The following is a 57671-nucleotide window of genomic DNA, read 5'->3' as shown; positions in this document are numbered from 1 at the left end:
CGAGCGTCTGCTTACCGCAATCGAGGTCCTGAAACAGGGAGAGGGCCAGCGAGTAAACCGAATTCGTCAATGGATCGCTGTCGATTTCGGCGGCGTATTTCCGAAGTGTTTCCTGCACGGTCGCGAGGTCGAGAGCAGTCGTCTGGCGAGGATCGGTCATCGGGTCTCCTTACGCGGAATTGATATCCGTCTTGTGTCTCGTGGTGACGCTCTGGGTGCCGTAAAGTCAAGGCAAAGTCTTGCAAGCCTGCATCCCAGACCTTCAAATGTCGCCAAAGCGCCAAATCTATCTAGATATTGGGAAAATCGAGGACTTTCACCACCTATGACCGATCAGGCAATCTTCCGCGCCGCCATGGCCCAGCTGGGGTCGGCTGTCTGCATAATCGCAACGGATGGCGATGCTGGGAGATATGGCATTACGGTTTCGGCCGTGACGAGCGTCTCGGATGATCCGCCTTCGCTCATCGTGTGCGTCAATCGCGCGTCGGGCGCGAATGCCGTGATCAAGAAGAACCAGACGCTTTGTGTGAATGTGCTGTCGAGCGAGCAGCAGGATATCAGCCACGTCTTTGCGTCTGGCCAGGTGCCTGCCGGCCAGCGTTTCGATACGGGTGACTGGACAAAGAGCGCGCTCGGCAATCCTGTTCTGGCCGATGCGGCGGCCTGGTTTGACTGTCACGTTGACCAGACCGTGGAATATGGGACGCACTCAGTGCTCTTCTGCAAACCGGCGCACATCGCTGTGAGCGAGACAGCCAACTGTCTGATCTATCATGGCCGGGCGTATCACCGCATCCAGACCTATGAATAAGCCTGGCTTGCGGCCGGACGAGGTCGCCATTCGCATCCTCGACAAGCATGCCGATGTGATTGAAGACGCGTTGCGCAAACGCTTTCCGGGCGTGCACGTTGGCCGAACGCCGCTGCCTGACCGTGCCAGACTCAAGGCTCTGATCAGCTTTCGTCCTCCTGCAGACGAACCGCTAGACCCGTATGACTGGATCCATTCCACAGGCGCTGGTGTCGATGCGATCTGCGCGGGCCTGTCAGGCGATCGCGTGCCCCTCATTACCCGGACAGTCGGGCGTATGGGTGAGCAGATCGCTGAGTACTGTCTCGGTTATGCGCTGGAACACTTTCAAAAGATGCGCCAGCGTCGCGCGGCCCAGTCGAGCCGACAGTGGGCCGAAAAGACGCTCGCTCCGAGCTTCCTGTTCGATAGCAATATCGCCGTTATAGGCACGGGCGAAATCGGTCGGGAAATCGGCGCCGCATTCCACCGTCTCGGTGCATATGTCACGGGCTATTCGCGCTCGGGCCGATCTGTCGAAGGTTTTGACAGGGTTCAGGCGCTCAATGGCCAAAGCGCGCTGTCAGGTTCTGATGTCGCTATCCTGGCGCTTCCAGCGACCGAAGAGACGCATGATCTCGTTTCGAGCGCGCTGTTAGGCCAATTGGACGGCGCGCTCCTCATCAATATTGGCCGTGGGTCGACGCTCGATCACGCCGCCTTGCGCCAAGCCCTGAACGACGGATCGGTCGCGCATGCCGTGTTGGACGTGTTCGAGGAAGAACCCCTTCCGAGCGACGACTGGCGCTGGACCGATGAGCGGGTGACGATCACCCCTCATGTCGCGGGCCTCACTTTACCGGATGATGCGGTCAACCGGTTTTGTGAGCTTCTGGAAGACGTTCTGCAAACAGGGCAGCTGCCAACTTCTATTGATGTTTCGCGCGGTTATTAGGCGTCAGGGAAGGTCGTGCAGCAGGGTCACCAGGAAGTCTGACATCAGTCGGTTACGCGTAAGGGTCGCGACATCCTCATGCACGGCGAGCCAGAAGGCGCGCTGCACATTGATGTCGTCGACCAGCAGTTTTCGCAGATCCGGATTCCGCTTCGCCATGAAAGCTGGCAGGATGCCGACCCCGGCCCCCGCGCTGACCATCTCAAACTGGGCGAGAATGCTCGGGCTGCAGAGGTTCGGCGCGAGGCCGGGCAGCAATTCGTCGAAGTAGCGCAATTGCGCCGAATAGATGAGATCATCGACATAGCCGATGAGTGTGTGGTGCTGGAGGTCGTCGCGGGTCCGGATCGGCGTGCGATTGCCGAGATAGGCGGCGGTCCCGAAGAGGTGCAGCGAATAGTCTGACAGCTTGCGGACCTTGAGCCGGCCCGATGACGGGCGGGCCAGCATGATTGACATGTCCGCCTGGCGTTTTGGGACGCTGACAAAACCGGACAGCGCGATGAGGTCGACATCGATCTTCGGATGAAGGTGTTTGAAGTCGCCAAGGGCAGGGGCAATCAGCGTGGAGCCGAGCCCTTCGGTGACGCCGAGACGGATGCGGCCTTCGGCGCTATGCTCGCTGGTGCGCTCGGCCAGGATATCCAGTGACGCCGATTCCATCGCCTCGACGCGGGCCACCAGTTTCTCTCCAGCCACCGTCAAAACGTGTCCGCGCCGCGTGCGTTCGAACAGCGTGACGCCAAGCTCCTGTTCCAGGCGTTTGATGCGGCGGCTGATCGTCGTCGCGTCCAGATGTATCTGCGCAGCGGCCTCTTCGAGTTTGGGCCGGCGGCTCACATCGAGAAAGAGTTTGAGATCATCCCAGTTCATGGCGCTGTTCATAGCCTGCAAATTTGCAGATATAAACTGCGTTCATCCATGTTTACCAGCAAATGCACAGTCCCTATGTGAAGGGCAGCAAATATTTCAGGGAGAAAAGACAGATGCGGCACGTCCACCACTTCATTTCGGGAAAATCGGTTGAAGGCACCTCCGACCGGTTCGGTGACATCTATAATCCCAATACGGGCGAGGTTCAGGCCAAGGTTGCGCTGGCAACGGATGCGGAGGTTGATGCCGCCGTTGAGGCTGCCAAGGCCGCATTCCCGGAATGGTCAGCGACCAATCCGCAGCGCCGGGCGCGCATCCTGTTCAAGTTCAAGGATCTGCTCGAGCAGAACATTGATGAGCTGGCCGAGCTGCTCTCGTCCGAGCACGGCAAGGTTGTTGCCGACTCCAAGGGCGACGTGCAGCGTGGCATCGACGTGGTCGAGTTCGCTTGCGGCATCCCGCACCTGCAGAAGGGCGAGTACACTGAAGGCGCTGGCCCCGGCATCGACGTCTACTCGATGCGCCAGCCGCTGGGTGTTTGCGCGGGCATCACGCCGTTCAACTTTCCGGCAATGATCCCTTGCTGGATGTTCGCGGTCGCGATTGCCTGCGGCAACACATTTGTGCTGAAGCCGTCGGAGAAAGACCCGTCGGTTCCTGTGCGTCTCGCTGAACTGTTCCTCGAAGCCGGTGCCCCGGAAGGCGTGCTGAACGTCGTGCATGGCGACAAGACGTCGGTCGACGCGATCCTCAAGCATCCGGACATCAAGGCTGTCAGCTTCGTCGGGTCGTCCGATATTGCGCAATACGTCTATTCGACCGGCACGGCGCACGGAAAGCGCGTGCAGGCCATGGGCGGCGCGAAGAACCACGGCATCATCATGCCGGATGCGAATCTCGAGCAGGCCGTGAAAGACATTGTCGGCGCGGCGTATGGCTCAGCGGGCGAACGCTGCATGGCCCTGCCTGTCGCCGTGACGGTCGGCAAGAAAACCGGCGACGAGTTCGTCGAGCGCATGCTGGAAGCGGCGCAGAACCTCAAGGTTGGCATTTCGACCGACAAGGACGCGCATTACGGCCCGGTCGTCTCCGCCGCCCACAAGGCGAAGGTCGAGGACTATATCCGTATGGGCGCCGAGGAAGGCGCTGAGCTGAAGCTCGATGGGCGGAACCACACGCTGCAGGGCTATGAGAATGGCTTCTTTGTCGGCCCGACCCTGTTCGACCATGTGAAGCCTGAGATGAAATCCTATAAGGAAGAAATCTTTGGTCCCGTTCTTCAGGTCGTTCGCGCCGAAACGCTGGAAGAAGCCGCCGCGCTGCCGAGCAATCACCAGTATGGCAATGGCGTTGCGATCTTCACCTCGAATGGCCGCGCGGCGCGTGAGTTCGCGGCGCAGGTCAATGTCGGCATGGTCGGCGTGAATGTGCCGATCCCGGTGCCGGTCAGCTATCACACATTCGGTGGCTGGAAGCGCTCGGCCTTTGGCGACACGAACCAGCACGGCCCGGAAGGCGTGAAGTTCTGGACCAAGATCAAAACTGTCACCCAGCGTTGGCCGGACGGCGACATTGGTGACCAGGCTTTCATCATTCCAACGATGCAGTAGTCGCCATGACAGACTTCAAGACAATCAAGGTCGAGCAGAAGGGACGGGTTGCGGTTGTTACTCTCAACCGTCCCGACAGCCTCAACGCGCTGAACGCAGAGGTCATGGCGGAAGTCGCCGCAGCCTTTGCAGATATTGATCGCAACAAGGACATCGCCGTCAGCGTGCTGACGGGCGAGGGCCGGGCGTTTGCGGCGGGCGCTGACATCAAGGAAATGCAGCCGCAAAGCTTCTCCGACATGTATGTCGAAGACTATTTTGCCGGCTGGGACCGTTTTGCGGCGTGCCGTAAGCCGGTCATCGCGGCGGTGAACGGGTTTGCGCTCGGCGGTGGGTGTGAGCTTGCCATGATGTGCGACCTCATCATCGCGTCGGAAAAGGCGAAGTTTGGTCAGCCGGAAATCAAGCTTGGCGTGACGCCGGGCATGGGCGGCTCGATCCGTCTCACCAAGGCGATTGGCAAGGCGAAGGCCATGGATCTCGTTCTGACAGGACGGATGATCGATGGCGAAGAGGCCGACCGGATCGGTCTCGTCAGCCGCGTCGTCTCGCATGATGAGCTGATGAGCGTGGCGATGGAAGCTGCCGAAACAATTGCCGGCTTTTCCATCCCGTCCATCATGGCGGCCAAGGAAATGGTTGGCCGTGCGCTTGAGCTTCCAACCACGGAAGGCGTCCGCTTTGAGCGGCGCTTGTTCCAGGGCCTGTTCGGAACACATGATCAGAAAGAAGGCATGACCGCCTTCACTGAAAAAAGGGCGCCTGGCTTCAAGGATTCCTGACGTCAGCGCCTGAATGGCGTATGGCGGTTACAAGCAGGTTGGACTGAAGCGAGTACGAAAACATGAGCCTCAATGAAGAACAGATAATGATTTCCGACATGGCGAAGAATTTCGCCATGAACGAGCTGCGGCCCAATGCGGCGCAGTGGGACAAGGAAGGCAATCTTGATCGCTCAAAGCTGGAAGCTCTGGGCGAGCTTGGCTTTGGCGGGATCTATACGCAGGAAGAGCATGGTGGCTCGGGCCTCGGACGGCTCGATGCGGCGCTGATCTTCGAGCAACTCTCGCGCGGCGACATCAGCCATGCGGCCTTCCTGTCGATCCACAATATGGCGACCTGGATGATCGACAGTTTCGGGGATGATCAGCTGCGCGCGAAATATGTGCCGCGTCTGACGGCAACTGAGCTGATCGCCTCTTACTGCCTGACGGAACCGGGCGCGGGGTCTGATGCAGCCAGCCTCAAGACGACGGCGAAGCTCGATGGTGACGACTACGTCCTCAATGGCGCCAAGGTGTTTATCTCCGGGGCCGGCTTTTCGGACGTCTATGTCGTGATGGCCCGTACTGCCGATAGCGGGGCCAAGGGCGTCTCGACCTTTGTCGTCGATAAGGACGCGCCGGGGCTTTCTTTCGGCAAGCATGAAGACAAGATGGGTTGGCGCGCGCAGCCCACAGCCATGGTCAATTTTGATGATTGCCGCATCCCGGCGACCAACCGGGTTGGCAATGAGGGCCACGGCTTCAAATTCGCCATGGCGGGGCTTGATGGTGGACGGCTGAACATTGCGGCCTGTGCCCTCGGCGGCGCGCAAGATGCGCTCGATCGGGCTTTTGGTTATGTGCAGGAGCGCAAGCAGTTTGGCCGGGCGATCATCGATTTCCAGGCGACGCAGTTCAAACTCGCGGACATGGAGACCGAGCTCTCTGCCGCGCGGGCGCTGCTGTACGACGCGGCGCGCAAGGTCGATGCCGGTGCGCCCGACAAAACCAAGAGCTGCGCCATGGCCAAGCGCTTTGTCACCGATACGGCGTTCAAGGTCGCCAATGACGCGCTGCAGCTTCATGGCGGATATGGCTATCTCGGCGACTATGAGGTTGAGCGGATCGTGCGCGATCTTCGTGTTCACCAGATCCTCGAAGGCACAAATGAGATCATGCGCGTCATCGTCGCGCGTGAAATGATGAAGGGGCAGGTATGACCGAGCCAAGTGTAATCGCACGCAAACAGGGCCGGGCAGGGCGGATCACGCTGAACCGGCCAAAGGCGTTGCATGCGCTGAATATGGACATGTGCGAGCTGATGACCGAGGCGCTGGTCGCCTGGCAGGATGATGCGGACGTTGAGCTGATCGTTGTCGATCATGCAGAGGGCACGCGCGGGTTTTGCGCGGGCGGCGACATTCGCATGCTGCAGGAATCGGGCAAGGCTGATGGGCAGGAAGCACGTGAGTTCTTCGCGTCCGAATATCGGCTCAACACGCTGATCAAGGAATATAGCAAGCCCTACGTCGCCATCCAGGATGGCGTCACAATGGGCGGCGGTGTCGGCATCTCCGTCCACGGAACGTATCGTGTCGCAACGCCGAACACGCTATTTGCGATGCCGGAAAGCGGTATTGGCCTTTTCCCCGACGTGGGTGGCGGCTGGTTCCTGCCGCGCCTTGATGGGGCGACAGGCATGTGGCTCGCGCTGACCGGCGCGCGGCTAAAGGGCGAAGATGTGCTGGCGGCGGGTGTCGCAACGCATTTCGCCGAGGACCCAGCCGGGCTGGCGGACAAACTCTGTGAAGACGGCGTGTCGGCGCTCGATGGCTTGAAGACTGAGGCGAGCCGTAGCTATGCCGAGCATCAAGGCGAGATTGATGATTGCTTCGGCAAGAGCACGGTCGAGGAGATCGTCGCGGCGCTAAAAGCCGGTAGTGACTGGGCCACAGCGCAGGCCGAGACGCTCGCGTCAAAATCACCGCTCACCATGAAGATCGCCCACCGCCAGCTCACCGAAGGCGGGCAGATGAGCGATTTCCGCGAGAACATGAAAATGGAGTACCGGATCGGCGGGCGTCTGGTCTGCACAGAGAACTTCATTGAAGGCGTACGCGCCGTGCTGGTCGACAAGGACCACAATCCGAAATGGGAGCCTCCCACGCTGGAAGCGGTATCAGACGATCTCGTCGACAGCTTCTTCGCACCCTTGGGCGAGAACGAGCTCCAATTCATCTGAAAGAGGAAACAGTCATGACAAAAGTCGCCTTTATCGGGCTTGGTAATATGGGCTCAGGGATGTGCGCGAACCTCGCCAAGGCAGGCCATGAGGTGCGGGCCTTCGATCTGAGCGCCGAGGCAGTCCGCAAGGCCGAGGAGGCGGGCGCGACCGGCGCAGGTTCTCTCGCAGATGCCGTAGAGGGCGCTGATGTTGTGGTCTCCATGCTGCCGGCGGGCAAACATGTCCTCTCAGTCTATTTCGGTGACGATGGCGTCGCTTCGCATACCGCGCCTGGCACGCTGTTTCTCGACTGCTCGACCATTTCTGTCGAGGAGAGCCGTGAAGCCGCGAAGAAAGCCGCTGATGGCGGCTTCCTTATGGTCGATGCCCCGGTGTCCGGTGGGACAGCGGCAGCCGATGCCGGCACGCTAACCTTCATGGTTGGCGGCCCAGATGAGGCCTTTGAGAAAGCGAAGCCGTTGCTTGAGATCATGGGCAAGAACGTCTTTCACGCGGGCGATGCCGGCAACGGACAGGTGGCCAAGATCGCCAATAACATGCTGCTCGGTATCTCGATGATCGGGACTTGCGAAGCGTTCAATCTGGCTGAAAAGCTCGGCCTCGATGCGCAGACTTTCTACGATATTTCGTCGACGGCCTCTGGCCAGTGCTGGTCGATGACAAGCTATTGTCCGGCGCCCGGCCCGGTGCCGGCAGCGCCCTCGAACCGGGACTATCAGCCGGGCTTTGCGGTCGCGATGATGCTGAAGGATCTGAGGCTGGCACTCGGTGCAGCGGATGGCGCGGACGCAGATACCCCGCTCGGCGAACATGCCCGCGACATCTATGCGAAGCTCGACGAGGACGGCCATGCCGGTCTCGACTTTTCCGGTGTCATGAAGCGCATTCGCGGCGAGATCTGATTTCCCCCGCGTGACGGGTGTTTTTGACCAAATCCGGGCCTAGAACCACATCTGATAATCAAGATGTGGAGGAGCCCCCATGGCCATCAAGACGAGATTCACTGAAGCGTTCGGTGTCGAGCACCCAATCGTGCAGGGCGGCATGCAATGGGTCGGCTATGCTGAGATGGTCGCGCCGGTCGCCGAGGCAGGTGGCCTTGGCTTTCTCACCGCGCTGACCCAGCCAACGCCGGAAGACCTCGCCAAGGAAATCGCCCGCACAAAGGACATGACGGATAAGCCGTTCGGTGTGAACCTCACCATCCTGCCGGCGATCAAGCCTCCGCCATATGCCGAATACCGTCAGGCCATCATCGAAGGCGGCATCAAGGTCGTCGAGACGGCTGGTTACAAGCCGCAGGAGCACATTGATGACTTCAAGCAGCACGGCATCAAGATCATCCACAAATGTACGGCTGTCCGCCATGCCCTCTCAGCTGAACGCATGGGCGCAGACGCGATCTCGATTGATGGTTTCGAATGCGCCGGCCATCCGGGTGAAGACGATATTCCGGGCCTGATCCTGATCCCGGCGGCGGCGGACAAGGTGAAAGTGCCGATGCTGGCTTCTGGCGGTTTTGGCGATGGTCGCGGCCTCGCCGCCGCGCTGGCACTCGGCGCTGACGGTATCAATATGGGCACGCGCTTTTGTGTCACGAAAGAGGCGCCGATTCATGAGACGTTCAAGCAGCAGATGGTCGAGAATGACGAGCGCGACACCAAGCTGATTTTCCGTACCCTGCACAATACGGCGCGGGTGATGAAGAATGCTGTCAGCGAAGAAGTCGTTGCCATCGAGCAGAAAGGCGGCGCGAAGTTTGAGGATATTCAGCATCTCGTCGCTGGTGTGCGCGGTCGCAAGGCGATGGCCGAAGGCGATCCGGATGGCGGTATCTGGTCAGCCGGGATGATCCAGGGCCTCATTCACGACATTCCGACCGTGAAAGAGCTGATCGACCGGATTGTCAGCGATGCTGAAGAGATCATCAAAAAGCGCATGTCCTCGATGATCGTCGACTAGACGACGCGAGGCGCTGTGCGGCGCGCTTATTCTGTGTTGGGCGGCGGAGCGTAGGTTTCGCCGCCGCTATAGGACTCGATCCAGTTCTCCGGCGGCAGTGGCAAGGCGCGGCTTTCGTTGGGGTTGGCGGGTTGGAAGTTGCGCTGCGGGTCGTCCGTGCGAACTTGCTCCAGCCAGAAAACGCCGTCATGAGAGCCGCTGTTTCCGCGTGTCGCGACCATGTCGAGGTCCCCATCGCCATCGAGATCCTGCGCGATGAAGCCATCAAACATACCACGCACGCGCCGCGAGATATCATGACGTGTCCAGTCTCCGCTGGCATTGCCGGGGTTTTCGAACCAGGCGATCCGGCCCGTTGAATCAGAGGCCGTCACGGAGGGGTCATCATGGTCCCGGGCGGCGCCCGAATAGGCACCGACGAGAATGTTCAGGCCCGAATACCCACCCGTGATGACATCGAGGTCGCCATCGGAATCGATGTCGGCCAGGCGAAGGCCTGCGATCCAGTCAGGCAGCGTGTCGCCGATTTTCGTCAGCGTCCATGCTTCATCAAAGGAGGCCGGTTGGCGGAGCCAGACCAGGCCCAGCCAGGGTTGACCGCCATCGGCCGGCGTCAGCTGCGCTGACAGGACAAGGTCTACAAGGCCATCGCCATCAAGGTCAGTCGTGTCATCCATGAAAGCATTGGTCTGCGCGGTGAGTTCCTGGTCGCCGTCAGACGGCACATCGATCGCCACGTCATGCGTGTTTATCTGTACGGTGCCGTCGGCCGACGTGCCGGCGTTTTCGAGAACAAAGAGCGTTTGGTCCTGACGCGACGCGGCCAGAACATCGAAGTCTCCGTCGCCATCGAAGTCGATCGGGCGAGCGGTGTTTGCGATGCCGGACCGGAGCAAGACCTGCTCTCGCCATGATGATTGTTCGAGCGGCGGGCCGTCGAGCACGAATAGAGATGTGGTGCTGGCTGTCTTGGCGGCTTGTTCGTCGGTAACGATATCGGCCGAGCCCTTATTGGCGGCGGTGATATCGAGCTGTCCATCTCCATTCATGTCGGCCATGAAAACGCGCAGCCAGGATCCGCGTCCGCGCGTGATGGAGGGAATGATGGATGGCCAGGGACCCTTTTTCGCCGCTTCACCCGGGTTTTCGAAATAGATCAGATGACCGTCCTCGCAAGCAGCGATAATGTCGAGACGGCCATCATTGTTCAGGTCGCCAATCGCGACGTCTTCGACGGCTTTCGCGTCGTCGCCCTGCGCCAACGTCATGAGCGTCCACTCAACGGGCGAGGCGCTACCAAAGGCTATTCGAATATGTGCCGAGTCTTCATGAACGGAGACAACGTCCTGAAATCCATCGCCATCAAGATCGGCCATGGCGAGGCCGTCACCGCCGCGAATCTCTACCCCGCCATTGACGCTTTCAGTGTCGATCAAATGTTCTCGCCAGCTGATATATTTGCCATCGGCGGTCGTCGCCCGGGTGAGCGTGGATGCAACGGTTTGTTCGGCATTACCCGCGTCCTCCGCAGGCGGCACGGGTGTTGCGCATGATGAAATGAAAAGCAGCGTTGTTGCCGCAACAGGGAGTCTCACGGGCTTTTCCTCCAAAATATTTTGGACAGTCGATTACAAAGGCGGGCCAGTGTCCACTGCTGGATCGACATGTATGGCGTTTTTGTTGGGGCGGCTGGCGGTCTTGGTTATGCAACTGGGCAGGATGTTTGAGGTAAAGGCCTCAATGGCTCCGCCTTAAACCGCCACGAGAATTGGTCCGCAAAGCCAGCTGATCCAACCAGCCAGCGCCAGCCAAGGACCGAAGGCCAGTGCTGTTTGACCGGATACCGCTTGTCGCTGGAAGGCGTTGCTGGCGAGCGTGAAGCCAAGCCCGGCCAGAGATGCAATGAGTAAGATGTCCGACAGGCTCATCCACCCAACCCAGAGGCCGATCGCGCCAAGCAATTTGGCATCACCTCTGCCGAGGCCTTCGCGGCCGCGATAGACGCGGTAGAAAACCTCGACAGCAAACAGGATCCCATAGCCGACCAGCGCTCCGATGACCTTGTCCATCCACCGCTCGGGCATGACGGTCACGATCATGATGCCTCCGAGGGCGGCAAGCAGGGCATTCAACGGGTCCGGCAGAACGAAGGTTCTCCAGTCGACCGCGGCGAGCGCCAGAAGCGTCCATCCCATCAGGCAGGACAGGATAAAAGTCCCTGGCGGGGCGAAGTAGTACGCGGTGAGCGCGACGAGCAATGCGAGAATTTCGACGATTGGATAAAAGATGGAAAGGCGCGCCCCGCATTCCCGGCATTTGCCGCCCCGCAAGAGCCAGCCCAGGACGGGCACCCAGAGATACCAATCGCACCCGCCCCCGCAGTTGGAACACGCCCTTTGCGGGATTTCTTCCGTGTCGCCATCGGCCCAGCGCGAAGGCAGTATTCCAATAGCGACGCCGACGAATGGGGCGATCACAATAAGAAAGAGGTCTGGCAAAGACACGTGACGGCAAGGCTCCTGGCGCGGACCTTTCCTTACGCCGACGGAGCCCTGGCTCAAAGGCCTAACCCCTCAAACGTATCGGCGCGCGACAAGAGCTTGCACGTGCGTGCTGCTTTCTGGCTGGTCTCCTGTCCTGATTATCCAGCGAAGCCGTCGCCCACGCCGAAGTCGCGGCGGGCAGATACAATGCTGACGATCACACCGACGAGCACGTCCATGAGGGCCATCATTGAGAGCAGGAAGAATGTCGCCGTCGCGAAATTGGCAATCAGCAGGAACATGACGAGACAAAAGAGAAGTACGGCCATGGACGCGGCATGGTTGACCATCGCGCTCGACTTCGAACTCGTGGCTTTGACAATCTCGAATGACAGCAGGACCAGTGCGAAGAAGAGCAGGGCGCTGCCGACGCTCAGCGTCCACTTCACGCCGGATATCATCGGAATGGAAAGCAGCGGAGCGCCAAGCATGCCGCTGATGGCTGGCACGCCATCCTGATGGTTGCCGCCAGCCGTCCACGTCATGATGACGTAAATGACGACAGGCACCGCAAGGAGCGGGGTAACGGTTTCGATCCTGCGAAAGACAGAGAGACGCTTGCGGCTCGATTGGCGCGACGGCGTGGGAACGGGGGTAGGCATCAATATCCTCCTCCGGCACCAGGACCGCGAAGACGGTCCCGGATCGATTGCCGGGTTTTGTTGAGACTGCTTTCAAGATCTTCGGCGAGCGACTGGCGAAGCGCTGAAATCTCGTCCTGAACCTGCGGGCTGGCACCTGTTGTCGCTGTCGACATGAAGGCCTGTTTGTCGAGTCCACTCACCTCATAGGCGCGGGACTCGGCAATGGCCCCGATGACGAATGGGCGCTCACCGAGATAAACAGGTGGCTGGGTGTAATGCATCAGGACGTCATGGTGCATGAGCATATAGCCGTCCCGGCCCCAACCTGTGCCCCACGAGTTTCGGATGAGGTACATATTCTCTGTGTCATCATAACCGACAATCAGCATGGCGTGGCCGCCTCTCGACGGCTCCCATTGTCCGTCGTCAGGCGCTCGCATGATCCAGTTTTCGTAATTCATACGGCTCAAGCTTGCAGGGACGCCCATGCCAAACACCACTGGTAGCCCTGACGCCAGTACGTCCTTCACAGCATTGCCATGGGTGAGCTCGGCAAATTCAACGCCGAGGAAGCGCTGTGCAGCGCTGTAACAGTCGCGCGTGGGAGCCACGGTGACCATGGCTTCCTGATAGGGCCACATCGTTTCGGGACAGACACCATAGGCCAGGACCGAGGCCAGCGCCTTGCGACGCGAACAACCCGTGTCCTCCATTTCTTTGCCCTCAAGGCGTCTGGCATTGTAATAGATGAAGAGTCTGGAGAGATCGCGGAGCGACCTGCCATTCTTGATCTGGTGGTATTCCAGAGCGCCCGCAACCGCATTGCCAACACAGGACCCGACACGGCGCTGGTCTTCCACCGGGGAGCAATGCGCCCGCAGATCAACGCTGGCAGGCCGGCTCACAGAGGCTGTCTTGTTGAGCTGTGGAAAGCTGGTGCCTGCCTCATCAGGCAAGCAGCCCCCGATCGCAAATCCATCAATGAATTCTAGCATTCGCTTTCTCCCATGTGTCCGGCACAGGCGTCTTGCCTATTTGTCCCCAAGGCAATCGCCCGCGCCGGACGGGCAGGCACCCCCACGGCCCGCCTATTCGTCATAACCACCACCCGCGCCAGGGCCTTTGTCGTAGCCGCCACCGACACCCGGACCACGGTCATATCCGCCGCCAGCGCCTGGTCCTCGATCGTAGCCGCCGCCCGCGCCAGGTCCGCGCAGCCGGTCACGAATGGAATTGCGTGTCGAATGCAAATTCGCTTCAAGGTCATCTCGAACGCGGGTCTTGAACGCGTGAATCTGATCCTGGACAGTTGGCGGCGCCTTGGACACGACCGCTTCTACAGCGGCTGTTGGCGAAGCTCCTGCCAATTGGAAATACTTTGCCCGATCCAGAGACCCTATGGTCCAGAAGGCCTGTGGCAGTTTGTAATGGTCAATGACGCGGTAATCGATCCAGACATAGCCATTGATGCCGTAATCGCGGCCCCAGGAATTACGGACCAGCCAGGCGTTCCTGGCATCATCATAGCCGACGATCAGCATTGCATGGCCACCATTGGCCTCTTCCCAGTTTCCATCATCCGGCGCCGGGACGACGCCGTGATTCTTGCCGATGACCATGAGGCCCTGCTTTGGCACGCCCATCGCGAATATGATCGGCAGTCCAGACGCCAGAGCGACCTTCAGTTCGATGCCGTGCTCAATGCTGGCATATTGCAGCGAGCCGAATTGATGTGCTGCGGCATAGGCTTCCTGTGACGGTTCTTGCGACCATGCAGCTTCATTGTAGGGCCAGACCGGCTCTGGGCAGGCGCCGAATGCCAGGTAAGACGCGACAGCCTGCGCCATTGAGCAGCCTTTATCCTTGTCGACCCGGCCGGCTATCTTGCGGGCATTGTAGTACAAGAAGAGACGCGAGAGGTCCGTCATCGGCTGGCGATGCAGGATCTGGTGATATTCCAGCGCGCCGGCGACAGAGTTCGCCGTGCAGGAGCCAACATGTCCCTGGTTTTCGACCGGCGAACACATGGGCGACAGATCAACTGCAGACGGAAGGTCAGGGCGCCCGGTCATACGCAGCGATGGGACCGGGTCATTCGGGTCGGCGGCGATATAGCCGTCAATGCGATAAGACGTATTAGTCATTGATGTTGCCTTTCATGAAGAGCGGCAGGCGGAGCCGGATCACGGGCATATCTCTTCCCCCCAATTGTCATAGTAACAGTAGCCTTCGCCCGACTCCGGCAAAAGAAGATAGACGACCAGGAGGACGAATATTGCGATGACAGCCCACGCCCATTTCGGGAGCGCCTTGAACATCCGTCCAAAAGCATTTTTCAAACGCGCAATCATGAGCACACCCAATTATTGTAATTGTCATAGAAGCATTCCTGGGGCTCCGAGACGGCGAACGCGGCAATCAGACCAAAGATGATGATGACGGCCCATCCCCATTTCGGGATGGCCTTGAACATGCGCCCATAGGCCTCCATCAGATTTTTCTGGGCATCCTTCATTTCCGTCGGATCGGCCTTGAGGCGGTGTCCACGGGTTGATTGGCTGGGGTTGAACCCAGCAATCATCTGCTCGCGATAGTCGGCGGCAGACTGTGGCCGGCTGTCCCGGTTCGGCGAAAGACCTTTGCGGATCAGTTCATCAATCTGCTGCGGAACGTCTGAACGCCCGTCGGAAGGCGGCGACCAGTGGCCGGTCGGAAGAACACCGACGATCAGTTCGTAGAAAATCTTGGACACCGAATAGAGGTCAGCGGCCGGGTTGGCAGCATTGGCGTTCCGGATCTGCTCAGGCGCCATGTAGAGCTGCGTGCCGAGGCCGGTGCCGCTGGCTTCCTGCGTCTGCTGGTTGGTCGCCAGCGCAATTCCGAAATCAACAATCTTGACCTTGGCGTGCTGATCCGTCGGCTCACCGATCAGCATGATGTTTTCGGGTTTGAGATCGCGGTGGATAACACCTTCCGCATGAGCCGCCTCAAGACCGTTCAGGACTTCCTTGATGATCTGGCCCGCCGTGCGTGCGGAGACTTCCTCATTCCGGGTCATCTTTTCGTTACGCCAGACGTGGAGCGGTTTACCCTCCACATATTCCATGGCGATGTAGGGGGCGCTGTTCCACACGCCGATATCGAAGATCCGAACGACATTCGGATGCGCGATACCGCGCGTCGTCTTGCCTTCGTCGATGAGTCGCTGAACCGCTTTCTCGCTGCGCACCTGGCCCGGAGGGATCAGCTTGATGGCGACGGCTGAATCGGTCACGTCTTCGACGGCCTTGTAGACAACCCCCATGCCGCCAGCGCCAATATTGCGTTCGACCTTGTACTTGCTGGCGATCATGGTGCCCGGCGTGATCGCCCGCGGGTCCATCTTGGGGTCAGGGTCTTCCGTCGGAATGCCAGGAGCAACAGTCTCGAGACCTGACACGGTGTGCATGGACGCCAGGTCGTCTGCTGAGGTATCGGCAGGCTGGTCAGTCAAAGCCGTCCCGCAGGACGCGCAGAATTTCGCATTGTCTGGAAGGCTGGTATGACAGTTGGGACATTGTGACATGATTTTCGTTTCCTCACGCATTCGAGGTTCGGTTGAGAACGATGCGGGTGACATTGTCGCGCTCGGCTTCGAAAGTGACCTTGATCTTGAGTGCGTCCGGATGGGTTCGAAGGGGCGAGATCACATCGCCATCGTGCAGGGTCACCGTCTTGGTGCGGCCATAGGCGTCGCCATTGACGCGCAGGCCAAACTGGCTGTCGACGCGCAGGCACAACCGGCCGGATTCGGTGTAGAAAGAGAAATGCTGGCGGGAAATCGAGCCCGTCAGCTTTGAAACGGAGCCGTCCCGCGCGTTCACAACCAGCCTCGCATCATTGCCGTCTTCCGCCCGGCCAACAGCGTTGCGTCCGAGATAGAGCAAGCCTGCTGCGTCCAGAATGATCCCTTCTTCTGGGTGATCTTCTTCCGCGAAGCCCTTCCATGCGAACGAGACCCAGCGGGGTACGACCTTTCCATCATCATAGCCGCGCAGTCCGCTATCGGTTTCGACCTTGTCGGCACGTTGTGTCTTCAGGGGGATGGCACGGGTATTTGTCTCGATGCCGCGCGATCTGTCCTGTTCGATCCGGGTCGGGTTGTAGATTGTTGTGCCCGCGCCGATCTGGTCGGCCGTCAGAGTGATGTTGGTCACCGGGCCGTCCGGATCCTTGCTTTCGACAGGGAAAACGATGGAGCTGGTGAGCACGAATGCTTCTTCGCGCCATTGATAGCGCGTCGCGATGGCGATGCGCACGTCAATGCGATGAATACCGGCATGATCGAGCACCCCGGTCCGGATACCGACGTTCGCTGCTGCTTCCGGATCAAGCCGTTCGAAGTCGAGAGGGATTTCGGTCCAGTGTGAATCGTCTTCCTTCGTCCAGAGGCCGGTCACGAAGAGCGGGCGTCCGACGTGCGAGCCGTTCCGGATGATCAGGGGCAGGGCGAGCTTGCCGCCCTCCCGCACCGTGCTGGCAGCGCCAGCGTCAAGCGAAAGCTCGGGCCGGACGCAGACCGGACATTTTCCGGTCGAGTCCAGCACCGAATGGCATTCCTGAAACGCCATGCAGCGGATCAGCGGTTCGCCGCACTCGCCGCAGAATCCAGCATCGCTGATTTCTGCAGACCGCGAGCAACAGGCTTTTGGCGCGTATTGGAAAGACGACATGGTCAGCATTCCTCAGGTCCGCAGCTTGTGTCCGCACTTCATGCAGAACTTCGAAGTGGCCGGCGCTGCGGTGCTGCATTTCGGGCAGTCGATCGTTTCCGTTGATGCCTGGGCCTGGTTTCCAATGGCGCCCTGAGGGGCCTGGCCACCGCCAGCGCCGGCTGCGACGCCAGCCGCACCCGTCATGCCCATGCTGAACATTTCACGGGCTTGCGATTCCGAGCGGATTTGCGAGGCCTGGGCCGCTTCGACCATTTCACGCATGAGGTTCATGCTGTCCTGATTGGCAGACGTTTCAGCACGCGCGCGCTCTGCCAGAACGAGGGCCACATCTGGTGAGAGACCGGCCTGGATCGCGAGGATCTGCTCTGCGCTCATATCCTTGTGGATATTGAGTTCAGCAAGCTTGCCCTTGTGCTCCTGCTCGCGGTCCATGCGCTTGATTTCGGCACGAACCTTGTCGCCGCGCAGCTCTATTTCCTGCAGTTCGGAAATGTGGATGCGCTGTTGTTTGTTCGCGATCTCGGCGACTTCCAGTTCGGAAAGCGCACCGGATTTCTTCATCTCCTGCATATGCCGCTCGCGAAGTGCAGCCATCTCTGTGTCGAGCTTCTGCTGCTCTTTCTGGATACGGATCAGGTCCGTCTGGTTCTGGGCTGAGGCGAGCTGGCCGTCGAACATCGCGTCGCGTTCGCGCTTCACAAACTCGATCTGGTGGTCGAGTTCTTCCAGTTCCTGGCGGCGTTTGGCATTCTCGCGCGCGTCGATGAACTCGATCTCGCTGTTGAGCGCCATGTGCTTGAGTTCGTCTTCCGTCGCGCTTTGCAGTTTCGCAAGCTCGAGGTTCGACTTGATCTCGAACTGGGTCGCATCATTGACCAGTTCGGCTTGGCGCATGGTCATTTCGATCTGGTATTCGACCTCTCTCTGGCGGCGTTCGGCTTCTGCGCGGGCCTGCTCGGCAGCTTCCTCGGCGTTCTGGGCCCATTCGATGGACGTGGAGCGAACGATCAGACCGAGATCGCCGACAACGCGCTCGACCTCTTTCATCATTTCCGCCTGAAGCTTGTCCTGCAGGCCAGTGTCGCCGCGAATATCCTTCGCATCCATCCGGCCAAGTGTGGCTTCAAAGATGCGGTCGGAGAAGTGTGGGCGGATGCGGTCCATGACATCGGCCTTGGCCAGCGCCTTGCGCCCGAGATCATTTGCGTCGCCCGGCGCACGGTCGACGCCGTGCATCATGCCGAGAATGTTGGACGGCTTGTCCGGATTGACTTGCATTTCGATGGTGACAACGCCTGCAATGTCCACATGGTCACGGCTCGTCGCTTTCAGGACAGTCTTGAGCTGGAACGGTTTCAGATCAGCGATCATCATGGAGACGTGCGTCGATCCGCCAACGATGCTTTTCAGCTTGTCGACCAGACCGCCGACCGAAAAGTGACCGCCTTTGAAGGCATCGATCAGCTGGCCATTCTTGAACAGAAGCGCGGCATAATCTGGCGGGACTGCAAAGCGCTTCTCGAAGAAGGCCTTGAATTCGCTCTGGCGCATGAACTCTGCAAGCATGCGCGGATCGCTGAGGACAATTGGTTCAGAGGCCATGATTTAGCCCTCCCACTTACGGTTGGTGACGAAGGTCACGATGTTGAAGAGAATGACGGCGACGGTGACAGCCACGCCGATCGGGTGTTCCTGGATGACAGCCATGAGGCGCTCGCCGGCTGAATACTGCTCCCAGTAGCGACCCATGACCGACACCTGGAACAGCGTGCCGGAGACCATCGTCGCCAGGGAAAAGAGCGCCATGGCAAATGAGATCAGACGTCCGGCGCGAGAGACCATGCTCTCTTTGCGACGCAACTCACGACGCGCTTCAGCGGCCTCGGTTGCATCTCGCTTGTCGAGAACCTTGTCATAGGCTTCCCCGCGAGCGATGGCGGCCTTGCGGGCTTTCTCATCGACCTCGAGAAAGTCTGGCGAGGCCCGACGATTGGCGGATGCACCGCGCACGCTTGTCAGGTTTGACGCCTTACGCCGCCAGCTGACAAAGATGACCCAGATCAGCCACAGGGCAGTGACGACACAGGTGATCAGCAGCAGTGCATCTAGAAGCGGCCAGGCTTCCTCGGGAATTGAATTGATCGCGTCTTCCATGACATTCCTCAAAAAGGTTGGTTCATGGACAGAGGCGTCACTTTGCCGGAAATCGGGTCACGAGCGGGCTAAAAAGTTTTTCCGAATGGTGCGGCGCTTGCATCAGATCTCGAACGAGGCCTAGTGTCGGGCGAGGGATGAATGTGCAATGACTGCTACCAAGAGCGACTGCAAGGAACTTCTGAAGGGCTGGCGAGCGGGCGATCTCGACGCCCGTGACGCCCTCTTTGATGCATTGTATTCAGAGCTGCTGCAGGTCTCGGCCGCGATGCTCCGGGCGGAGCGTAACAGCTCGCTTTCGACCGGTGACCTCGTCAGCGAGGCCGCCATACGCCTGATCCAGCTTGACCAGATTGAGTGGGCCGACAAGTCGCACTTTCTGGCTTTGGCCGCCCGCGCGATGCGCCGCATCCTGATCGACAATGCGCGCCGGAAGAATTCGGACAAACGTCATCACAAGAAGGTGACGCTCGTTACGCGGATCGAAGGCCAACCCAACCGGCTTGATTTTGATGTGTTGGAGAAATCGCTCATTCGGCTCAATGCGCTCGACAGTGAGAAAGCCGACATTGTCGAGCTTCGCTATTTCGGTGGGCTCACCGTGCCGGAAATCGCCGAAGTCATCGGAACTTCAGAGTCCACGATTAAACGCCAGTGGCGCGTTGCGCGCGCCTGGCTTGTTGATGCGATGGCGGCGGATCCGCGGTGAGTGAACCAGATACGATTGAGCGCGAAGCCATGTTGATCATGGATCAGGCGCTTGATCAGCCCAGCGGTGAGCGTGTCGGCTGGCTACGAGACCGATGCGGTGACAACCAGCTCCTGTTTCTGAGAACACTCGCCTTGCTCGATGCCGATAGCGGCCGGACAGTGTTGGCGACGGGCGGCGCTGGCAAGGACAGCTTTGATCCTGATGAAGCTGCCCCCCCGGAGAAAATCGGTGCCTACAGAATTTCCGAATTGATAGGCCGCGGCGGTATGGGCGCTGTCTATCTTGGCGAGCGCGACGCCGGAGATTTTGAGCACCGCGTTGCCATAAAGGTCATTCGCGCAGGCGCCATGCGAATATCGCTGGCTGAGCGGTTCGGCCGCGAACGACAAATTCTGGCAAGCCTCAATCACCCCAACATCGCGCGGCTCTTCGATGGCGGTTACATGGATGATGGATCGCCATATATTGTGATGGAGTATGTCGACGGCGATCCGGTGCTTGAATGGGCCGATGCCAATCATCTCGACAAGCTCGCCAGGCTTTCATTGTTCGCATCGATTTGTAGTGCGATCGGACATGCGCACCAGAACCTGATCGTTCATCGCGATATCACCCCATCAAATGTTCTCGTTACGCATGACGGTGTCGTGAAGCTTATCGATTTCGGCATTGCAAAGCCGCACGACATCAGCGCCGCAGCAGAACCGAGCGAGGGTGGCAGTGCGACCATTGCATCGATGAGCTTTACGCCAGGCTACGCGGCACCCGAGCGACGTCAGGGCGCTGCCGCCAATACGCTCTCAGACATATATTCACTGGGCCGGTTGCTCGCCGATCTTTTTGACAATCCTGACCAGGAATTGCGATCAATCATAGATCAGGCCAGCGCTGCCGATCCCGCAGACCGTTATCCCAGCATCGACGCACTGGTCGATGATATAGACAATTACATCGCGAACCGCCCCGTCGAGGCCATGCCCGGCGGCGCCCGCTACCGGTTCAGAAAATTCCTGCACCGCCGCCAGCTTGCTGTTACGCTTGGCACGCTTGCCGTTTCCGGGCTCGCCTTCGCCCTCGTGGTCACGCTCGTCCAGTACAACCGCGCAGAGCGGGCGCTTGCCGACGCAAATGCACGCTTCACGCAAGCGCGCACGCTCAGCAACTCGCTGATCTTCGACGTCTACGACTCGTTCGACAAAGTCGCTGGCACACTAGAGCCCCGAAAGAGCCTCGCCGATCTCGTCCAGACCTATGTCGACGCGCTCGCGCTCGACGAGACAGCGCCCGAAGACGTGCTGTTCGAAATCGGAACCATCCAGTTCAGGCTGTCTGATCTCTATGGCGGAATTGGCGTCGCAAACTTTGGTGACCTGGAGACATCTGGCGAAATGCTGGCGAATGCCGAAGTCTCGTTCAAACGCGCGCTGGCCGCCTCGCCGCAGAACGCAGAAGCGCTGGCCGAACTAGTCATGGTCAAGCGCATGCAGACCATGCAGATGCTCAACTATGAGGGCGATGCTGAGGCTGCTCTCGCCCTGAATGCAGAGACCACGGCGCTGGCCGAAAAAGGGCTGGCGATGGAAAACGCCGATGAGCGTCCTTTTTTGCGCCACTTGTGGAGTGCGCGCACAGACCTCTTGCAAATCCTCATGGCCGAAGAGCGCCTCGAAGACGCAACAAGGTTTCTGGACGAGTGGTTGCCGACGCTCACCCCAGACATGTATGAACGTCTTGGCGGCGGCGAGGAAATGGGCGCCTATCTCCAGTCACAACAAGCTGAAATCCTGAACGATCTCGGTCGCGGCAAAGAGGCGGCTGAAGCGGCCAACAAGGCGATCGCGTACCGCGAAGCGATGCTCGAGGCCGAACCCGAAAACTATTATCAGCTCACTCAGCTCATGGTCGGCTATTCCAAACTGGCGCATGCCTATCGCAATATGGAGGCTGGTCCCGAAGCCGTGGCGGCCGCCCAGAGGTCCGTCGCGCTTGCGCGCCAGATCGCAGAGGCCGACCCTGAAGATGCGGGCGGTGTCGAGGGGCTGGCGCGCATGCTGATCGCTTTGGCGAGGGCATTTCAACTGGCTGGCGATATCGATCAGGCCCTGGCAGCCATCGAGGAAAGCGTGGCGCTTTCGCGCTCACTCATCGCTCAGCATCCCGATGACCGGTTCTATGATCAGATTGCCTTTGATGGTTTGATCGTGAAGGCGCAGCTATTGGCCTCCGGCGAGGCCTCTGGTTCCGCTTGCGCTGTTGTGGACGAGGCTGTGGCCCTGATGGCGTCTGACTCAGCCGAAGCGGACGTTCCGCCTGATCTGCAGCAGCTCTGCCCGCCGAACTAGGCAGCATCACGCCGACCCCTTTCCAGCTAGGTAATTCTACTTATCGACCGCCTTTCCTGATTTTATCTATTGTCATTAGATTATCTCAGGAAGGGAGACACGGGAATGCTGACCACCAAAGAAAAACAGCGCACGGGACCTAAGTACGGACTTTCAATCGATGAGCTCAATGACAGCCAGATTCAGGCTATAAAGAGTATTCCCGCACACGAAGACTCGGTTGCCGAAAAACTGTCTGCGCGCCGGCCAGCTTCATATTTTCTGAGCGAAGATCATTATCAACTGGAGCAGGAGAAGATTTTCCGTCGCCAGCCGGTACCCTTGGCGCCTTCCTCTGCCATTCCGGCAAATGGGAGCATTCTTGCGCTGGACGGCTATGGCGTACCGGTTCTTCTGACCCGCGATAAGCAGGGTGTGCTGAGAGCCTTTCTGAATGCGTGCACGCACAAAGGCGCTTTGCTGCACGAAGGGTGCGGCGCCAAGAAAGCCGGGTCGGTGACGTGTCCATATCATGCCTGGACGTTCGGTCTGGATGGCGCGGTTCGCGGCGTGCCAAGAGAAGAGACATACGCCGATTTTGAAAAATCCGAGCGCCCGCTACGCGAGCTTCCAAGCCTGGAGGCTGGCGGTATCATCTGGGGGATATTGAACCCGGATTCCGAGGGCGATTTTTCGGCCGTGAATCAACAGATTTCAGACGATTTCGACTGCCTCAAATTGCCCGGTATGCACATGTACGGCTATCGGCGCTTTGAGCTGGAGGCCAACTGGAAACTGGTGATGGAGCCGTTCCTTGAAGGGTATCATGTTCAGCGTTTGCATGTGAAATCGATTGGCCCTCTCGGCATGGATATGTTCGCAGATGTCGTGGGCGTTCAGGAGCGGTTCGGCCGCGACATTCGTCAGACGAGTGGACGAGGCGATTTCACGCCAGAGGTCATCAACATGCCGGATCTCAATATCCGGAAATATGTCACGCACGCCTATAATCTGTTTCCCAATACCGTCGTTATCACGAGCCCGTACTATACGAGCGTCATGATCATTATGCCGCGCGGCGCCGGGAAATCTTCGGTCGACTACTACATGCTGACGGACTCAAAACCGGATAACGCAAAGGCGGAAGAGCTTTATGCCAAGTCCTATGAAGTGATCCAGGATGTCTTCGGCAATGAAGATTTCAAGGCGTCAGAAACGTGCCAGATCGGGCTGGCCTCCGGGGCTATTCCAGACGTCATTTATTGTGGGATGGAGTCCGCCATACCGCTGTTTTATGAAGGAATTGATGCGGCGCTCGAAGCCTGAGCGTAGACTTGGACCCTGCGGGCTTGAATGCACCTGGCGGCGCATTCAAGCTTCGCCGGTTTCCATGGGAAGGTCTGGATTTGCCGCCCATTCGGATAGTGAGCCGTCATAGACGCGCACGTCGGTGAAACCAGCCAGTTCCAATGCAAATGCGACTTGTGTCGCCGCAATGCCGCCTCCGCAATACGTGATCACGGGAGTGTCGAGCGACCCTAGGATTGGCCTCGTCAGGGCGCGAATTTTATCGGCCGGCAAGACCTCGCCCGTCTGGACATTCATGAGCTGATCGCTCGGCAGATTGATCGCGCCTGCAATGTGCCCTGGGCGTCCGAAACTAAATGGATCTCCACTTTCGCCGCGATAGTGCTCTGGCGCCAGCACGTCGACAATCACGGGACAAGACGATGCATTAGCTTGTTGAACATCCGAGCGGACGGCGATCCGGGAGTGGTTGAGACAGGGGTCGAATTCGCCAGCTGACGGCGCCGCGGCACCGCTCTCGACGGGGCGATCTTCGGCGAGCCATTTCGCGAACCCGCCATCGAGAACCGACACCTTCTCGAACCCGTGATATTTCAATAACCACCAGACGCGCGTCGCCCAGGCGATGCTGGTCGCGGAGTAGACGATGACATGACTGTCGGACTTGATGCCCAATGCGGCCATTCGCGAAGAGAAGGTGACCTCGTCCAGCATGGCAAACCGATTGGGCTTTCGAAGGTCAGACAGATCCTTCAGGACATCAACAAAATGAGCGCCGGGAATGTGGGACTGCTCGAACGAGGCTTTCCCACTATGAGCCCCGCTTTTGCCGTTCTCGCGCTGATGGATGTGCACGGTTGCGTCGAGCACCCGCACGTCCGGTTGTTGATAAATATCGGCTAGCGCGCTCGTAGAAATGAGCATCGCGTCAGCCGAACGGGGATGGAGTGTGCTGGGCATGGGATATCACTGAATAGCTGGGCGAGGCCGTCTGGAATTCGGTCCCGCGATTATCAATGGAATTGTCAGGAGCGAAACGCCAAGCACGATGATGAGGAAGGGCGCATAGCTGCCCGTTGCGTCCCGCAACCAGCCACCGAGCAGAGGGCTGAGCGCGTAGAGCGTTATAATCGGTTGGGCCAGTCCCATCGCACGGCCGATCGAGGCGGCGCCGAAAGCTTGTGAGAAGAGCGCTCCCTTGAGAGGCAGAAAAGCGCCGGACCCCGCACCCAACAGCGAAAAACCCACGATCATCGATTCAAAGCTGGCGCCGAGCATGATCAATGTGACGGCGCCCGCCAGCAAGGTTGCGCCCCCGGCAAAAAGAACCCGATTATCGAAATGATCCATCAGAAGACCCGTGCCGAGCTTCCCAACCACCATTGCGAGCGCAATGCTCGACGCAATCATCGCGGTTTGCTCGACGGTAAGGCCTAGGTCGCTAGCAAAGGGGCGGAGGTTGAATTGGAGGCCGCTGAACACCAACGCAATCGCAAAGTACGATACTGACAGGATCCAGAAATGACGCGTCTTGATAATGCTCAGCGTCTCTGACCGGCTCTGCGCTGCGGTGCTGGTGCTCTTGCGGGGTTCGTATTGCTCGAAGGACAATATGATCCAGCCGATCGGAATGAGGAGCAGGGCGATGGCGACGGCAAGCCACAAATGCGTTTCTCTCCAGCCGATACTGGTTGTCAGGCTGGTTACGATAAAGGGAAATGCCACTCCGCCGATCGATGTGCCCATGGAGGTGATCCCGAAGGCCAGACCCTGGCGCGAGCGGACATTCCGCGCGATCAGGGACATCGCCATTAGCGGGCCAGCAAAGACGGCGGCGAAAGGCATGATAACAACGTATACGGCCATGATGAGCCATATGTTGTTGACGATTGAGATGATCGCGAGCCCACAACACAGGCAGATCAGTCCGATCGTCAGCGCGAGCCGCGCTTTAATACGGTCGATCCAGCGCCCCAGGAAAACAGCCGCGATGCCCATAGCGATCGTGTGAGCGGAAATGACGGCCATGACACGGCTTCGATTTGTCTCGAACTCCGTCATCCAGGGGTCAACCCAGAAGGTAAAACTATACATCAGGATGCCATAGGTCGCGGCCTGAAAGGCAACGGCCAATGCAACCATCATGCACGGTACCCATAGGCGACGAAATTGGCTCTGATACTCTTGGGGCGTTTCTACCATTCAGTGTTTCTCACCTTATTGAGTTCCAGATAATGTTGCGTTGCACTTCGTTGGCCCCGGCGTAGATCGAGGCTGCGCGATCGTTGAGATAGGTGCGTGTGGCGACTTGGCTGTCGGTCAGTCCCAGGGCGCTCAAAAGGTCTGGCTCAAGTGTCGAAACGGGCGGATGCCCATCGATTTCGAGAGCCAGCTCGCTTATTTTCTGGCGCAGCTCAGTCCCCAGGACTTTCATGGTTGATGACGTCGCTGTTGAGAGCGGGCCGGATTCCGAATTCGCTTGTAACGCTCTCATCTCGGACATTTCGAGGGCGGTGAGATCAATCTCACAACGGCTGAACTTTTCGGCACAGGCGTGTTGGGCTCTATGCTTTAGTCTGTCGAGCCGGGCCCGGAGGAGCGGAGACCAGGTGTGAGACCGCTCGTGTTGCAGAAGATATTTTGCAACCGTCCACCCGTCATTCTCTTCTCCAATCCTGGATGAAACAGGCACGCGAACATCGGAGAAAAAGACCTCATTCAGTTCATGTTCGCCCGATATCGAGATGATGGGGCGGATGGAAATGCCCGGCGTATCCAGGTCGATGAGAAGAAAGCTAATCCCTGCCTGCGGTTTGCCCTCTGTCCGTGTCCGGACAAGGCAGAAAATCCTGTTTGAAAAATGCGCGTGGGTTGTCCAGATTTTGGATCCGTTCACGACATATTCGTCGCCTTGGCGGCTCGCTGCGCATTTCAACGACGCCAGGTCGGACCCGGCCCCTGGTTCGGAATAGCCCTGTGCCCACCAGTCGTCGCCGCTCCTGATCGCTGGCAGATATTTTGCCTTCTGCTCGTCCGTCCCAAAAGCGATTATGACGGGACCGACCATATGCGTTGAATTGGGCGAAACTGGCGGCGCGCCCGCTTGGGCAAGTTCGACTTCGAAGATGTAGTTTTGCAGGGGCGACCAGTCGCAACCGCCATATTCCATTGGCCAATTGGGGACGCTCCATCCCTTGTCGGCCAGAATCCTGTGCCAGGCATTGGCGACATCGTACTCGCAATAAATCCCGCTGCACCGGGCTCCTTCGAGCCGCAGCTCGTCCGTCAGCTTCTCAGCGAGAAACTCACGCACCTCTCGCTGGAAATCGCGGTCATCATCGGTCAGCAGAAGATTCATGTGGCTCCAATGACAAGGCAGCAGGGTTGTTGAGAAATGCCGTCCAGACTGAATGGCCTGGACGGAACTGCCGATATCAGCCGCCGGATTGACCGGCCTTATCGACAAAAAATTGGCTGGCGGACATGTTGATATGTCCGCCAGCCAGCTTTGATCTAGAAGCGATAGGACAGCTCGAGATAGACCTCGCGAGGATTGGCGACCTGAGCCGACATGTCGCTGCGCGTGCCAGATGTCGTGCCAGTTCCTGCACCGCCAGTGAACGGAATATCGTTGGCGCTTGACGCGACCAGTTCGTCGGTGAGGTTCCGTCCGATCAGTGAAACTGTCCATTGATCGGTTGGGCCCGTGATCGAGAACGCAGCATCAATCTTCGTAAACGCATCCTGAATGGAATCCGGGCGCAGGGTGTCCGTGTAATTGTATTCAGACGTATAGGTTAGGTCTGAAGACAATTGTGCTGTCAGGCTACCAATCGGGAACTGGTACGAGCCGCCGAACCGGCCGGACCACTCAGGTGATTTTGGCGGCGTGAGGCCATCATAATCACGGCTGGTGAAGGCACCATTGTTTGGAAGTAGCGTACAACCCTCGGCAATTGTCTGTCCGCCAAAACACTGGCCAACATAGTCGCTATATGAGGCGTCATTGTACGCCAGCGCACCGCGGATCGACAGACCTTCGACCGCATTCGGAGCGAAGTCGAAATCAACTTCCACGCCTTTGGTCGTAAGCGAACCGGCATTGTCGGAAATCTGACCGATCGTAACCGGGTCGAACTTCTGCACCTGAAGGTTGTCGTATTCGAAGTCATAGGCAGTCGCGTTGAAGCGAAGCTGCTGATCAAACGCAATCGTTCTCAGGCCAACTTCGAAGCCCTGGGCTGTCTCGCTGTCATACTCGCCCGCTGCAACAGAAGCCGCTGGTGTCAGAGACTGAGAGAGGTTGTATCCACCAGATTTGAAACCCTCCTTATAGCTGACATACCAGGTCGTATTGACCGATGGTTTCCAGCGTAGGGTGACTTGTGGCGACACGTTTTCATCCGAGAACTCGTCTTCCAGTCTGACGCCGTCCGGAAATGCGCCGGCAAAATTCGAATGGGGCGCTGCGGAGAACTGCAGTGAATCCCGTTCCACGCGCGACCAACGGGCGCCGCCCGATAGTTCCAGCGTGTCGGTAAGGTCATAGCGCGCTTCGGCGAAAAGCGACGTCGTGGTCGCCTCGAATTCTGAGTTGCGAACAAATGTCCTGGCGGTGTTCTGAACTGGATCGACTGGAACCGGGAAAATGTAAGCCGACGAATAGAAGAGAAAGTCTTCATCCGAATAAAAGCCACCGAACATCAGATTGAACGGGCCGTCCCATTTCGTCGTAAATCGAATTTCTTGCGAGGCTTGAGAGAAGTCGGCCCGCTGAGTGAAAGTGGCGGGGTAGGATTCGCCTCCGACGTTGTTCAGATCCTGCTGCTCAAACTGATAGTAGCCCGTGATCGTATCGATATCGAACGTATCAAAGCTGAAGCTGCCGGTAAGAATACCGTACTCGGAGTTAAAATCCGCGTAGGGCTCTCCGTCACGTGCGAACGGGTAGTTTATCGTTACTTCCTGAGGGATCGTCACATAGTCGGATACGCCGTCGATGGTGCAGCCCGAGTTTGGGCTCGGTGGGACACCATTTGCCGTTGCGGGTGTTGTCCGACCCGCCGCGCAAACGCGCTCAACCAGCTCTGATGCACCACGATCCTCGTGACTGCTGGCACCCACCTTGAGTTCCAGATTGGCAAACTCCGACGGCGTCCAGTCCAAGGTGAAGCGACCGCTCAGGTCTTCTTCTCCGCCGCGCTTTTCAGATGTCCGGCGAATCGTGCGGCCAAGTGGATCTGTGGAAACCAGCGATGCGTTGTTTTCAAATGCGCCTTCGCTATCAACCGCACGAACGGCAAGCCTGGCACTCAGCGTGTCCGTCAGTGGCCCTGATACAAAGCCTTCGCCATAAATTTTGTCTGCTTCAAAGCCATAGCCAACTCGACCTCCGGCCTCGAATATATCGGTCGGACCTTTGGTCACGACATTGATCAGACCACCGGTTGTATTCTTCCCAAAGAACAGAGCCTGAGGACCCTTCAGCACCTCTACCCGCTCAATGTCGTACTGGCTCAGAATGATTTCCCGTCCGCGGCTCATCGGGACGCCATCGAAATTGATCGACACGGATTGGTCGAAGCCGGCACTGAGTGATGTTGAACCAACACCTCTCAGAAAGATGCTGGCTCCAGTCCCCGATGTGCCACGGCCAACCACCATCGTTGGAACCTGGGTCGCAATGTCCGAAAAATCGTCGATGGCATAGTCGCCAAGCTGATCACCATCCAGGGCGGTGATCGCGACCGGCGCGTCGTTGATGCTTTCGTCGCGACGGCGTGCTGACACCGTCACGACGCCCAGACGCGCAAGTTTATCCTCTTGCGTCTGCGCCGCCTCGACTTCAGCCGTCGTTTGCTCTTGAGCGTTCGCCATCCCGAGGATCGCATCCGATCCCAGCATGGCCAAAGTGACCACTGACATGGCCGTTGTGTTGAAGTAGAATTTCATGGTTTTCCTCCCTTGCCGACTCCGTCGGCATCGCAACTTGAGTTACTTTTTTTGGTACGTGCACGCGTGCGGGTGCAGCCTTGATCGCGCTCTTCTCAGAGCGGTAATTTTCTCCCAATAAGTTCTTCGGTTTCGGCCCATAGCCGGTCAGCCGTAACTGGGTCTTCCGCATACGGAAGTACGCCAGAAACGGTGTTCGGCTGCTCAATCGGTTGAGCGATCTGGCAGTCCTCAAGATAGGCAAACTTGCCTTTTAGTGAGGGTTCGCTCGCCGCCCAGACAGTGGTGGCCGCGCCTTGCTCCACATTCTTTCGTTTGCGGGAGGACGGGTCGGGGGCATCGGGTCGTTTCCTCAAGGCGACATAGTCGTCTTTGGTGAGGTGGCGCATCAGACCAGTGCCAATCACGCCAGGGTGTACGGCGAGACCGGTGACGTTTCGATCTGACATGTCGGTCTGAACCTTCCGCGCGAGGAGGGCGCAGGCCGTCTTAGACTGTCCGTACGCAACCCATTTGTCATAGTCGCGCTCCTGGAAGTTGAGATCATCCAGCGTGACAGGCGAAAAGTGATGACCCGAAGAGCTCAGGCAGACGACTCGCGTGTCTGAATCGGTCCGTAACGACGACGCCAGACGGCTGATCAGCAAGGCGTGTCCGACGTAATTGGTCCCAAATTGCATTTCGAGGCCGATATTCGTTCGGGCCAGTGGGCATGCCATGATCCCCGCATTTGCAATGAGTAAATCGATGGGACGCCCGAGAGCGATCACGTCATCGGCAAATCGATCCACGCTTTCGAGGTCGGCCAGATCAAGCGTGAAGCTATGGACCTCCAGATCCGGATACGTCTTTGCAAGGGAATCGGCGGCATCTCTAATTTTGTCAGGTGTGCGTCCGCCAATGATGACGTCAGCACCGGCTGCCATCAGGCATCGAGCAGTCTCAAAGCCCAGGCCGCCGCCGCCGCCTGTAATTACGGCGACTTTTCCTGACATATTGACGCCCTCAAGCACTTCTTGTGCTGTCGAGTTTTCGTCAAATCGTGATTTCGAAGGTGTCATCATTGCTGCACTTACCGACTGGGATCAGTCGACCTTCCACAGGGCAGGGGTCGTTTCTAGATCTGCTTCTTCCCGGAAAATGAACTTGCAGAGCCGCCGAACAGGCTCGACGCCGTCTTGCGGCGCGCCAAAGCCGGTCGCTGCCATGCCCGCATATCCGAGCGAGACCAGTCGCTGGCCGCCGGCCAATGCCAGCCGGTCCTGAATTTCGGGCACGAGCTTTTCTGGGTAGATGCCAATCGTCTGGCAGTAAGCGTCAATTCGTGGGTAGACGTCCTCTATCGAGTCGACGGGCACAAAATTGGCCACGCGATTTGTGAGGCTTGGCGCAAAATCAACGGGTTCGGGAAGTTTTGAGACGATGACAGCGCCATCATCATCCTCGCCGCCCACGACTTCATAGAAATCATCCAATAGGGACGCCGAATCGAGCTGGCTTTTCAGGTCTCTGTTGATGCCGAATTTCGGCTTCGTGCTGACATGCTCGGGCAGTTTTCTGAGGCTGTCATAAGCGCGGCGGGCCAGTTCGGTGGTCTGCTCGATGCCCTTATCGTCGGAGCCGGACAGGACGTAGACGACCCGAGCGCTGGCGCAGACTTCCTGGTTATGAGCGCCGAAGTCAGCAGCGACACGTTTCGCCACCTGGTTCATGGAAGCGTCATCATCGAACGCTTCGGGACCAATGATGCTGATGCTCCTCTTGGGATCCAGAGAGATGAGTTCGATACCGGGCTGAATGTATTTCGTGATGTGCTTGACCGACGCAAAGCCACCCCATGCGACGATTTTTTCAACATTGTGCGGCTGGTAGAGCTTGCTCTCGAAAGCTTCGTCGCCGCCCTTCCAGTATGCGATGCTAAGGTGCTTCGTAATTGGGTGGTCTGGCGCCATGTCGATCATGGTGCGAGCGACGGCGATCCCGGTGAAAGGATCATTGGAAGGCGCCTTGATGATTGCATCACCCCGCGCAACCGCATTGCGCATGGCTGTGACCGCAGAAAGGACCGGACTGTTGCCGGCAACAATATGGATGGCGCGGGCACCGAAGGCTTTGACGTATCGCTTGGCACCGGTTGAGGTCGTTCGGTCGAGGACCCAGTCTTCCAGATAGGGGCGACCGATCTGGCCGATCATATCGTCGATTTCTTCGCGGGTGAACAGCGACGGCAAACGAGCGTACTGGTTGCGAACCAGTGGTGGCGTCATTGGTGCCGTCTGGATCGTCAAATCGAGCGCGTACTGCAGGTGCTTGTTCGTTTTGATGTCGAGTTCTTTGCCAAGCGACAGCAAGTAGTCAGTGACCTCATCCATGCTGAGGCTGTACATGTCCTGAAGTCGGTTCGGATTGCCGAGAGGCAGGCGCCCCAGTAACGAGTTCGGGTCCGGCGCGCGGAACTTCAGGTCGCCATTGCGTCCGCCAAAATCGACAAGATCCGTATCGATGATCTGCCCGCGAATGACTGCTGGGGCGATTTCAGTTTTCGCCGCTGTTTTAAGAGTGGTCATGTGAGACACTTTCCTGCTGATTGATGGACGGCTTTCAGGACGCGCCCGATTGAAGGGACGCCAGGTAGTCCATCGCTTCTTCATGGGCTTCCGCCGATGCGGCGCAGCTGATCTTGTCGTCACCCCCCTGGAGTTCGCTGAAACGACTGATTGTCTGGTGCAGGTACGGGCCTTCGCGGCCGCAGCCGCAGGGCTTGTCCCAGGTCATCGTTACGGCATCACCGGTGATGAAGCCCCCCCAATGGGTGTCGGGCAGCAAGTCATAGAAGGCCAGGCGACCCGAGACAGTCCCGGTTCGTGGAAGCGGTTCGCTCGTGTCTGGATCGAGGATGAACGGTATGATCCATGGGGCCATATGATAATGGCCGTTCTCACACAGAAGATTGTTCGCGTTCATCTCAGTCATGGCGAAGTTCATGGTGAGGCGGTCAACGCCCGCAAACTTCATCACCTGCTCTTTCCAATCGTCAGGAAGAACCATTCCCTTTGCGCCGCCGCCGCTCGAGATCACGGAATCCGAAGCGAAGACGCCGGACTTGCCATTTTCAAGAGACCGCTCGGCAAGAGGCCAGAGATAGGTGGGGGCGCAGGCCATGAAGACACGCTCGCCAGCAAGTTTAGTGGTTACTTCCTCAAGAAATTCCCGCATCCGCTCTTCGCGTTTCGACTGGTCAGTCTCAAACTCCTGAAGCCGGGACATGAGGGTGGGAGAAAGCTCGAGGCGGTCTAGTTCGCCCCGTGCTTTGGCGGCCCTGATGCGACCCGCGAGGTACAGGATGTCTGCACTCATCCGGCCGGGAAACGCGACGTGCATGAAGTCATCGTCGCCGTGCGCGATTCGCTTGAAATACTCATCATTAATTCGAAAGTGTGCAGATCCGCCGCTACGGAAGCTTGGCGAAATCACATGCGCTTTCGGCTGCACTTCGCGTGGGCGTGGATCGCCAAACTTTTGAAACCTAAGAGGATAAAGTTTGGTGAAGGCGGACAGTTCGGCCTTCGCCTTTGGAAACAGGGACACTGTTCCGGTTGTGCCAGACGAGTGATGGATGCACAGCTCCGTCTCGCGATCCATGACATCGAGCCAGCTATCAATGCTCGTACAGGCGGAAACGTCTACATCACGAACGTTCGCGGTTGTCAGCTTGCTCAACCATAAATTGATCTTGGTGAAGTTGTTCGTTTCGAGAAGGGAGGAGGGATAGGATTTATAGATCGTATGATCAAAGAGGAGAGGTATGACATCCTCTACCTTTTCGATGCTGTTTATACCGTCTCTGTCTGCGAGCTTTTTGAGAAATCCGATCCGATCACGCAATTGCTCGAACCGAATCTTCAGGCCTTCAATTTGAAATTGATTTCTTTTTTCGGCCGGCATCGTGAACATGTCGGTCAGCGACCAGTCAAAGTACTCCACTGGATCAGCAATGAATTCATCGACCGTAAGAACCTCTGGCATTTTCTCGCCTCCCTTATTTTTACCAAGTTTTGACCCGAATTTGATCGATGTATCAAACTTGCATTTTTGTTTCACTCGTATACCTATCGTCATAAGATTAATGGATCAACAGTTTTTTCTAACCGTCCACAAAGTCGGGCGATAAACGGGTGAGGAGATCAGGGATGAGCGTGGAGACAACTCAAGACGTACCGGCCCATGTTCCGGATGCGCTGCGCTTCGAGTTCGATCTGTACGGTTTGAGCGGCAGGTCTAATTTGACGGATAATGTTCAGGCCGGCGTGGCGCGCATGCTCGAAGAGGCTCCGGATTTATTCTTTACATCCCTCAATGGCGGCCACTGGGTCGCGAAGCGGTTTGATGTAATGAGCAGAATCCTGACCGATCCAGAGCATTTCTCGTCTTGTCAGCTGACTCTTCCGAAAAGCAGCGGGCAACCCACTCTGATACCGCTCACGCTGGATCCGCCTGCGCATACGCCATACCGACTGATCCTGATGAAGCACTTCTCATCTAAACGGGTGAATGCGCTGGAAGACGAGGTTCGGGCGAAGGCGAGAGAACTGGTGAACGCGGCCGCTGAAACGGCGCAGGGCGACTTCATGGCCAAGATCGCTATTCCGCTGCCGGTCTATGTCTTTCTCAAGCTCATGGGATTGCCGGAAACAAAGTTTCACAGGTTCCGCGAGATCGTTGAAGAGTGGTTCTCCATCCCCAACGGGCCGCGGCGCCAAGAGCTGGCTGCCGAAATTATAGGGCATCTGAGAGAAGCGATTGGTGAGCGGCGGAAGGCGCCTCAGAATGACCTGATCAGCGCTTTGATCGAAGAGCAGTCCGGCCCGGCCGGGCTCGGTGAAGATGAACTGGAATCGATGTGTTTTCTGCTGTTTCTTGCAGGACTCGATACGGTCGCGAATGGAGCCGGCTTCATGTTTGAACGCCTGGCCGCCCGGCCAGAGCTTCAGCAAGCCCTGGCTGGTTCAGAAGAGCTTCGCAAGGGCTTTCTGGAAGAGACACTCCGAACGTGTGGTGTTGTAAACACTGTTCGGACGGTCGTGTCGGACGTGGAGCTGGAGGGGGTCAAGCTGAAGGCTGGAGATCTTGTCCTGTGCCCGCTGGCTCTGGCGGGTTACGATGAGAGCGTGAATGGATGTCCTCACCAGTTTGATGCAGAGCGGCAGTCACGAACTCATCTCATGTTTTCGACCGGACCGCACCTCTGCGTCGGCCACCTGCTTGCGCGGCTGGAGCTTCGCGTGTTGCTTGAGGAGTGTCTGGCCGGTTTCTCTCATTTCGAGCTGGATGAAAACGCGCCAAAACGAATCAAGATCGGATCAATCATCGCCTTGCTTAGCCTTCCCATGACGTGGAAGAAGCGAACGCAGCAAGCGTAGGTGTCTGGATGTGCTACATCCAGACTTGGGAAGAGCTTGAAACGAACTGTCATATGAGGCTCATACCGAAAGGCTAATCGCATGTCCGAAACGTCATCGATTGTTTCAGGCGAAGACAAGCGCCTCGACATGATCCGTGCGACGATAAAATGCCTGACGCGGAAGGGTATCGGCAACACGAACATGACCGACATTGCGCGTGAAGCCGGTGTGGCTCGCGTGACGCTCTATCGAGAATTTGGAACGCGAGAGAAGCTGCTTGAGGCGGTTGTTGTTTATCGGCTCAAGCAGTTCAATCTAAAGTTTTTCGCTTCAGTTGTGGGAGTGATGTCGTTTCCTGAGCTCATTGAGGCCTATCTACTAGAGTCAGTGCGCTTCGCCCGGTCCAATCCTGTGACTCCTCGGTTGACGGACGGCAGAATGACTTTCATGCGCGAGGGATCTCTCATTCGTGAAGCCTCGCGCGAGTGCTGGGCGCCGATCATTCTGAAAGCCCAGCGCGAGGGTGATTTGTCACCAGGCATTGAGCCTCGAGATGCGGCGGACTGGTTGCTCAGCCTGCAATACACGCTCAGCCGCCTCTCAAGTGAGGGGGGCATGGATGAAGACAGCTTGAGCAGGCTGGTAAAAGCCTTCGCGGTTCCAGCCTTCCGGACGGGCAATCAAACCGAACCGGATTGACCTTCGCTTTCTGTGAGCCGCTCAATGTGCGCGATCGCCTCCATGCACCAGTCGATCCTCGATTGCTCATAAAGCAAGCCCGACCTTAAACCGATATATCGGCCTGCGGTGTCCGGATTTTCGTGACCGTTTCGATCAAGGTTCTTCTCGATCTTTCTGAACAATGACAATCGTTCCTGATGGTACTGCAATCGTTCGATGAGTTGGGTCCGGATTTCATGAGCATTTTCAATGTCGAGAGCATAGACTTTCACTGAGAGGTCATCCTTGATCGACGCTGGCTTGCTGCTCGCGGCAATAAAGGACGCCAGTTCCTCCTGGCCGGCCACGGTAATCGACCAGATGATCTTGTCAGGATATTTGTCCTGGGAGTGGCGTCTGCCCTTAATAAGTTCCTTGGATTCCAAACGCCGTAATTCAGCATAAATCTGCTGTGGGCTTGCATGCCAAAAGAAGCCGATGGACGTCTTGAAAGTCTTCGCGAGATCGTAGCCACTTAGCGGCTTGCCGGATAAAACGGTCAGCATGGCGTGAGCGAGAGCCATTATTCCTCCAAAGCTGGTGCCGATGACTCGCATCATGGATTGCGAATTTGACGACCCTAGTGGCTTCGTCGCGACAGCGATAGGCACTGCTTGGGTTTCAAAAAGCGCCGCTCAATTTGCGAAACTATTAAAATAATTGACTAGTCAAATTTTGTGTTTATTGGATTGGGCCAAATGTGGCCAGACCCTTTCGGCCGGGCCGCGCAATATCAATTCAAACGGAGCGCCAAACCATGCCGATACCGACCGTCCTGCAGGGAAAGCTGCGCCTTCCCCTGATCGCATCTCCACTATTCATTATCTCAAATCCTGAGCTCGTTATTGCCCAGTGCAAAGCCGGAATTGTCGGAAGTTTCCCATCTCTGAATGCTCGTCCGGAGTCGCTGCTGGATGAGTGGCTCCATCAGATCACGGAAGAGCTTGCGGCCTGGGACAAGGCAAATCCCGACACCCCGTCAGCCCCATTTGCGGTTAATCAGATCGTTCACAAGACGAATAACAGGCTCGATCACGATGTAGCGCTTTGTGAAAAGTATAAAGTGCCGCTGATAATCACGTCGCTGGCAGCAAACACGGACATTTTCAGCACGGTGCAAAGTTATGGAGGCATCGTCATGCACGATGTCATCAATAACAGGTTCGCCAGAAAGGCGATTGAAAAAGGTGCAGATGGGCTAATCGCTGTTGCTGCCGGAGCAGGCGGTCATGCGGGGACGCTTTCGCCTTTTGCGCTTGTTCAGGAGATTCGCGAATGGTTTGACGGACCGCTTGCGCTATCCGGCTCGATTGCGAATGGCAATGCAATCCTGGCTGCCCAGGCATGTGGGGCGGATCTCGCCTATGTCGGCTCGTCGTTCATTGCGACTGATGAGGCCAATGCCGACGAACGTTACAAGCAGATGATCGCTGATAGCTCCGCCGAAGACATTGTCTATTCCAACCTGTTTACTGGTGTGCACGGAAATTATCTCCGTCCCTCGATCGTCTCAGCAGGCATGGACCCGGACAATCTGCCGGTGTCAGATCCTTCAAAGATGAGTTTCAAGTCCGGTGGAGACCAAGAGGCTAAGGTGTGGCGCGATATTTGGGGCTGCGGTCAGGGGATCGGCGCGATTAAGGAGATCGTACCGACCGCTACCCTTGTGGCGCGTTTTGAAGCTGAATACCAAGCCGCTCGAGCGCGCATCGCGTAGTCCGAAATACGACCGGGTGGCCTTGCTGTCATAATCTAATGATTATAGATAACTTGCTTCTTTGAAGTCCTGATAAGGGAGTAGGGAACGCAAGATGGCAGAACTCGTAAAGCGTGAAACTAGAGGTGGTGCCGTTCATCTGATCCTGAACAGGCCAGATAAACTGAATGCCCTGACTGTGGGCATGTTTTCAGAGCTGCGCGATGCAGTCGAAGACCTGCAAAATGACAACGACGTGAAGTGCGTTGTCATTCGAGGTGAGGGGAGATGCTTCTCCGCTGGCCATGATCTGGGAGATATTGGGGCTGGCGAGGATGTGCCGTCCAAGGGGTGGCATAGCGAAACGCTCCGGATGCTCGAGTTGCTGCCCCAGCCAGTCATTGCGGCGGTGCACAGCCATTGTTACACCGGTGCTCTAGAAGTCGCCATGGCAGCCGATTTCATCGTGGCCTCGGACGATGCAAAGTTCGCCGACACACATGCGAAATGGGCTCTGACACCGATCTGGGGAATGAGCCAACGTCTGCCGAGGCGGGTCGGGATCGCAACCGCAAAAATGCTGATGTTTACGGCGCAAACGCTGGATGCGGCCGCCGCCCTCGACATCGGACTTTGCGAAGCGGTGTATCCCGCAGGAGAATTTCTTGAGCGCGTGGATGAAATGACCCGCCAGATCGTTGAGAATTCCAGTTTTTCAACAGCTGCCTACAAGCGCCTGCTCAACACGACCGATGGCATGCCGCTGGATGCAGGGCTGGCCTATGAAGTGTTCCACTGCGAAGGTGTCGGGCCCGACATGGGGCAGCGTCTTCAGGCATTCTCCAAGCGCTGAGATCATGTCAAATTTCGAAGTGGAGCGTTGCGTGTTCCGGTTGGAGTGTCCCTGAACGATGGCCGAAAAACGAATTTTAGATATGGACGACGGTGTTCAGCTGGTTGCTGACGTTGATGGTCCGCCAGAAGGCCCTGTTGTTGTGCTCGCGCACGGCGGAGGGCAGACCCGCCATTCCTGGTCCGGGGCGTTTCGCAAGCTCGTGGAGAAAGGGTATCGAGTTATCAATTTCGATGCTCGCGGGCATGGGAACAGCGACTGGTCGGCGGACAACAAGTATCCGCTAAGCCGGCGCTGGACTGACCTTGAGGCGATCATCCACCAGATGGCCCCCAACAAGTCCGTCGCGGTCGTCGGCGCTTCGATGGGGGGTGGCAGTGCGCTTTACGGGGTGAGCGCTGGATTTCGTCCTTCTGCATTGATCCTCGTTGATATTTCCCCAAACGCGGAAAGAGCCGGCATGCAGCGCGTTGTCGACTTCATGAAGGCAGGACTGGGCGGCTTCAGATCTATAGATGAAGCCGCTGACGCGGTTGCCGCTTACAACCATTCGCGCCCACGCCCAAAAAATGTATCAGGCTTGAAGCGCAATATGCGGCAAAGTGCAGATGGCCGTTGGTACTGGCACTGGGACCCGGGAATGCTGGACGTAAATCTGGATCAGGAACGGGCTTTGATGGCCAATACTTTTTGGGGGCTTGAGTCGGCCGAGGGGCTGCCCGTGCTGCTTGTCAGAGGGCTGAACAGTGACGTTGTCACAGACCAGACGGTCGAAGACTTTCGCGCGCGTATTTCATCGATTGAAGTCGCGGATATTAGCGGAGCTGGCCACATGGTGGCCGGTGACAAGAATGATGCTTTCAACGAAGCCATACTGAGGTTCCTAAAGCGGCATATGCCGCCTTCTTCGGCCTAGCCGCCCGGGGCGTTTCCTGGAAACTTTGCGACCTTGTCGCTGATTTCGACCCAGGGCTGGGCGCTCGCGCACCAGACATGAGCGACGGGTTTGAGCCAGTCCGTTTCGTCGAAGCTTCCCGCTTTGATGATGATGGTGTCTGCCTTGTCGGGTTGAGCCGAAAACATGGCCGATCCGCAGTCGGGGCAGAATTTCCGGTCGAGCGCTGCTCCGCTGTCAGCCGTGTCGTGGTAGGTCTTCAGTTCGCCTTTGATTTCGACTGAATTGGTCGGTGCAAGGACAACGACGGAAAAGGCGCTTCCGGCCTGGCGCTGGCAGTGCTTGCAGTGACAGACGGCCGTCACGATTGGATCTGCTTTCAGTGTGTAACTGACGTTTCCGCAAAGACACTGCCCTGTTCGTTCCGTCATGATTGCTTCTCCTTCTGGGTCTCTAGTTCTGACCTTATTTCATCACTGTGTTCGCCGATGAGTGGCGGTGAGGTGTGTTGCGGCGCCGTGCCGGCCCCGTAGCGGACCGGGCTTGTCATGTCGTACCAGCCGCCTTCGCTCGGATGTTCGCGGCGGGTGAAGAAACCCGTCGTTTTCAGATGCGGATCCTCAAGCATGTCGGCCATGTCACGTACGGGCATGCAGGGGATGCGCGCCGCCCGGAAGCGCTCGGTCCAGTCAGCGGTGGTGCGGTGCGGTGTAAGCTCGGCAAGACGCTGATAAAGCCTGTGCTGGTTGAAGAATTGTTCCTTCACGGTCTGCAAGCCTGGCTGCTCCAGAAAGCCCGGATCCTCTACAACATCAAAGACGACGCTCCAGCTTTGCGGCGTATAGGGGACGATGCTGATATAGCCGTCCGCTGTCGGGAACGGTTGCCGGTCCGGATCAATCTGCCGGGGGTAGCAGGCATCGGCATTGGGCGGATCGAAAGTGAGGCCGCCGAGATGTTCTGCCAGCATGAACTGGGTGAAGGCCTCGAACATCGGCACTTCGACGAACTGGCTCTCACCGGTGCGAAGCTTGTGGATATAGGCGGCAAGCGCCGCTTGTGCGCCGTTCAGGCCGGCCACCTTGTCGGCGATGAGGGAGGGCAGGTAACGCGCCTCACCTGTTCCATCGACGCGGCCTGCCAATGTTGCTGTGCCAGATGCGGCCTGGATCACATCATCATAGGCCTGCAGCCCGTCATAGGGGCCGCCCGATCCAAAGCCGACGCAATGAATGTAGATGAGATCGTCCTTGATCGCCTTGACCTGGTCCGGCCCGAAGCCGAGCTTCTCAATGGCGCCAAGGCGGACATTATGGATAAAGATATCCGCTGTCTGCAGAAGGTCGGCCATTGTGGCGCGATCGTCTTCCGATTTCAGATCAAGCGTGATGGAGCGCTTGTTGCGATTGAGGGCCATGAAGCCGGGAGACATGCCGCGCGTGTTTGCGGGCTTACCGGAATAGCGGAACTGGTCGCCACCAGGCGCTTCGACCTTGATCACATCGGCACCGAGATCGGCGAGGACCTGCGTCGCATAGGGGCCGAACACGACGCTCGTCATGTCGATCACGCGCACGCCTTCGAGAATGGCTGGTGTCGTCAATTTCTGCCTCCCTTGCTATGCCTCTTGAGTAAGGCGCATGACCGCCCTATTCAATACCTAATGATGATAGGTAGTCTTATATATGCAACTGACTTTCAGCCGTGAAGAAGAAGCCTTCCGCAATGAAGTGCGCGATTTCCTTGCAGATAAGCTGACCCCCGAGCTCGAGGCCTATGCTGCGCGCATGACCAGCGTTTATGCGGACAAGGCCACAGCTTTGGAGTGGCAGGCGATTTTGAATGCGCAGGGGTGGGCGGCGCCATCCTGGCCGGTTGAGTATGGCGGTTGTGACTGGTCGGTGGCGCAGCACTACATCTTCGACACTGAACTCGCGAGAGCAGGCGCACCGCCGCTTTCGCCCATGGGGATTGAGCAATGCGGACCCGCCCTGATCGGACACGGCTCTGAGGCGCAGAAGGCTCACTACCTGCCACGCATTCTGTCGGGTGAGGACTTCTGGTGCCAGGGCTATTCCGAGCCGCATGCCGGTTCCGACCTCGCTGCACTCTCCATGTCGGCCGAAGACGATGGCGATGCCTTCATCTGCAATGGCTCGAAGATCTGGACCACGCACGCCCACGAAGCCAATATGATGTTCTGCCTTGTGCGCACCGATGCGAGCGGCAAGCCACAGACCGGTATCACCTTCCTTCTGATTGATATGACTGCGCCGGGTGTGCGCGTCGACCCGATCATCATGCTGTCGGGCGAGCACATCCAGAATGCTGTCTTCTTTGACGATGTCCGCGTGCCCAAGGCCAATGTTGTCGGTGAAATCGACAAGGGATGGACCGTCGCAAAATACCTGCTTGAGTTTGAGCGCGGCGGCTCATCCTATGGGCCGCGCCTGCTGCAGCGGCTCGCCGCGCTCCGAAATGTCGCTCGCGAATTAGGTCGTCTTGAAAGTGACCTCTCCCAGCGTATCAGCGCCGCTGAAATCGAGGCAAGCGCGCTTGAGGCCGCCGAGCTCATGATGATGTCGGAATTATCCGGCGGCGGCACCCCCGGACTCAAGGCCTCCATGATGAAGATCAAGGGGACTGAACTCAGCCAGCACGTCACTGAAATCGCGCTCGACCTTGCAGGGGAATATGTCCAGCCCTTCCAGCCGGAGCACACCAGCCCTGGCGGGCCGGTTACGAGGCCGCATCCATCCAATCAGGGGCTCGTCGGGCCTGATAGCCTTGTCACCGCTTCGGCCAAATACCTCAATGACCGGGCCGGTTCGATCTATGCCGGATCCAACGAGATCCAGCGAAAAATTCTCAGCAAGGGGCAGCTTGGTTTGTGAGCGCGCGTCCATTGACATTAGCCGGGTGAGCAGTAAAACTAAGGGCAATAGGTAAAAACAAAACGACCGGGAGAAAGCCAATGGGCGACACATCTGTAATCATGGATCGCAATCCCCTGAAGCCGACGCTGGACACGTTGAGTGATAGCCAGATTGACGCCATCCGCAGAATTCCGTCACATGATGAGGCGACCGTATCGGTGATCGAGGCGAGCCGGCCGGTCGATATTTTTACAGGCGATGAGCGCTTTGAGCTCGAGCAGAAGAAAATTTTCCGCAAGATGCCGGTTCCGATTACCGTGTCGTCCCTGCTGGAGCCTGGCAGCGTCATCGCGCATAATGGCTACGGCCTCCCACTTCTGGTGACGCGCACCAAGGACGGAGAGATCCACGTCTTCCTCAATGCCTGTCAGCATAAAGGGGCAAAGCTCATTGATGATTGTGAGGTTCACAAGCAGAACAAGATGACTTGCCCATATCATGCATGGACGTTCGCCCTTGATGGGAAGCTCGTCGCTGCAGCACGGCAGGAGACATTCAAGAACTTCGAAAAGCACGCACACAATCTGGCGGAAATGCCAAGCTGCGAGCATGCGGGGATGATCTGGGCCATTCTGGACAAGGATGCCAAGCCAGACTGGAGCGATCTGCACGAGCAAATCCACGATGATTTTACGGCAATGGGAATTCCAAAAGCGCGTGTTTACGGTCGCCGCACGTTCGAGCTTGATGCGAACTGGAAGGTCGTCCTCGAGCCGTTTCTGGAAGGCTATCATGTGCAACGCCTTCATCGAAATTCCATTGGCCAGCTCTTCGCGGACGTGCCTAGCGTCACGGATGTCTTCGGACTCAATGTCCGTCAGATTTCAGGAAAAGCGGATTTCACGCCAGAGTCGCTCGAGGGGCTAACTGACAATATTCACAAGACCGTCACGCATGCTTATCAGGTCTTCCCGAACTGCGTTGTCGTCACGAGCCCTTACTATATCAGCGTCATGATTCTGATGCCGCGTTCGGCCGGTCATACGACGGTAGACTATTTCATGCTGGTGCCGGACGCTCCGAAAACGGAGAAGGGCGAAGCGATATACGAAAAGTCGTACAAGCTTATTCAGGATGTCTTCGGCGGCGAAGATTTCTGGGCTGCTGAAATGTCTCATGCAGGTCTCAAGAGCGGCGCTCTGGACCGCGTCACCTATTGCGGTCTCGAAGAGACGATTCTGACTTATTACGAACTCCTCGAGGGTCGGCTCTAGCCGAAACCTCAAATGACTTGGCGCGGGCAATCGGTTTCAGGAATCGATTGCCCGCGCCATTTTTTCGATTAATCTAAACTCTATAGATAAGGCGCGCTAAGTGCCGCAGAGTTCTGGGAGGAAATTTTGCAGACGATAAATGATGCTATCCATTGGTGGGCGCGTGTGATGCCGGATGCCCTGGCCTTGGACTTTGTTGATGACCGCGTCACCTACCTCGAATATCGCGATTGGTCAGAACGGATAGCGGCTCACCTGATACACAAAGGTCTTAAGCCGGGCGACAGGGTCGGAATTTGCGCAGGCAATTCGCTTCAATATTGCGTGCTGATACTCGGCATCCTGAGAGCAGGTGGCATAGCTCAGCCCCTCAATATGCGGTACACGTCACACGAACTCGCAGAAATCATTGAAGATACAGAGCCGCGCATGGTCTTCGCTGACGAAGACCGTATCGCAAGACTTGCGAATATCGATGTCGAAACGGTTCCATTGCAATCGGTCTTTGAGCACAGGCACGGGGAGCCGGCGACGGTCGCGCACCAGCCCAAACCGGATGACAAGGTCGTTATAATCGCAACCAGTGGCTCGACCGCAAAGCCAAAAGGGGTCGTTTTCTCACACCGCACGATGACGGGTTATGTCGCGACGCACGTGATGGAAGAGCAGAGCATCGGTAAGGGCTCGCGCGTTATCGTCCCGGCTCCGTTGAGCACGTCTGCGGGTTTCGTGCAGCTGATCCATTATAGCGTGTTGGGTTGTTCCCTGTTCTTCTTGAAGTCCTTTGAGCCTCAAGCCTTCCTCAAAACGATTGTCGACAAGAAGATAAACGGATTTGGCGGTGTGCCCGTCTTCTTTGAGGCGCTGTCGAAACTGCCCGAGTTTGAGGATGCCGACCTGTCCAGCATTACGATGGCCACGAGCGGGGGGGCGCCGGTCACGCAGGCCTTGCAGGATACCTGGATGAAGAAGGGTATCGTTGTGCGCCAGATCTACGGACAGACAGAGTGCGGCGGTAACGGCACCATCATGCCTGAGCATCTTGCAAAAATGCAGCCTCAGAAATGCGGAATGGGCGGTCTCTTCAACGAAATTGCGATTGTAGACGAAGACGGCAATCGGGTTCCGCCAAATACGGTGGGCCAGATCATTATGCGCGGCCCCGGCAATATGGTCGAATACTGGAACAATCCCGAGGAGACCGCAAAGACGATCAAGGATGGGTGGCTTTATTCCGGTGATCTGGGCGTCATGGATGAAGACGGATTGCTGACCTTCGTGGACCGCATGAAGGACATTATCATTTCCGGTGGGCTGAACATTGCGGCAGCTGAAGTCGAGCGGGCCGTGCTATGCAGTGGCCAGCCCATTGAAGAGTGTCTCGTCATTGCCGCGAAAGATGACAAGTTTGGCGAAACCCCGCTCGCTATCGTGTATGCGACCGGGGAGGTCGATGTGCCTGCCTTGATCGCTCACTGCAATGAGCAGCTCGCCGATTACAAGGTGCCTCGCTACGTTGCGATTGAAAACGAGCCGATGCCCCGCACCGCGACCGGCAAGCTTTCCAAACCCCCCTTGCGAGAAAAATATGCAAGCTGCGTTTCTGAATTAACGCGTGTGCGCTGAGGGGCGGTGCCGGACGAGACGAAGCTCGCGGCCTTATACCTGAAAGCGGGCTGCCTGATTGCAATCGACGCGGTCAGCGGCCCGCCAGAGCTTTGGTGTCCTGTGGATCGCCCGACCGTTCAGGGGAGGGGCAGCTGAAAGACATGAGCTTCAGTATGAAAGCGCTCTTGTCGTGATGCCGTCCCTGGCCGCTGAACGCGCTGCCTCATGAAGAGTAATTCGGCTTGCGCTTTTCCATGAACTCGGCGACGCCTTCTCGGAAATTGGGGTCCTGCGACGTGAGCATCTGATTGCGGTCTTCAAGCGCCATCACCGCTTCGAGCCCTTGAGCATCAATTGAGAGATTGAGAACATCTTTCGTGAGGCGAAGCCCCATGGGCGTTGCACGCAACATGTCTTCGCAGAAGGAAGCAGCTTCCTTCTCTAGCGCTTCAGGCGCCACGACGCGATTGGCGAGTCCCAATTCCAGCGCCTCTGTTGCACTGATGAATCGCCCGGTGAGCATGAATTCGCTTGCTTTCGACATGCCGAGCATTCGCGGCATGAAATAAGACACACCCATGTCGCAGGCGCTGAGACCGATGCGGATGAAAGCGGCGTTCATACGGGCATCTTCCGAGAGAATTCGGATGTCGGACGCAAGTGCGAGGGCGAAACCGCCCCCGCTTGCCGCGCCTTGTACGCAGCAGATGATTGGTTGCGGGCATCGACGCATGGCGACGTAGATTTCGGCGATCGACCTTTGTCCATCGAGAAGCGCGGCAACGTCCCGGTCGCTGGACGAATCGGTTACGGATGCTTCCTTCAGATCCAGGCCTGCACAAAAGGCTCGCCCGGCCGCTCGAAGCACGACGACCCGGACTGAGCGTTCCCAATAGAGCGCCTGAAAGATGTTGCGCAGGTCCTTCACCAGACCTTTGTTCATCGCATTGAGTTGGTCAGGACGGTTGAGCGTGATTGTCATCACCTCGTCGTGTACTTGAGTTTCAACATACTCCAGCTGAAGGTCGTTTAGCATTTAGTCTTCTTCTCCTTGCGCCGGCCCGCCATGAGCGCCGACCGGCAATCTACATCTGTTTAAATGAAAGTGTCCGAGTTGGCGGCCGTCCGCGTATCAATGCCCCGGGGCATGGGCTTTGGGCTTTGGTGGAAGTGTCGAGGCCGCTGGCCTGCTTTTCAGAACAAATCCAGATACAAAAACGAAGGATGCGGTCGTCAACGCAATGATGGCGAACACGCCCATTATGTAAATCTGCGACAGGTTCGTATTGAGCAGCCAGCCCCCTGTCAGCGGACCGAGAATGGCGCCGAACCGGGCCCATGCCAAGGCAGCCCCTGAGCCCGCGCCTCTGAGATGAACCGGATATCCCGCTGCTGCGACCGAATACAGAGCAAAAACGCCACCATTGACCAGAAACCCGGTCAGGGCGCCGATGATATGTAACGTTAACCAGTCGCTGCTGAGGGCGGTGAACATAAGAACGGGGACAATCGCGATCCAGCAGAGGGTGACCGGAATTTGATAGCCGAACTGGTCACACGCCCAGCCGACAGCAAAAATGCCAATCATGCCGAAAATTCCGTAAGCCAGCATCACGCTCGCGGCGGTTTCCGGCGTGAACCCCTTGCCCGAAACAATCATCGGCAACCAGACGGATGCGAAGTATGAAACGAGGTATGCCAGCGCAAAAATGACCCAGATAAGCAGGCTTTGATTGCGGTATTTGTCGGAAAGGAGCTGACGAAGGAAGCTCTCCTTCATCGTCTCTGGCTCAGTTCGCGCAGGTCGCTTGCCGGTGAAGGACAGTAAAACCAGCGGAATGCATGCCAGAGCCGCGGTTCCCCCGCCGAAGAAAGCCATTTGCCAATTCATGCCCTGTGAGAACAGACCTGCAGCGACAACCGCGCCGAGTGGTACGCCCCAAAACACAGCAGCATTTGTACGAAAGGTGCTCTTGTCCGTGGAAATGTTGGCGGCCATCGACATGAGATTCGGCAGCGCGACGCCAAAGCCAATGCCGGTCAACATACGAACAATCAGAAACGACTCGAAGGACTGACAGAACGGGGTGAGCAGCGTGAAGAGGCCGAAGGTGAGAAGGGCTGATGACAGAACAATTCGGTGACCAAAAACATCGCCCGCTCGTCCGCCGAATGAGCTGCCAATCATGATGCCAAAGCTGACAGCCCCGAATATCCATCCGAGCGCACTTGAATCGAAGCCGAGTTCCGGGGCGAATTTTGGAGCGGCGATAGCAAGGATCTGAATGTCATAGCCTTCAATGGTTGCCACCAGAAAGCAGGTTGCAATGGCAAGCCAGACCTGCCCGCGCGCGGGTTGTTGCGTGACGGGCTGTGATGAATTCACGATGGTCTCTGGGGCGATGAGGAGCCAATCAGCGAAACAAGTTTTTTCAACATACGATCCTGCCCTGGATTTTTAGATTCGGTGTCCGACGCAGCCGCCCGCCATTCCTGACCTTTATGGAATGAGCATCACCGTTCTAATTATATTAGTTTTATCTTTGCTACACATATTGCGGTTTGGCGGCAACGCCTAAAATTAACAGGCCACCCGGTTCAGGATCAGATCTCACCGAGATGCATTACAGGCCGGCGTTGCGCCACACTTCTTTACATGGCGTCGCGCGAAACAGGATTGCGCTAAATTTGGCTGTTTCTACTGACTTCTCAGAGTGAATAGCGCTCGAGTTCGTTAGAGGAAAAAAGAGCTGTTCGACGTTCCAGCCGGGCGAGCCTGACCGCCACTGGAAATTGCGGTCACTCAAATCTGATGAGCTTTTCAACATTCACGATGTGTGGGGTCGGCATGAACAGTCTTGCCCAAAAGCAATAAAACTGCTCGTATTAGATTTAATAATTCAAATAATCTGGGAGAGCGCGTTGAAGAAATACGACTACATTATCGTCGGAGCCGGAGCCGCCGGCTGTGTCTTGGCGTACCGCTTGTCTGAGGACCCTGAGATAAGCGTCGCTTTATTGGAAGCGGGGCCGCCAGACACACATCCTTTTATCAAGATGCCCAAAGGCTTGGCCAAGGTCATGGCCGACCCGAAACACGTTTGGGGTTATGCAAGTGTTCCTGAAGACACCAATAATCAGACATCGGAAGTCTGGGTGCGTGGACGCGTGCTTGGCGGGTCGAGCTCAATCAACGGCATGATGTACGTGCGTGGGCAGCCAGCCGATTTCGACACAATCGCTGAAATTTCCAGCGATGATTGGAGCTGGGATCATATTGGCGCGGCTTACGCAGCGCTTGAATCGCACGAACTGGGGGGCGACGAAACCAGAGGCGCAGACGGCCCTCTAAGGGTGACGTTGCCCGATACCAAGGACACGATAACCGATGCGATGCTTGATGCCGGCAAGTCTATGGGGTGGGTTGAAAAGCCGGATACAAACGCTCCAGACGATGTTGAAGGCATCGGGTATGCGCCTCGCACGGTGTATAAAGGCAGGCGTCAAAGCGCGGCCACAGCCTTTCTCGACCCTATTCGGTCACGCCCCAATCTGGACATCATTACAGACTGCACGGTCGACCGCGTCGTTTTGGAGGGCAAGCGCGCTGTTGGAGTTTATGTCGTTCATGAGGGGCAGAAAAAGCAGATCGAGTGCCGCGTCGAAGTGATCCTGTGCGGCGGGGCAATGGCTTCGCCAAACATTCTCGAGCGCTCAGGTATTGGCGACCCGGAGCGGCTTTCCGACCTCGGTATTGACGTTGTCGTCGCAAATCCGAATGTCGGTGAGAATTTGTTGGAGCACCGCGCGATTATCATGCAGTGGAAACTCAACAAGGACATCTCGCACAACAAGAAATATTACGGGCTCGGCATGATCAAGGCCGGCCTTCAATACTATCTGACCCGCAGCGGACCGATGTCAGCAGCAGCCTACGAGCAAGTGGCCTGGTTCAAGACCCGCCCAGGCCTCAATCGACCGGATGCGCAGTTCCTGTTCGCGCCGTTCAGCTTTGACTTTGAAAAGGATCGCAAGGATGTGGAGCGCCACCCCGGCATTCACGTAACAATTTATCCGCTGCGGCCGACGTCGCGGGGCCATGTGCACATCACGTCAACTGATATGGATGCACCGCCGCAACTGCGAACGAATTACCGGGACACTGAGGAAGACAGACAGGCCATGATCGGTGCTGTCCGCGTGGCACGAAAATGGGTTCAGCAGGAACCACTTGCGCAATATGTCGAAGAGGAAACACTGCCAGGACCGGATTACTCTTCCGATGATGATATCCTGAAAGCATACGATCAATTCGGCACGTGCGGTTATCATGCTGTGGGGAGTTGCCGTATGAGTGCAGACCCGGAAACGTCTGTTGTCGATCCGGAGCTCAAAGTCAGAGGCGTGGAGGGCTTACGTGTGATCGATACATCGATCATGCCGGTTATTCCATCCGGCAATACAAATGGCCCGACCATGGCGATGGCATGGCGCGCCGCAGATATCATCCAGAGAAAGTCGCTCGCGAGTGTGTAGCGTTTGGTGGCACGAGAGACGTTAAAGGCCCCCTGAGACAGCGGGTCTGGCGATCGCACGTTGTGGGAGAATTATCAGGAGCGGGCATTGCAGGTGCCTGATGGCCTAACTATTGCTTCATGGTATTAGTTTTAAAGAGAATGCCATGGGTCGCCCTTCAAAGTCTCTCATCTCCCGCGAAGGGGCAGCAGTCGCCGCATTGAACGTCATCGATGCGCAGGGGCTGCGCTCACTAAGCGTTGAACTCATAGCAAAGAGCCTCGGTGTGAAGGCGCCATCGCTTTACTATCATTTCAAGGACAAGAACGAGCTTCTGTCTGAGGTTGTCCTGCTGCTGTTGAGGGAAATCGAACCGCCGAAGGTTGATGAAAACGACTGGGAAAAAACGCTCGTCCGACTTTGCAAGTCGACTCGACGGACCCTTTTGCGGCACCCCAATGCGGTTCCCTTGCTTTTGCAGTTTTTCCCGAGGCGCATCCTCTTAGGCGCGTATGACTTCTGGACATCCATGTGTCCATATCCGCCTGAAGTTCAGATGGTGATCAGCGAAGGCACGGAAAAGATCACTTACGGATCGGCTCTATTTGAAGCGGCTGCCAAATCATACGGCGTGCAAGCGATGCCTGACTTCGATCTGGAGCAATTTCCGCACCTTGCCGAGGCGGTCCGCGCCAATCCTTATGACGAGGAAGAGTTGTTCGAAGAAACCATAATGAGTTTCTTGCGAGGATTCCGTCATTTACCTCAGACGCCGAAGCGCCTGACCGCCGCTGAAAAGAAGCGGGCGAGGCGTCTCGGTCTGGCAAAGAGCCTTCCGTCCGAAATCATCTAACGGCTCTTCAAGCGACATTGCTTGCAGATTTTGGAATGTAGATGGCTTTGGGCTGCGTAAACTCACGCAGGCCGTAAACGCCATTCTCCGATCCGACGCCTGATTGCTTGTGTCCCGTCAGCGGCGTAAGTGGCGTCGATTGGAGATTCTGGTTGATCCAGACCGTGCCGCTTTCCATTGCCGCAGCCACCTTCGTAGCTTTTTCAATGTCCGATGACCAAACGGCGCCAGCCAGGCCATATTCTGTGTCGTTTACGCGGTCGATGACTTCATCAATATCCGAGAATTTCATCATGGGCAGGATGGGGCCGAATGCTTCTTCCTGGACGACGCGAGAGTTCTCTGGAGGGTTGTCGACGATAGTGAGCGGGATGAAAAAACCCTTCTTCGGGACGTCAGAGCCGTACAGCATCGTCAGTCCACTGGTTTTTGCGTCCTCAAGCAGGTTTGTGACTCGGTCGAATTGAGCCTTGTTTTGTATCGGCCCGAACCGGTTACCCTGATTGCTCCCGTCTCCAACGGTCGCTGCTTTGGCGAGATCGTGGAGGCGGTCACGCATCGCGTCATAAATCGCCTCGTGGACATAGAGCCTTTTGGTTGCCACGCAAATCTGCGCCGTATTCGAAAATGCGCCTGCGAAGATCTGCTCAGCAACTTTGTCGACATCGACGTCTGGGAGAACAATCGCGGCGTCATTGCCACCAAGTTCCAGGGTGACTTTCTTGAGGTCAGATGAGGCCGATTCCATCACTTTCCGACCGGTCGCGGTAGACCCCGTGAAGGTGATTTTGGAGAAGCCTTTGTGCGATGTCATCCATGGGCCAAGTTCATCCCCGCCGCTAATGATATTGATCACGCCCGGTGGAAACACGTCCTGCAACAGCTCGCCCAGCTTAAGTGTGCACAGCGGCGTGAAGGGAGAAGGTTTAAGGACAATTGTGTTGCCCGTAAGGATCGCGGGCGCAATCTTCCAGCTGGCCAGAAGCACAGGAAAATTCCAAGGGACAATGGCGCAGACCGCGCCAAGAGGCTCGTGATGAACTTCGATCCGCCTGGTGTCAGTGTCTTCAGTGACGTCGACAGGCAGGTCGAGGTCTGCAGTGCCTGCAAACCAGTAGGCGGCTCCCATGATTTCTTCTTTAGCGATGGCTGTCGGGCGTCCTTGCTCCTTGGTGAACAAGCTCGCAAATGCGTCGGCGTGCTCCATGATCAGGGCGCTCGCTTTTCGAAGCGCGGACCGGCGTTCTTCAATGGGTGTCTTCTTCCAGCTGGAGAATGCCCGCTTTGCTGCGCTGACGGCTGCTTCCAGATCATCGCTCGAAGCTCGGGGGCAGGTGGCGAAGGCCTCTTCCGTGGCGGGATTGACGACATCTATCGTGTCGTTGGCACCCACCAGCTCGCCATCGATGAGCATCTTGTAGTCACTGTCGAACTGCATGTGCTTTTACTCCGAAACTATTGTGGTCGTTCTGCGCCAAAAATGGCCGAGCTGACGATCGGCGCGCCGGGGCCTCCAGCGAGAAGAACCGTTTTGGCATCTTCGACCTGATTTGACGATTCTCCGCGTATCTGACGAACGCTCTCGATGATCATTCCAATGCCGTGCACAAAACCTTGCGCAATATTTCCGCCGGACGTGTTGATCGGCAGCTTTCCGTTTGGAGCGATCAGGTTGTCGAAGGTGATGAATTCGCCGGCACCTTCTAGGGTGCAGAACCCATGATCGATGATGGAAGCGACCGCCTGCGCACTGAAGTTTTCGTATATTTGAGCGACATCGATATCTGCCGGGGTCAGGCCGGTTTGATCCCACAAATTGCGAGCAACGGATTTGAAGCCTGCGGTTGCGTACTGATCCTCATCGTCATTTTCGAGAAGGTCGCCCCAGCCTTTCGCTGCGCCTTGAGTCACGCCGAGCACGTAAGCGGGTTTCTGCTTAAGGTCGCGAGCGCGTTCTGAAGACACAATGAGAATGGCGCCCGCCCCGTCATTCTCGCGAGAACAATCAAACAGATGGAACGGCTCGCTTATGATCCGGGAGTTCTCATACTCGTCGGAGCTTAGCGACTTGCCATAAGCCACCGCTTCCGGGTTCCTGGCGCCGTGATAATAGCATGCATCAACGACGGCCTTGGCGGTTTCTTGCGGCACGCCATGATGCTCGAAAAGACGGTTCGCCCGTATGGCGCAGGTCTGGGCAGGCGCAATGATGCCAGCTCCAATCATATGCGTGTTCAAGTGGTGCGCCATGACGGCGGCCGAAAGACGTCCACTGTCTCCCTGCACCAAAGCCCTGTAGACGATAACGGCGCTGGCTTGGCCCGTTAGAATTGCGCCGGCAGCCTGGCCAATCGCTGCCGCGATGCCGCCGCCGCCGCCGCCAAACACGGTGCTGCACCACCTGAGCTCCTTGATGCCCAGATCGGTCATGAGCCTTACGGGCTCGTTGTTATCGTCGCCATAAGAGGCAAAGCCGTCGATTTCCGATGGATGGAGGCCCGCATCCTCGCAAGCATCGACGATGGCGCCAATCAAAACGCCCCTCTCGGGAAGAGGCGCGCTACCTCTTTTGTACTGTCTCAGGCCAATGCCCGCTGCAGCAATGTTTCCTGCTATGCCCTGCATATGCCTCTCCTTAAACTTTTGACCAGATCAGCGCCGGAATCTTTCGGCCCTGAAAGTCAAAGGTTTCGATGCGGCCCTCCACATCCTGGCCAATGCTGACCGGCTCATCGGGTTTATCGAGCGTCCCAAGCAGGCGGACATGATCGACACCATCCAAAGTGACCACAAGCGTCACGAAGGGCGGTTGGAGTTGCTTGGGAGCACCGAAATCGTGCCAGGTCCTCGTCCAGCTGAAGACCTTGCCAACGGGCTTCACCGCTTTCCACTTGTGCTCCCAGCTGCCGCACTCGGGACACCTGAACACTGCCGGCCAGTGCACAGTGCCGCATCCTGCGCAGGATTGAACACGAACTTCTCCGGCTTCCAGCCCCTCGAAATAGGCCTGGTCAGCGCCAGTTGTGTACTGGGTCATAGCCTCACTCATATGCGTGCTGCTTTCCGGGTTGATATGGGTTTGGATTCATGGGGTGCTCTAAATCTAATATTGTTAGGCACACAATACCCGGTGCGGGGCATGCGTCAACACGGTTAGGATTCGGCACCACACGCGACGAATTCATCTCGCGACTTGCGCGTCATCTGCAATGATGCACGTGCCTGTTACGAAGTGAGATCTGGGGTCGACGAGATACAGGAGTGTTGAGTCCAGCCAGGCCGGATCACCAATCCGCTTTCTGGGGTAGCGATCGCTGATGCCGTCGCCGACGCGGTCAATAAACCCGTCGGTCATCTCTGAGTAAAACATGCCGGGGGCAATAGCGTTTACGTTGATGTTGTAACGCGCCCACTCGATTGCTAGGGTTTCAGTCATCCGGACAATGCCTGCCTTCGTGGCGCAATACAGGGCCGATGCGGAGTTCGGACGATAGTGAAACGCACCGACCGATGAAAGATTGACGATCCGCCCGGGTTTCTCTGCTTTGATCAGGCGGTTTGCGACTTCGCGGCTGGCAATGAAGGGCCCGCGGAAGTTGGTCGAGATGACCTGATCGATGCGTTCAAGATCGAGCCGAGTGGCGAAATCAGCATCGCTTATGCCGGCATTGTTAACGAGAATATCGACAGTCCCGAGTTCGCTTTCTGCGTGGTCCAGAGAAGCGCAAATCGCGTCTGCGTCGCAAATATCCATTGAGGCAAGCGATACAGTGCAGCCGAGCGCCTCCAGCTCATCCCTTAGCGACTGAAGCGGCTCTAGCCGACGACCGCTCAGGTGGACCTTCGCGCCGCTGAGCGCCAGAGTTTTGGCAAACCTGCGGCCAAGTCCTGATCCTGCTCCTGTTACGAAAGCGACATTGCCGGTGAGGTCCACCGCGTTCGAGCGTGTTTCTTGGTCCGTCATTTAGGGCCCTTCAGTATTGGGTTTCGGGGGTGGTGACTTTCAGGCCGTCCAGCGCATCGCTGAGCGTGATCTGGCATGAAAGGCGGGAGTTCGATTGGGCGCCCTCTGCAAAATCCAGCATGTCTGTTTCGGATTGCGAGGGAGGTGTAAGTTTCTCCAGGAATGCCTCATCGACATAGACGTGACATGTCGCGCATGCGCATGAGCCGCCGCATTCAGCCACAATACCTGGAATGTCATTCCTTACGGCGGTTTCCATGACGCTCTGGCCGACCGTTCCATCCACCGTGCGCGCTTCGCCTTGAAAATCTACAAATGTTACTTTTGGCATAGGCTTTCCATCGATCCTGCAGAATCGGGCTTATAAAACTATAGACATTAGTTTCAATAGGAAATTCGTTGACCCCGTGTCGTCCTTGCGAGGCCGTAGTGCATTGTCGAACAGGCGAAGCTTTGTCCTGGCAACGCCGTCTGGCAATATCTTAAAGCGCTCAGCGACTGACAAATTCGCTTCTTAGGTCGGTTTGAGCTTGCCCGGAATGCCTCCGCCGGCCAGTGACCATAATGCCACCGTCAGACCTCTTTACGAGTACGAATTAAAAAACTAATACATTTAGACATGATGCGCCGCGCTAGTGGATTTGTGGCGCAAAAAGGGAGGTGAGATCCACGATGTCCGAAGCCAATTTGATTTCAGAAGTGCCAGATCATGTCGATGCCAGTCTTGTATTCGACTTCGATATTTATGGTGATCCGAGACACACGGACGATGTCCAAGCGTCTTTTCAGACCCTGCATCAGGATGCGCCCGATATTTTCTATAGTCCCCGAAACGGGGGGCATTGGATCGCAACGCGGTATGAGCACATATTTGAAATCGTGAAGGACTTTGAGCATTTCTCCGCTCGGGAAATGCAAGTGCCACGCGTGGAAAACCCGCCCCGTAACATTCCCCTGAATCTGGATCCTCCAGATAATCTTCCGTTTCGTCAGGCCTTGATGCCGTTCTTCATGCCTAAATCTGTGTCGGCTATGGAACCACGCATCCGCCAGTTTGCCATCGAAATTATTGAAGACATCGCCGACAAAGGGGAATGCGATTTCGTCAGGGAGGTGTCGGCACGTTTTCCGGTTTCCGTTTTCATGGACCTGATGGGTATGCCGCTGGATAAGCTGCATGACTTCCGCGCGCTCGCCGATGACTATTTCAATGCTCGTACGGCTGAAGACTATCAGGCCTTGGGCGGACGGATCATCTCTCTCATGATGGGCATTGCCGAGATGCGTCGGCAAAATCCGGCCGACGACCTCATCTCCAAAATGGTGAACTTCCAGATAAATGGACGGACAATCCGCGATGATGAGCTACAGGACATGCTGTTGCTCCTCTTCCTCGGTGGGATGGACACCGTTACCAATGTCACGTCGTACACGTACCGGCACCTCGCCCGGAACCCGGAGCTTCAGGCCCGCCTGGTCAAGGAGCCTGAGATAATTCCGAACTTTGTACAGGAAGGCATTCGCAGCTTCGGCGTCGTGAACACGCCCCGGCTTGTGGCCAAGGACTGCGAGAAATTCGGCGTGACGTTCAAGGAAGGCGAGATGATCGTCTGCGCACTGCCGCTTGGTAGCCGCGATGATCGGCGCTTTGAGAATTCTGGGGAGTTTGATGTCGATCGCGAAATGCTGACTCATCTGACGTTTTCGTCCGGTCCGCATCTCTGTATCGGCAACAATCTGGCAAGAACCGAAATCAGGATCCTTACCGAAGAGTGGGTCAAACGAATTCCGAGCTTCCGTTTGAAGCCTGGTGAGCGCCACCATTCGCGGGCTGGCCTGGTTATCGCTCTGGAAGCGCTGCCAATAGAGTGGGACGTCTAGGCCCGTTTCCCGGATATTTGCTGCGGAGAGCGGTCGACCGAGCGTCGGCCGGCTCCGACGCTAATCATAATCGATATAGCCCTCCGGGCCCTGTGAGTACCATGTCGACATGTCCGACTGCGTTCGGAAATTTCCGTCCTTGAACCTTTGGGGCAGGTCGCGATTGCAGATGAAATAGCGTGCCCATGAAATCGCGTCCGCAAGTCCAATATCGAGAGTATGCTGCGCGGTTGCCGGCGTATAATCGGCGTTTAGAATAAGGGGGCCATCATAAACCCTGCGGATCAGTGGCGCGACTTGAAGCCGATCGGATGAACCGAACGTGCCGTGTGGGCCCACATCTCTCAGCTCAAGGAAAGCAAGGTTCATGGGCGAAAGCGCCCGAGCGGCGGCGGTAAATAGAGCATCCTGATTGCTGTCGTCGATGCCTTGGGATTCTCCGTTCGGCGACAGTCGGACGGACGAGCGATCCGCGCCGACTCGGCTGACCACAGACTGAGTTGTTTCGACAAGAAACCGTATCCGGTTTTCGATCGGCCCGCCGTATTGGTCCTGGCGTTGGTTCGAGCTATCGCGAAGAAACTGGTCAATGAGATAGCCATTTGCTGCGTGTAGCTGAACGCCGTCAAAGCCAGCATCCATGGCATTCTCGGCCGCATCGGCGAATTGCTTTATGAGGGTCGGAATCTCCTGAGTGGCCAGCTCACGAGCTTCTACGTAAGGGCGCTTTCCATCGTAGGTGTGACATTCCCCAATTCTGAGAGTTGCAGAAGCGGAAACCGGTTTGTCGCCTCCCCAGAAGCTGGGATGCGACAGACGGCCCATATGCCAGAGCTGCGCAAAAATACGTCCGCCTGAACTGTGGACGCGGTCGGTGACGTTTTTCCAGCCTTTCACCATGTCCTTCGTGTAAAGACCCGGAGCGAACGGCCATCCCAGGCCTTCAGGACTGACTCCGATCGCTTCAGAAATGATCAGTCCGGCGCTTGCGCGCTGGGCATAATATTCTGCCATGATTTCAGTTGGGACGTGATCTTGCGTGGCCCTTCCACGCGTCATCGGCGCCATGAAAATCCTGTTGGGGGCTTCCACCGCTCCGACCTTGATGGGGGAGAACAGGGTAGGGGCTTTCGAGGCAGGCCTGTGGGTCGTCGGCGTGGTGATAGCTTTTGAAGTCATATGCGTTCCCTCCTCCGAAAGGTCGAGCGCAGGTCGCTCCTGAATCGTCGCTCGCGCTTTTCTGTAAAACTAATATCATTAGCTTTAAGGGCGGGCTCAAATTTAGCAACACGCGCGCAGAGTCTGCACGAGGCAGTTGGCGATGTGGAAGTGGTTTCGCCGCGATCGGCGCCGCCCGCAGATTACGGGCATGCTGGTGCTAAAGACTGAGACAGGAAAAAGTCGCATGAAGCTTCACTTTTCAAGACAAGCTAACATGCAAGAAGGCTTAAGCGGAGCGTCTCGAAACGAACGGGCAGCGCGGGTCAGCGTGCGAATGAGAGAGACGTCGCCTTCACGACAACAATTCGAGCCCAGCCTTTTCCAGCCCTTGGCGGACGAGATCGATAATTCCGCGCACGACTGGAAAGTGAGCTGCCTCATCGGTGACGGCGACTGAGCAGGCTGAATGATATCGGCGAGGT

General features: G+C 57.2%; 52 protein-coding genes (2 of these 52 only partly in view). 22 read left to right on the top strand and 30 right to left on the bottom strand.

Features of this window, described 5'->3' with window-relative positions:
* Nucleotides 1–160, bottom strand: partial view of a phosphoenolpyruvate carboxylase gene (locus tag WNY37_RS15510; protein ID WP_342974305.1) — the 5' end (the start) only. Its footprint begins 2669 nt before the window's first position; the window shows 160 of its 2829 coding nt (coding positions 1–160); it begins with the start codon at nt 158–160; its stop codon lies beyond the left edge, outside the window.
* A gap of 165 nt (nt 161–325) precedes the next feature.
* On the opposite strand from WNY37_RS15510, the gene WNY37_RS15505 reads away from it, so the two are divergent.
* Together WNY37_RS15505 and WNY37_RS15500 are read left to right on the top strand one after the other, a co-directional pair.
* The gene (locus WNY37_RS15505) at nt 326–814 is read left to right on the top strand and encodes a flavin reductase family protein (RefSeq protein WP_342974304.1); all 489 of its coding nucleotides are present in this window, start codon (nt 326–328) and stop codon (nt 812–814) included.
* Nucleotides 807–1748, top strand: coding sequence for an NAD(P)-dependent oxidoreductase (locus WNY37_RS15500; protein WP_342974303.1), 942 nt, complete (start codon nt 807–809; stop codon nt 1746–1748). Before WNY37_RS15505 ends, WNY37_RS15500 begins: the two co-directional genes overlap by 8 nt.
* A 3-nt stretch (nt 1749–1751) precedes the next feature.
* Here the strand turns inward: WNY37_RS15500 and WNY37_RS15495 are convergent, their stop codons facing one another.
* A complete protein-coding gene (locus WNY37_RS15495) occupies nt 1752–2621 on the bottom strand; it encodes a LysR family transcriptional regulator (RefSeq protein WP_342974302.1) in 870 nt (289 codons plus the stop codon).
* A 113-nt stretch (nt 2622–2734) separates the two neighbouring features.
* Here WNY37_RS15495 and WNY37_RS15490 point away from each other — a divergent pair, with 113 nt between their 5' ends.
* The 6 genes from WNY37_RS15490 (at nt 2735) to WNY37_RS15465 (ending at nt 9202) form a co-directional block, all read left to right on the top strand.
* Nucleotides 2735–4231, top strand: a complete 1497-nt coding sequence (locus WNY37_RS15490; protein WP_342974301.1) for a CoA-acylating methylmalonate-semialdehyde dehydrogenase — start codon at nt 2735–2737, stop codon at nt 4229–4231.
* A gap of 5 nt (nt 4232–4236) precedes the next feature.
* Complete coding sequence (locus tag WNY37_RS15485) at nt 4237–5013, top strand: enoyl-CoA hydratase-related protein (protein ID WP_342974300.1); 777 nt, start codon at nt 4237–4239, stop codon at nt 5011–5013.
* Nucleotides 5014–5075: 62 nt separating this feature from the next.
* Nucleotides 5076–6215 carry an acyl-CoA dehydrogenase family protein gene (locus WNY37_RS15480; RefSeq protein WP_342974299.1) on the top strand — a complete coding sequence of 380 codons (1140 nt, stop codon included), beginning with the start codon at nt 5076–5078 and terminating at the stop codon, nt 6213–6215.
* The gene (locus tag WNY37_RS15475) at nt 6212–7237 is read left to right on the top strand and encodes an enoyl-CoA hydratase/isomerase family protein (RefSeq protein ID WP_342974298.1); all 1026 of its coding nucleotides are present in this window, start codon (nt 6212–6214) and stop codon (nt 7235–7237) included. Before WNY37_RS15480 ends, WNY37_RS15475 begins: the two co-directional genes overlap by 4 nt.
* A complete protein-coding gene (gene mmsB, locus WNY37_RS15470) occupies nt 7147–8142 on the top strand; it encodes a 3-hydroxyisobutyrate dehydrogenase (protein WP_342974297.1) in 996 nt (331 codons plus the stop codon). Before WNY37_RS15475 ends, mmsB begins: the two co-directional genes overlap by 91 nt.
* Nucleotides 8143–8221: 79 nt before the next feature.
* Nucleotides 8222–9202, top strand: coding sequence for a nitronate monooxygenase family protein (locus WNY37_RS15465; RefSeq protein WP_342974296.1), 981 nt, complete (start codon nt 8222–8224; stop codon nt 9200–9202).
* 26 nt (nt 9203–9228) lie between these two features.
* Here the strand turns inward: WNY37_RS15465 and WNY37_RS15460 are convergent, their stop codons facing one another.
* The 9 genes from WNY37_RS15460 to WNY37_RS15420 all read right to left on the bottom strand — a co-directional run bounded on the left by WNY37_RS15460 (nt 9229) and on the right by WNY37_RS15420 (nt 19198).
* Nucleotides 9229–10797, bottom strand: coding sequence for a VCBS repeat-containing protein (locus WNY37_RS15460; RefSeq protein ID WP_342974295.1), 1569 nt, complete (start codon nt 10795–10797; stop codon nt 9229–9231).
* A gap of 156 nt (nt 10798–10953) precedes the next feature.
* On the bottom strand, nt 10954–11706 hold the full coding sequence (locus WNY37_RS15455; RefSeq protein WP_342974294.1) for an A24 family peptidase: 753 nt from the start codon (nt 11704–11706) through the stop codon (nt 10954–10956).
* 137 nt (nt 11707–11843) lie between these two features.
* The gene (locus WNY37_RS15450; RefSeq protein ID WP_342974293.1) at nt 11844–12347 is read right to left on the bottom strand and encodes a hypothetical protein; all 504 of its coding nucleotides are present in this window, start codon (nt 12345–12347) and stop codon (nt 11844–11846) included.
* Nucleotides 12347–13324, bottom strand: a complete 978-nt coding sequence (locus WNY37_RS15445; RefSeq protein WP_342974292.1) for a C1 family peptidase — start codon at nt 13322–13324, stop codon at nt 12347–12349. The genes WNY37_RS15450 and WNY37_RS15445 overlap by 1 nt, the downstream gene beginning before the upstream one ends.
* Nucleotides 13325–13417: 93 nt before the next feature.
* Entirely contained in the window at nt 13418–14473 is a 1056-nt protein-coding gene (locus WNY37_RS15440; protein ID WP_342974291.1) for a C1 family peptidase, read from the bottom strand.
* A 203-nt stretch (nt 14474–14676) separates the two neighbouring features.
* Nucleotides 14677–15894, bottom strand: a complete 1218-nt coding sequence (locus WNY37_RS15435; protein ID WP_342974290.1) for a serine/threonine-protein kinase — start codon at nt 15892–15894, stop codon at nt 14677–14679.
* Nucleotides 15895–15907: 13 nt separating this feature from the next.
* A complete protein-coding gene (locus WNY37_RS15430; RefSeq protein ID WP_342974289.1) occupies nt 15908–17041 on the bottom strand; it encodes an FHA domain-containing protein in 1134 nt (377 codons plus the stop codon).
* A gap of 12 nt (nt 17042–17053) precedes the next feature.
* Entirely contained in the window at nt 17054–18646 is a 1593-nt protein-coding gene (locus WNY37_RS15425; protein ID WP_342974288.1) for a hypothetical protein, read from the bottom strand.
* Between the two features lie 3 nt (nt 18647–18649).
* Nucleotides 18650–19198, bottom strand: coding sequence for a hypothetical protein (locus WNY37_RS15420; RefSeq protein WP_342974287.1), 549 nt, complete (start codon nt 19196–19198; stop codon nt 18650–18652).
* Nucleotides 19199–19346: 148 nt separating this feature from the next.
* Here WNY37_RS15420 and WNY37_RS15415 point away from each other — a divergent pair, with 148 nt between their 5' ends.
* The 3 genes from WNY37_RS15415 to WNY37_RS15405 all read left to right on the top strand — a co-directional run bounded on the left by WNY37_RS15415 (nt 19347) and on the right by WNY37_RS15405 (nt 23557).
* Complete coding sequence (locus WNY37_RS15415; RefSeq protein WP_342974286.1) at nt 19347–19907, top strand: ECF-type sigma factor; 561 nt, start codon at nt 19347–19349, stop codon at nt 19905–19907.
* Entirely contained in the window at nt 19904–22252 is a 2349-nt protein-coding gene (locus WNY37_RS15410) for a serine/threonine-protein kinase (RefSeq protein ID WP_342974285.1), read from the top strand. Before WNY37_RS15415 ends, WNY37_RS15410 begins: the two co-directional genes overlap by 4 nt.
* Nucleotides 22253–22357: 105 nt before the next feature.
* Nucleotides 22358–23557 (top strand): aromatic ring-hydroxylating dioxygenase subunit alpha, encoded by a 1200-nt coding sequence (locus WNY37_RS15405; protein WP_342974284.1) that lies wholly within the window; start codon nt 22358–22360, stop codon nt 23555–23557.
* Between the two features lie 45 nt (nt 23558–23602).
* Here the strand turns inward: WNY37_RS15405 and WNY37_RS15400 are convergent, their stop codons facing one another.
* From WNY37_RS15400 to WNY37_RS15370, 7 genes are all read right to left on the bottom strand, one after another.
* Nucleotides 23603–24499: a sulfurtransferase gene (locus WNY37_RS15400; protein WP_342974283.1), complete on the bottom strand. Its 897-nt coding sequence runs from the start codon at nt 24497–24499 to the stop codon at nt 23603–23605.
* Between the two features lie 6 nt (nt 24500–24505).
* Nucleotides 24506–25684, bottom strand: coding sequence for an MFS transporter (locus tag WNY37_RS15395; RefSeq protein WP_342974282.1), 1179 nt, complete (start codon nt 25682–25684; stop codon nt 24506–24508).
* A 67-nt stretch (nt 25685–25751) separates the two neighbouring features.
* Complete coding sequence (locus WNY37_RS15390; RefSeq protein WP_342974281.1) at nt 25752–26897, bottom strand: acyl-CoA dehydrogenase family protein; 1146 nt, start codon at nt 26895–26897, stop codon at nt 25752–25754.
* Nucleotides 26898–27052: 155 nt separating this feature from the next.
* The gene (locus WNY37_RS15385) at nt 27053–29491 is read right to left on the bottom strand and encodes a TonB-dependent receptor (RefSeq protein WP_342974280.1); all 2439 of its coding nucleotides are present in this window, start codon (nt 29489–29491) and stop codon (nt 27053–27055) included.
* A 95-nt stretch (nt 29492–29586) separates the two neighbouring features.
* Entirely contained in the window at nt 29587–30555 is a 969-nt protein-coding gene (locus tag WNY37_RS15380; RefSeq protein ID WP_342974279.1) for an SDR family NAD(P)-dependent oxidoreductase, read from the bottom strand.
* A 21-nt stretch (nt 30556–30576) separates the two neighbouring features.
* The gene (locus WNY37_RS15375) at nt 30577–32058 is read right to left on the bottom strand and encodes an acyl-CoA reductase (RefSeq protein WP_342974278.1); all 1482 of its coding nucleotides are present in this window, start codon (nt 32056–32058) and stop codon (nt 30577–30579) included.
* Nucleotides 32059–32092: 34 nt separating this feature from the next.
* Nucleotides 32093–33517, bottom strand: a complete 1425-nt coding sequence (locus WNY37_RS15370; RefSeq protein WP_342974277.1) for a hypothetical protein — start codon at nt 33515–33517, stop codon at nt 32093–32095.
* Between the two features lie 164 nt (nt 33518–33681).
* Here WNY37_RS15370 and WNY37_RS15365 point away from each other — a divergent pair, with 164 nt between their 5' ends.
* Both WNY37_RS15365 and WNY37_RS15360 read left to right on the top strand, forming a co-directional pair.
* A complete protein-coding gene (locus tag WNY37_RS15365) occupies nt 33682–34911 on the top strand; it encodes a cytochrome P450 (protein WP_342974276.1) in 1230 nt (409 codons plus the stop codon).
* Nucleotides 34912–34992: 81 nt separating this feature from the next.
* On the top strand, nt 34993–35592 hold the full coding sequence (locus tag WNY37_RS15360; RefSeq protein WP_342974275.1) for a TetR/AcrR family transcriptional regulator: 600 nt from the start codon (nt 34993–34995) through the stop codon (nt 35590–35592).
* Here WNY37_RS15360 and WNY37_RS15355 read toward each other — a convergent pair.
* Nucleotides 35574–36173 carry a PadR family transcriptional regulator gene (locus WNY37_RS15355; RefSeq protein ID WP_342974274.1) on the bottom strand — a complete coding sequence of 200 codons (600 nt, stop codon included), beginning with the start codon at nt 36171–36173 and terminating at the stop codon, nt 35574–35576. The genes WNY37_RS15360 and WNY37_RS15355 overlap by 19 nt on opposite strands.
* Nucleotides 36174–36370: 197 nt before the next feature.
* Here WNY37_RS15355 and WNY37_RS15350 point away from each other — a divergent pair, with 197 nt between their 5' ends.
* The 3 genes from WNY37_RS15350 to WNY37_RS15340 all read left to right on the top strand — a co-directional run bounded on the left by WNY37_RS15350 (nt 36371) and on the right by WNY37_RS15340 (nt 39078).
* Nucleotides 36371–37330: a nitronate monooxygenase family protein gene (locus WNY37_RS15350; RefSeq protein ID WP_342974273.1), complete on the top strand. Its 960-nt coding sequence runs from the start codon at nt 36371–36373 to the stop codon at nt 37328–37330.
* 94 nt (nt 37331–37424) lie between these two features.
* On the top strand, nt 37425–38162 hold the full coding sequence (locus WNY37_RS15345; RefSeq protein WP_342974272.1) for an enoyl-CoA hydratase/isomerase family protein: 738 nt from the start codon (nt 37425–37427) through the stop codon (nt 38160–38162).
* 58 nt (nt 38163–38220) lie between these two features.
* On the top strand, nt 38221–39078 hold the full coding sequence (locus WNY37_RS15340) for an alpha/beta hydrolase (protein WP_342974271.1): 858 nt from the start codon (nt 38221–38223) through the stop codon (nt 39076–39078).
* On the opposite strand, the gene WNY37_RS15335 is transcribed toward WNY37_RS15340, so the two are convergent.
* Together WNY37_RS15335 and WNY37_RS15330 are read right to left on the bottom strand one after the other, a co-directional pair.
* The gene (locus WNY37_RS15335) at nt 39075–39488 is read right to left on the bottom strand and encodes a GFA family protein (RefSeq protein WP_342974270.1); all 414 of its coding nucleotides are present in this window, start codon (nt 39486–39488) and stop codon (nt 39075–39077) included. The two genes, WNY37_RS15340 and WNY37_RS15335, sit on opposite strands and share 4 nt — an antisense overlap.
* Nucleotides 39485–40660 carry a CoA transferase gene (locus tag WNY37_RS15330; protein ID WP_342974269.1) on the bottom strand — a complete coding sequence of 392 codons (1176 nt, stop codon included), beginning with the start codon at nt 40658–40660 and terminating at the stop codon, nt 39485–39487. The genes WNY37_RS15335 and WNY37_RS15330 overlap by 4 nt, the downstream gene beginning before the upstream one ends.
* An 82-nt stretch (nt 40661–40742) precedes the next feature.
* Between WNY37_RS15330 and WNY37_RS15325 the strand changes: the two genes are divergently transcribed.
* The 3 genes from WNY37_RS15325 (at nt 40743) to WNY37_RS15315 (ending at nt 44833) form a co-directional block, all read left to right on the top strand.
* Nucleotides 40743–41951, top strand: coding sequence for an acyl-CoA dehydrogenase family protein (locus WNY37_RS15325; protein WP_342974268.1), 1209 nt, complete (start codon nt 40743–40745; stop codon nt 41949–41951).
* An 80-nt stretch (nt 41952–42031) separates the two neighbouring features.
* Nucleotides 42032–43207, top strand: a complete 1176-nt coding sequence (locus tag WNY37_RS15320) for an SRPBCC family protein (protein ID WP_342974267.1) — start codon at nt 42032–42034, stop codon at nt 43205–43207.
* A gap of 126 nt (nt 43208–43333) precedes the next feature.
* Entirely contained in the window at nt 43334–44833 is a 1500-nt protein-coding gene (locus WNY37_RS15315) for an AMP-binding protein (protein ID WP_342974266.1), read from the top strand.
* Between the two features lie 205 nt (nt 44834–45038).
* On the opposite strand, the gene WNY37_RS15310 is transcribed toward WNY37_RS15315, so the two are convergent.
* Both WNY37_RS15310 and WNY37_RS15305 read right to left on the bottom strand, forming a co-directional pair.
* A complete protein-coding gene (locus WNY37_RS15310; protein WP_342974265.1) occupies nt 45039–45851 on the bottom strand; it encodes an enoyl-CoA hydratase/isomerase family protein in 813 nt (270 codons plus the stop codon).
* Between the two features lie 96 nt (nt 45852–45947).
* A complete protein-coding gene (locus WNY37_RS15305; RefSeq protein WP_342974264.1) occupies nt 45948–47201 on the bottom strand; it encodes an MFS transporter in 1254 nt (417 codons plus the stop codon).
* 536 nt (nt 47202–47737) lie between these two features.
* Here WNY37_RS15305 and WNY37_RS15300 point away from each other — a divergent pair.
* Both WNY37_RS15300 and WNY37_RS15295 read left to right on the top strand, forming a co-directional pair.
* Nucleotides 47738–49351 carry a GMC family oxidoreductase N-terminal domain-containing protein gene (locus WNY37_RS15300; RefSeq protein ID WP_342974263.1) on the top strand — a complete coding sequence of 538 codons (1614 nt, stop codon included), beginning with the start codon at nt 47738–47740 and terminating at the stop codon, nt 49349–49351.
* A gap of 112 nt (nt 49352–49463) precedes the next feature.
* Nucleotides 49464–50183, top strand: coding sequence for a helix-turn-helix domain-containing protein (locus WNY37_RS15295; RefSeq protein ID WP_342974262.1), 720 nt, complete (start codon nt 49464–49466; stop codon nt 50181–50183).
* A gap of 7 nt (nt 50184–50190) precedes the next feature.
* Here the strand turns inward: WNY37_RS15295 and WNY37_RS15290 are convergent, their stop codons facing one another.
* The 5 genes from WNY37_RS15290 to WNY37_RS15270 all read right to left on the bottom strand — a co-directional run bounded on the left by WNY37_RS15290 (nt 50191) and on the right by WNY37_RS15270 (nt 54478).
* A complete protein-coding gene (locus WNY37_RS15290) occupies nt 50191–51621 on the bottom strand; it encodes an aldehyde dehydrogenase family protein (RefSeq protein ID WP_342974261.1) in 1431 nt (476 codons plus the stop codon).
* Nucleotides 51622–51638: 17 nt separating this feature from the next.
* On the bottom strand, nt 51639–52718 hold the full coding sequence (locus WNY37_RS15285) for a transporter (protein ID WP_342974260.1): 1080 nt from the start codon (nt 52716–52718) through the stop codon (nt 51639–51641).
* A gap of 100 nt (nt 52719–52818) precedes the next feature.
* Nucleotides 52819–53232, bottom strand: coding sequence for a zinc ribbon domain-containing protein (locus tag WNY37_RS15280; protein WP_342974259.1), 414 nt, complete (start codon nt 53230–53232; stop codon nt 52819–52821).
* 132 nt (nt 53233–53364) lie between these two features.
* Nucleotides 53365–54147, bottom strand: coding sequence for an SDR family NAD(P)-dependent oxidoreductase (locus WNY37_RS15275; RefSeq protein WP_342974258.1), 783 nt, complete (start codon nt 54145–54147; stop codon nt 53365–53367).
* A gap of 10 nt (nt 54148–54157) precedes the next feature.
* Nucleotides 54158–54478, bottom strand: coding sequence for a 2Fe-2S iron-sulfur cluster-binding protein (locus tag WNY37_RS15270; RefSeq protein ID WP_342974257.1), 321 nt, complete (start codon nt 54476–54478; stop codon nt 54158–54160).
* 341 nt (nt 54479–54819) lie between these two features.
* Here WNY37_RS15270 and WNY37_RS15265 point away from each other — a divergent pair, with 341 nt between their 5' ends.
* Nucleotides 54820–56028, top strand: a complete 1209-nt coding sequence (locus tag WNY37_RS15265; RefSeq protein WP_342974256.1) for a cytochrome P450 — start codon at nt 54820–54822, stop codon at nt 56026–56028.
* Between the two features lie 60 nt (nt 56029–56088).
* Here the strand turns inward: WNY37_RS15265 and WNY37_RS15260 are convergent, their stop codons facing one another.
* On the bottom strand, nt 56089–57207 hold the full coding sequence (locus tag WNY37_RS15260) for an alkene reductase (RefSeq protein WP_342974255.1): 1119 nt from the start codon (nt 57205–57207) through the stop codon (nt 56089–56091).
* A gap of 334 nt (nt 57208–57541) precedes the next feature.
* Nucleotides 57542–57671 carry the final stretch of a LysR family transcriptional regulator gene (locus WNY37_RS15255; protein ID WP_342974254.1) on the bottom strand. Its footprint extends 785 nt past the window's final position, so 130 of the gene's 915 nt are visible here — the last part of the coding sequence; the start codon falls outside the window, past its right edge; its stop codon occupies nt 57542–57544.

Origin of the sequence: Henriciella sp. AS95 (assembly GCF_038900055.1) — a bacterium.
GTDB lineage: Bacteria > Pseudomonadota > Alphaproteobacteria > Caulobacterales > Hyphomonadaceae > Henriciella.
This window is presented reverse-complemented; position numbering and strand designations above follow the sequence as displayed.

Bases quoted from the DNA above. Each gene is read 5' to 3' on its own strand.
- WNY37_RS15505 (WP_342974304.1), top strand. From the start codon at position 326: ATGACCGATCAGGCAATCTTCCGCGCCGCCATGGCCCAGCTGGGGTCG.
- WNY37_RS15500 (WP_342974303.1), top strand. From the start codon at position 807: ATGAATAAGCCTGGCTTGCGGCCGGACGAGGTCGCCATTCGCATCCTC.
- WNY37_RS15495 (WP_342974302.1), bottom strand. From the start codon at position 2,621: ATGAACTGGGATGATCTCAAACTCTTTCTCGATGTGAGCCGCCGGCCC.
- WNY37_RS15490 (WP_342974301.1), top strand. From the start codon at position 2,735: ATGCGGCACGTCCACCACTTCATTTCGGGAAAATCGGTTGAAGGCACC.
- WNY37_RS15485 (WP_342974300.1), top strand. From the start codon at position 4,237: ATGACAGACTTCAAGACAATCAAGGTCGAGCAGAAGGGACGGGTTGCG.
- WNY37_RS15480 (WP_342974299.1), top strand. From the start codon at position 5,076: ATGAGCCTCAATGAAGAACAGATAATGATTTCCGACATGGCGAAGAAT.
- WNY37_RS15475 (WP_342974298.1), top strand. From the start codon at position 6,212: ATGACCGAGCCAAGTGTAATCGCACGCAAACAGGGCCGGGCAGGGCGG.
- mmsB (WP_342974297.1), top strand. From the start codon at position 7,147: ATGGGAGCCTCCCACGCTGGAAGCGGTATCAGACGATCTCGTCGACAG.
- WNY37_RS15465 (WP_342974296.1), top strand. From the start codon at position 8,222: ATGGCCATCAAGACGAGATTCACTGAAGCGTTCGGTGTCGAGCACCCA.
- WNY37_RS15450 (WP_342974293.1), bottom strand. From the start codon at position 12,347: ATGCCTACCCCCGTTCCCACGCCGTCGCGCCAATCGAGCCGCAAGCGT.
- WNY37_RS15445 (WP_342974292.1), bottom strand. From the start codon at position 13,324: ATGCTAGAATTCATTGATGGATTTGCGATCGGGGGCTGCTTGCCTGAT.
- WNY37_RS15440 (WP_342974291.1), bottom strand. From the start codon at position 14,473: ATGACTAATACGTCTTATCGCATTGACGGCTATATCGCCGCCGACCCG.
- WNY37_RS15435 (WP_342974290.1), bottom strand. From the start codon at position 15,894: ATGTCACAATGTCCCAACTGTCATACCAGCCTTCCAGACAATGCGAAA.
- WNY37_RS15430 (WP_342974289.1), bottom strand. From the start codon at position 17,041: ATGTCGTCTTTCCAATACGCGCCAAAAGCCTGTTGCTCGCGGTCTGCA.
- WNY37_RS15425 (WP_342974288.1), bottom strand. From the start codon at position 18,646: ATGGCCTCTGAACCAATTGTCCTCAGCGATCCGCGCATGCTTGCAGAG.
- WNY37_RS15420 (WP_342974287.1), bottom strand. From the start codon at position 19,198: ATGGAAGACGCGATCAATTCAATTCCCGAGGAAGCCTGGCCGCTTCTA.
- WNY37_RS15415 (WP_342974286.1), top strand. From the start codon at position 19,347: ATGACTGCTACCAAGAGCGACTGCAAGGAACTTCTGAAGGGCTGGCGA.
- WNY37_RS15405 (WP_342974284.1), top strand. From the start codon at position 22,358: ATGCTGACCACCAAAGAAAAACAGCGCACGGGACCTAAGTACGGACTT.
- WNY37_RS15400 (WP_342974283.1), bottom strand. From the start codon at position 24,499: ATGCCCAGCACACTCCATCCCCGTTCGGCTGACGCGATGCTCATTTCT.
- WNY37_RS15395 (WP_342974282.1), bottom strand. From the start codon at position 25,684: ATGATGGTTGCATTGGCCGTTGCCTTTCAGGCCGCGACCTATGGCATC.
- WNY37_RS15390 (WP_342974281.1), bottom strand. From the start codon at position 26,897: ATGAATCTTCTGCTGACCGATGATGACCGCGATTTCCAGCGAGAGGTG.
- WNY37_RS15385 (WP_342974280.1), bottom strand. From the start codon at position 29,491: ATGAAATTCTACTTCAACACAACGGCCATGTCAGTGGTCACTTTGGCC.
- WNY37_RS15380 (WP_342974279.1), bottom strand. From the start codon at position 30,555: ATGATGACACCTTCGAAATCACGATTTGACGAAAACTCGACAGCACAA.
- WNY37_RS15375 (WP_342974278.1), bottom strand. From the start codon at position 32,058: ATGACCACTCTTAAAACAGCGGCGAAAACTGAAATCGCCCCAGCAGTC.
- WNY37_RS15370 (WP_342974277.1), bottom strand. From the start codon at position 33,517: ATGCCAGAGGTTCTTACGGTCGATGAATTCATTGCTGATCCAGTGGAG.
- WNY37_RS15365 (WP_342974276.1), top strand. From the start codon at position 33,682: ATGAGCGTGGAGACAACTCAAGACGTACCGGCCCATGTTCCGGATGCG.
- WNY37_RS15360 (WP_342974275.1), top strand. From the start codon at position 34,993: ATGTCCGAAACGTCATCGATTGTTTCAGGCGAAGACAAGCGCCTCGAC.
- WNY37_RS15355 (WP_342974274.1), bottom strand. From the start codon at position 36,173: ATGATGCGAGTCATCGGCACCAGCTTTGGAGGAATAATGGCTCTCGCT.
- WNY37_RS15350 (WP_342974273.1), top strand. From the start codon at position 36,371: ATGCCGATACCGACCGTCCTGCAGGGAAAGCTGCGCCTTCCCCTGATC.
- WNY37_RS15345 (WP_342974272.1), top strand. From the start codon at position 37,425: ATGGCAGAACTCGTAAAGCGTGAAACTAGAGGTGGTGCCGTTCATCTG.
- WNY37_RS15340 (WP_342974271.1), top strand. From the start codon at position 38,221: ATGGCCGAAAAACGAATTTTAGATATGGACGACGGTGTTCAGCTGGTT.
- WNY37_RS15335 (WP_342974270.1), bottom strand. From the start codon at position 39,488: ATGACGGAACGAACAGGGCAGTGTCTTTGCGGAAACGTCAGTTACACA.
- WNY37_RS15325 (WP_342974268.1), top strand. From the start codon at position 40,743: ATGCAACTGACTTTCAGCCGTGAAGAAGAAGCCTTCCGCAATGAAGTG.
- WNY37_RS15320 (WP_342974267.1), top strand. From the start codon at position 42,032: ATGGGCGACACATCTGTAATCATGGATCGCAATCCCCTGAAGCCGACG.
- WNY37_RS15310 (WP_342974265.1), bottom strand. From the start codon at position 45,851: ATGCTAAACGACCTTCAGCTGGAGTATGTTGAAACTCAAGTACACGAC.
- WNY37_RS15290 (WP_342974261.1), bottom strand. From the start codon at position 51,621: ATGCAGTTCGACAGTGACTACAAGATGCTCATCGATGGCGAGCTGGTG.
- WNY37_RS15280 (WP_342974259.1), bottom strand. From the start codon at position 53,232: ATGAGTGAGGCTATGACCCAGTACACAACTGGCGCTGACCAGGCCTAT.
- WNY37_RS15275 (WP_342974258.1), bottom strand. From the start codon at position 54,147: ATGACGGACCAAGAAACACGCTCGAACGCGGTGGACCTCACCGGCAAT.
- WNY37_RS15270 (WP_342974257.1), bottom strand. From the start codon at position 54,478: ATGCCAAAAGTAACATTTGTAGATTTTCAAGGCGAAGCGCGCACGGTG.
- WNY37_RS15265 (WP_342974256.1), top strand. From the start codon at position 54,820: ATGTCCGAAGCCAATTTGATTTCAGAAGTGCCAGATCATGTCGATGCC.
- WNY37_RS15260 (WP_342974255.1), bottom strand. From the start codon at position 57,207: ATGACTTCAAAAGCTATCACCACGCCGACGACCCACAGGCCTGCCTCG.